The 56519-nt window shown below is 72.5% G+C and carries 47 protein-coding genes and 1 pseudogene; 25 read left to right on the plus strand and 23 right to left on the minus strand.

Features of this window, described 5'->3' with window-relative positions:
- A pseudogene (locus tag ACFWEE_RS26895) lies at window positions 1-191 on the plus strand (hypothetical protein); the annotation flags it as partial.
- Here the strand turns inward: ACFWEE_RS26895 and ACFWEE_RS26900 are convergent.
- Entirely contained in the window at window positions 160-2634 is a 2475-nt protein-coding gene (locus ACFWEE_RS26900) for a hypothetical protein (RefSeq protein WP_386892883.1), read from the minus strand. The pseudogene ACFWEE_RS26895 and the gene ACFWEE_RS26900 sit on opposite strands and share 32 nt — an antisense overlap.
- A 234-nt stretch (window positions 2635-2868) precedes the next feature.
- The gene (locus ACFWEE_RS26905) at window positions 2869-3324 is read right to left on the minus strand and encodes a MarR family winged helix-turn-helix transcriptional regulator (protein ID WP_386892885.1); all 456 of its coding nucleotides are present in this window, start codon (window positions 3322-3324) and stop codon (window positions 2869-2871) included.
- Between the two features lie 154 nt (window positions 3325-3478).
- Between ACFWEE_RS26905 and ACFWEE_RS26910 the strand changes: the two genes are divergently transcribed.
- Window positions 3479-4480 carry an MBL fold metallo-hydrolase gene (locus ACFWEE_RS26910; protein WP_386892887.1) on the plus strand — a complete coding sequence of 334 codons (1002 nt, stop codon included), beginning with the start codon at window positions 3479-3481 and terminating at the stop codon, window positions 4478-4480.
- A 30-nt stretch (window positions 4481-4510) separates the two neighbouring features.
- On the opposite strand, the gene ACFWEE_RS26915 is transcribed toward ACFWEE_RS26910, so the two are convergent.
- Window positions 4511-5647 carry a PP2C family protein-serine/threonine phosphatase gene (locus ACFWEE_RS26915; RefSeq protein ID WP_386892889.1) on the minus strand — a complete coding sequence of 379 codons (1137 nt, stop codon included), beginning with the start codon at window positions 5645-5647 and terminating at the stop codon, window positions 4511-4513.
- 228 nt (window positions 5648-5875) lie between these two features.
- Between ACFWEE_RS26915 and ACFWEE_RS26920 the strand changes: the two genes are divergently transcribed.
- Window positions 5876-6229: a hypothetical protein gene (locus tag ACFWEE_RS26920; protein ID WP_386892891.1), complete on the plus strand. Its 354-nt coding sequence runs from the start codon at window positions 5876-5878 to the stop codon at window positions 6227-6229.
- Window positions 6230-6397: 168 nt separating this feature from the next.
- On the opposite strand, the gene ACFWEE_RS26925 is transcribed toward ACFWEE_RS26920, so the two are convergent.
- Window positions 6398-7333: a LysR family transcriptional regulator gene (locus tag ACFWEE_RS26925; RefSeq protein WP_386892893.1), complete on the minus strand. Its 936-nt coding sequence runs from the start codon at window positions 7331-7333 to the stop codon at window positions 6398-6400.
- A gap of 147 nt (window positions 7334-7480) precedes the next feature.
- On the opposite strand from ACFWEE_RS26925, the gene ACFWEE_RS26930 reads away from it, so the two are divergent.
- On the plus strand, window positions 7481-8731 hold the full coding sequence (locus tag ACFWEE_RS26930) for an MFS transporter (protein WP_386892895.1): 1251 nt from the start codon (window positions 7481-7483) through the stop codon (window positions 8729-8731).
- A gap of 741 nt (window positions 8732-9472) precedes the next feature.
- Window positions 9473-9862, plus strand: coding sequence for a DUF6281 family protein (locus ACFWEE_RS26935; protein WP_386892896.1), 390 nt, complete (start codon window positions 9473-9475; stop codon window positions 9860-9862).
- A 167-nt stretch (window positions 9863-10029) separates the two neighbouring features.
- Here ACFWEE_RS26935 and ACFWEE_RS26940 read toward each other — a convergent pair whose 3' ends face one another.
- Both ACFWEE_RS26940 and ACFWEE_RS26945 read right to left on the minus strand, forming a co-directional pair.
- Window positions 10030-10464, minus strand: coding sequence for a hypothetical protein (locus ACFWEE_RS26940; protein ID WP_386892898.1), 435 nt, complete (start codon window positions 10462-10464; stop codon window positions 10030-10032).
- On the minus strand, window positions 10461-10709 hold the full coding sequence (locus tag ACFWEE_RS26945; protein WP_386892899.1) for a hypothetical protein: 249 nt from the start codon (window positions 10707-10709) through the stop codon (window positions 10461-10463). Before ACFWEE_RS26945 ends, ACFWEE_RS26940 begins: the two co-directional genes overlap by 4 nt.
- A gap of 147 nt (window positions 10710-10856) precedes the next feature.
- Here ACFWEE_RS26945 and ACFWEE_RS26950 point away from each other — a divergent pair, with 147 nt between their 5' ends.
- Window positions 10857-11681 (plus strand): Scr1 family TA system antitoxin-like transcriptional regulator, encoded by an 825-nt coding sequence (locus ACFWEE_RS26950; RefSeq protein WP_386892901.1) that lies wholly within the window; start codon window positions 10857-10859, stop codon window positions 11679-11681.
- The gene (locus ACFWEE_RS26955) at window positions 11668-11892 is read left to right on the plus strand and encodes a DUF397 domain-containing protein (RefSeq protein ID WP_386892903.1); all 225 of its coding nucleotides are present in this window, start codon (window positions 11668-11670) and stop codon (window positions 11890-11892) included. The genes ACFWEE_RS26950 and ACFWEE_RS26955 overlap by 14 nt, the downstream gene beginning before the upstream one ends.
- 48 nt (window positions 11893-11940) lie before the next feature.
- On the opposite strand, the gene ACFWEE_RS26960 is transcribed toward ACFWEE_RS26955, so the two are convergent.
- From ACFWEE_RS26960 to ACFWEE_RS26980, 5 genes are all read right to left on the minus strand, one after another.
- Window positions 11941-12690, minus strand: coding sequence for an HNH endonuclease (locus tag ACFWEE_RS26960; protein WP_386892958.1), 750 nt, complete (start codon window positions 12688-12690; stop codon window positions 11941-11943).
- A gap of 5 nt (window positions 12691-12695) precedes the next feature.
- Window positions 12696-14156 (minus strand): AAA family ATPase, encoded by a 1461-nt coding sequence (locus ACFWEE_RS26965; RefSeq protein WP_386892905.1) that lies wholly within the window; start codon window positions 14154-14156, stop codon window positions 12696-12698.
- Window positions 14157-14605: 449 nt separating this feature from the next.
- Window positions 14606-15445, minus strand: coding sequence for a sugar phosphate isomerase/epimerase family protein (locus ACFWEE_RS26970; RefSeq protein ID WP_386892906.1), 840 nt, complete (start codon window positions 15443-15445; stop codon window positions 14606-14608).
- Window positions 15442-16584, minus strand: a complete 1143-nt coding sequence (locus tag ACFWEE_RS26975; RefSeq protein WP_386892907.1) for a dihydrodipicolinate synthase family protein — start codon at window positions 16582-16584, stop codon at window positions 15442-15444. The genes ACFWEE_RS26970 and ACFWEE_RS26975 overlap by 4 nt, the downstream gene beginning before the upstream one ends.
- A complete protein-coding gene (locus ACFWEE_RS26980) occupies window positions 16581-17732 on the minus strand; it encodes a Gfo/Idh/MocA family protein (protein ID WP_386892908.1) in 1152 nt (383 codons plus the stop codon). The genes ACFWEE_RS26975 and ACFWEE_RS26980 overlap by 4 nt, the downstream gene beginning before the upstream one ends.
- A 116-nt stretch (window positions 17733-17848) precedes the next feature.
- Between ACFWEE_RS26980 and ACFWEE_RS26985 the strand changes: the two genes are divergently transcribed.
- A complete protein-coding gene (locus ACFWEE_RS26985) occupies window positions 17849-18937 on the plus strand; it encodes a LacI family DNA-binding transcriptional regulator (RefSeq protein ID WP_386892910.1) in 1089 nt (362 codons plus the stop codon).
- 147 nt (window positions 18938-19084) lie between these two features.
- Window positions 19085-19873 carry a sugar phosphate isomerase/epimerase family protein gene (locus ACFWEE_RS26990; protein ID WP_386892911.1) on the plus strand — a complete coding sequence of 263 codons (789 nt, stop codon included), beginning with the start codon at window positions 19085-19087 and terminating at the stop codon, window positions 19871-19873.
- Between the two features lie 24 nt (window positions 19874-19897).
- Here the strand turns inward: ACFWEE_RS26990 and ACFWEE_RS26995 are convergent, their stop codons facing one another.
- Window positions 19898-20809, minus strand: a complete 912-nt coding sequence (locus ACFWEE_RS26995) for an EamA family transporter (protein WP_386892913.1) — start codon at window positions 20807-20809, stop codon at window positions 19898-19900.
- Window positions 20810-20908: 99 nt separating this feature from the next.
- On the opposite strand from ACFWEE_RS26995, the gene ACFWEE_RS27000 reads away from it, so the two are divergent.
- Both ACFWEE_RS27000 and ACFWEE_RS27005 read left to right on the plus strand, forming a co-directional pair.
- Window positions 20909-21856 (plus strand): LysR substrate-binding domain-containing protein, encoded by a 948-nt coding sequence (locus ACFWEE_RS27000; RefSeq protein ID WP_386892914.1) that lies wholly within the window; start codon window positions 20909-20911, stop codon window positions 21854-21856.
- A 213-nt stretch (window positions 21857-22069) separates the two neighbouring features.
- Window positions 22070-23929, plus strand: a complete 1860-nt coding sequence (locus ACFWEE_RS27005; protein ID WP_386892916.1) for a glycoside hydrolase family 3 protein — start codon at window positions 22070-22072, stop codon at window positions 23927-23929.
- Window positions 23930-24019: 90 nt separating this feature from the next.
- On the opposite strand, the gene ACFWEE_RS27010 is transcribed toward ACFWEE_RS27005, so the two are convergent.
- Window positions 24020-25498, minus strand: a complete 1479-nt coding sequence (locus ACFWEE_RS27010; RefSeq protein WP_386892918.1) for a S28 family serine protease — start codon at window positions 25496-25498, stop codon at window positions 24020-24022.
- A gap of 152 nt (window positions 25499-25650) precedes the next feature.
- On the minus strand, window positions 25651-29415 hold the full coding sequence (locus ACFWEE_RS27015; RefSeq protein ID WP_386892960.1) for an ABC transporter ATP-binding protein: 3765 nt from the start codon (window positions 29413-29415) through the stop codon (window positions 25651-25653).
- A gap of 530 nt (window positions 29416-29945) precedes the next feature.
- Between ACFWEE_RS27015 and ACFWEE_RS27020 the strand changes: the two genes are divergently transcribed.
- Complete coding sequence (locus tag ACFWEE_RS27020; protein WP_386892920.1) at window positions 29946-30317, plus strand: hypothetical protein; 372 nt, start codon at window positions 29946-29948, stop codon at window positions 30315-30317.
- 148 nt (window positions 30318-30465) lie between these two features.
- Here ACFWEE_RS27020 and ACFWEE_RS27025 read toward each other — a convergent pair whose 3' ends face one another.
- The 3 genes from ACFWEE_RS27025 to ACFWEE_RS27035 form a co-directional block, all read right to left on the minus strand.
- Window positions 30466-32148, minus strand: coding sequence for a thiamine pyrophosphate-binding protein (locus ACFWEE_RS27025; RefSeq protein WP_386892922.1), 1683 nt, complete (start codon window positions 32146-32148; stop codon window positions 30466-30468).
- A complete protein-coding gene (speB, locus tag ACFWEE_RS27030; protein ID WP_328721570.1) occupies window positions 32145-33113 on the minus strand; it encodes an agmatinase in 969 nt (322 codons plus the stop codon). The genes ACFWEE_RS27025 and speB overlap by 4 nt, the downstream gene beginning before the upstream one ends.
- A 277-nt stretch (window positions 33114-33390) precedes the next feature.
- Window positions 33391-34944, minus strand: coding sequence for a sodium:solute symporter (locus ACFWEE_RS27035; RefSeq protein ID WP_386892924.1), 1554 nt, complete (start codon window positions 34942-34944; stop codon window positions 33391-33393).
- 401 nt (window positions 34945-35345) lie between these two features.
- On the opposite strand from ACFWEE_RS27035, the gene ACFWEE_RS27040 reads away from it, so the two are divergent.
- The 3 genes from ACFWEE_RS27040 to ACFWEE_RS27050 all read left to right on the plus strand — a co-directional run bounded on the left by ACFWEE_RS27040 (window position 35346) and on the right by ACFWEE_RS27050 (window position 39397).
- Complete coding sequence (locus tag ACFWEE_RS27040) at window positions 35346-36863, plus strand: PucR family transcriptional regulator (RefSeq protein WP_386892926.1); 1518 nt, start codon at window positions 35346-35348, stop codon at window positions 36861-36863.
- 447 nt (window positions 36864-37310) lie between these two features.
- Complete coding sequence (locus ACFWEE_RS27045) at window positions 37311-38468, plus strand: acyl-CoA dehydrogenase family protein (protein WP_266704582.1); 1158 nt, start codon at window positions 37311-37313, stop codon at window positions 38466-38468.
- 50 nt (window positions 38469-38518) lie between these two features.
- The gene (locus ACFWEE_RS27050; protein WP_386892928.1) at window positions 38519-39397 is read left to right on the plus strand and encodes an acyl-CoA thioesterase; all 879 of its coding nucleotides are present in this window, start codon (window positions 38519-38521) and stop codon (window positions 39395-39397) included.
- Between the two features lie 107 nt (window positions 39398-39504).
- Here ACFWEE_RS27050 and ACFWEE_RS27055 read toward each other — a convergent pair whose 3' ends face one another.
- Together ACFWEE_RS27055 and ACFWEE_RS27060 are read right to left on the minus strand one after the other, a co-directional pair.
- Window positions 39505-39975 carry a MerR family transcriptional regulator gene (locus ACFWEE_RS27055; RefSeq protein WP_386892930.1) on the minus strand — a complete coding sequence of 157 codons (471 nt, stop codon included), beginning with the start codon at window positions 39973-39975 and terminating at the stop codon, window positions 39505-39507.
- 50 nt (window positions 39976-40025) lie between these two features.
- Entirely contained in the window at window positions 40026-41057 is a 1032-nt protein-coding gene (locus tag ACFWEE_RS27060; protein ID WP_386892931.1) for a zinc-binding dehydrogenase, read from the minus strand.
- A 249-nt stretch (window positions 41058-41306) separates the two neighbouring features.
- On the opposite strand from ACFWEE_RS27060, the gene ACFWEE_RS27065 reads away from it, so the two are divergent.
- Window positions 41307-41633 (plus strand): hypothetical protein, encoded by a 327-nt coding sequence (locus tag ACFWEE_RS27065; RefSeq protein WP_386892933.1) that lies wholly within the window; start codon window positions 41307-41309, stop codon window positions 41631-41633.
- Between the two features lie 108 nt (window positions 41634-41741).
- Here ACFWEE_RS27065 and ACFWEE_RS27070 read toward each other — a convergent pair whose 3' ends face one another.
- A complete protein-coding gene (locus ACFWEE_RS27070) occupies window positions 41742-42524 on the minus strand; it encodes a phosphatase (protein WP_386892935.1) in 783 nt (260 codons plus the stop codon).
- An 81-nt stretch (window positions 42525-42605) separates the two neighbouring features.
- Window positions 42606-43226 carry a TetR/AcrR family transcriptional regulator gene (locus tag ACFWEE_RS27075; RefSeq protein ID WP_386892937.1) on the minus strand — a complete coding sequence of 207 codons (621 nt, stop codon included), beginning with the start codon at window positions 43224-43226 and terminating at the stop codon, window positions 42606-42608.
- Window positions 43227-43344: 118 nt separating this feature from the next.
- Here ACFWEE_RS27075 and ACFWEE_RS27080 point away from each other — a divergent pair, with 118 nt between their 5' ends.
- From ACFWEE_RS27080 to glmS, 7 genes are all read left to right on the plus strand, one after another.
- Window positions 43345-44982, plus strand: a complete 1638-nt coding sequence (locus tag ACFWEE_RS27080) for a carboxyl transferase domain-containing protein (RefSeq protein WP_386892938.1) — start codon at window positions 43345-43347, stop codon at window positions 44980-44982.
- Window positions 44983-45038: 56 nt separating this feature from the next.
- A complete protein-coding gene (locus ACFWEE_RS27085; RefSeq protein ID WP_386892939.1) occupies window positions 45039-47015 on the plus strand; it encodes a biotin carboxylase N-terminal domain-containing protein in 1977 nt (658 codons plus the stop codon).
- 41 nt (window positions 47016-47056) lie between these two features.
- Entirely contained in the window at window positions 47057-48064 is a 1008-nt protein-coding gene (locus tag ACFWEE_RS27090; RefSeq protein ID WP_386892962.1) for a hydroxymethylglutaryl-CoA lyase, read from the plus strand.
- Window positions 48065-48087: 23 nt separating this feature from the next.
- Complete coding sequence (locus ACFWEE_RS27095; RefSeq protein ID WP_386892941.1) at window positions 48088-49257, plus strand: acyl-CoA dehydrogenase family protein; 1170 nt, start codon at window positions 48088-48090, stop codon at window positions 49255-49257.
- A 150-nt stretch (window positions 49258-49407) separates the two neighbouring features.
- Window positions 49408-50055 (plus strand): GNAT family N-acetyltransferase, encoded by a 648-nt coding sequence (locus ACFWEE_RS27100; RefSeq protein ID WP_386892942.1) that lies wholly within the window; start codon window positions 49408-49410, stop codon window positions 50053-50055.
- A gap of 419 nt (window positions 50056-50474) precedes the next feature.
- Window positions 50475-50750 carry a hypothetical protein gene (locus ACFWEE_RS27105; RefSeq protein WP_266704610.1) on the plus strand — a complete coding sequence of 92 codons (276 nt, stop codon included), beginning with the start codon at window positions 50475-50477 and terminating at the stop codon, window positions 50748-50750.
- A gap of 108 nt (window positions 50751-50858) precedes the next feature.
- Window positions 50859-52688: a glutamine--fructose-6-phosphate transaminase (isomerizing) gene (glmS, locus tag ACFWEE_RS27110; protein WP_386892944.1), complete on the plus strand. Its 1830-nt coding sequence runs from the start codon at window positions 50859-50861 to the stop codon at window positions 52686-52688.
- Window positions 52689-52943: 255 nt separating this feature from the next.
- Here glmS and ACFWEE_RS27115 read toward each other — a convergent pair whose 3' ends face one another.
- Window positions 52944-53465, minus strand: a complete 522-nt coding sequence (locus tag ACFWEE_RS27115) for a universal stress protein (RefSeq protein ID WP_386892946.1) — start codon at window positions 53463-53465, stop codon at window positions 52944-52946.
- A 40-nt stretch (window positions 53466-53505) separates the two neighbouring features.
- The gene (locus ACFWEE_RS27120; RefSeq protein ID WP_386892947.1) at window positions 53506-53649 is read right to left on the minus strand and encodes a hypothetical protein; all 144 of its coding nucleotides are present in this window, start codon (window positions 53647-53649) and stop codon (window positions 53506-53508) included.
- Window positions 53650-54630: 981 nt separating this feature from the next.
- Here ACFWEE_RS27120 and ACFWEE_RS27125 point away from each other — a divergent pair.
- Complete coding sequence (locus ACFWEE_RS27125) at window positions 54631-55851, plus strand: helix-turn-helix domain-containing protein (protein WP_386892949.1); 1221 nt, start codon at window positions 54631-54633, stop codon at window positions 55849-55851.
- A gap of 10 nt (window positions 55852-55861) precedes the next feature.
- The gene (gene orn / locus ACFWEE_RS27130; protein WP_386892950.1) at window positions 55862-56467 is read left to right on the plus strand and encodes an oligoribonuclease; all 606 of its coding nucleotides are present in this window, start codon (window positions 55862-55864) and stop codon (window positions 56465-56467) included.
- The last annotated feature ends 52 nt before the right edge of the window (window positions 56468-56519 follow it).

The raw sequence follows: 56519 nt of genomic DNA on the forward strand, positions 1-56519 counted from the left end.
CCGCCGAGATGCTCCCGATGGTGCTCCTGCTGCCCCTCGCGGGCGTGGTCGCCGACCGCTGGCCCGCCCGCCGGGTGGTGCTCGCCGCCGACCTCGCCCGCGCCGCCGCGCAGCTGGGCACCGGCGCGATCCTGCTGACCGTCCGCGTTCAGGGAGGGGTCAGGCGGTGGACTCGTCGTCGTGGACGGTGATCCGGGCGTAGTTCTGCCCGATCACCGCGCCGGTGGGCACCGAGACGTAGATCTTGTAGACCGTGTCGGCGGCGGGCTGGGCCGCGCTGTCGTCCAGGACGGGCAGCGGGACCGTGACCGAGGTGGTGCGCGCCGGAATGGTGATCTTCCGGGCGGCGGTGGTGAGTTGGGTGCCGGTGCCGGCCACGGTCTGGAGGTTGACGGTCACCGGGGTGCGGGAGGGGCGGGAGAGGGTGACCGTGGCGGGGACGGTACCGGCGTTCTCGGCGGCCGTGGCGCCGGTGACGGAGACCTGCGGGAGGTCGCTCGGGCCGCCGCGGCCCGCCTCGACGGTCTGGAAGGCCACGTCGGAGAGGTAGACGCCGCCGGCGGTCGCGGGGGCGGTCAGGGTGATGCGGCGGACGTCCGAGAGGTCCACGCCCCGCACCTTCGCGAGCGGCCAGTTCACCGTCTGGAGCCAGGTCTTGGGCAGCAGGGTGCTGGTGCCGGAGGACGGGTAGGCCTTCAGCGCGTCGCTGAGCGAGGAGAGGGCCACGGCGGCGGTACGGCCGCGTCCGTCGGTGAGCCGGACGGTCAGGTCGGTGTCGGGTCCGTTCTCGTCGACGGCGGCACGGAAGGCGAGGCTGTCGTAGCGCCGCACGTCACGGGAGCCCTTGGGCACCTCGACGACCGCCTGGGCGGGGGTGCCCGCGCTGTCCGGCCAGGTGAGGTGGAGCAGCGGGGTGGCTTCCACGTTGCCCGCGTAGTTGGCGGGGGTCCAGGAGGGGAAGCGGGAGGTGCCGGTGGAGCCGGTGCAGGCGCCGAGGGCGCTGATGGTCGGGCGGCCGGTGAAGCCCGCGCAGTAGGTTCCGGTGCCGCCGGTGATGGTGACGTCGGAGGACGGGCCGGTCAGCGGGGCGATGTCGGAGCGGCTGCGGCCGGGGGCCTGGGCCTCGCTGTACACGGTGGCCGCGCCGACGGTGGTCGACGTGCCGAGGCTGCCGTCGAAGAGGGGCAGGAAGCGGTCCTGGCCGCCCAGGGTGAGCTGGAAGAACCCGGACATGATGGCCGTACCTGCCTCCGACTGCTCGGCGGCGGTCAGCCGGGTCGTGGTGGGCGAGGCGCTGCCGCAGACCGCGTCGGTGGAGGCCGACCAGTCGTCGCTCGCGGGGGCGACGGCGACGCCGGGGGTCCACTCGGTGTTGAAGAAGTTGTGGTCCGCGCCCATCACCATCAGGGAGGAGCGCAGGACGTCGTCGTCGGCGCCGGTGTAGCGGCTGTCGTCGTAGAAGTGCTGGCCCTGCTGGTTGGAGACGTCGCCGTCGCAGTACGGCAGGACGACGGCCATCGGCACGTCCGGCAGGGTCTCGCGGCCGAAGTCGATGGGGGCGAGCGGGAGTACGGCGTCGATGCCGTACGGGTGGGCGCGGCCCGCGTTGAGCAGGGCGGCCTTGACGACGCCTTCGCCGCCGCGCGAGTGGCCCATCAGGCCGACGCTGGAGAGGTCCAGGCGGCCCTTCAGCAGGCGGCTCATGCCGGGCGCGGTGCCCTGGTCGGCGCGGGCGAGCAGGTCGAGGTGGTCGAGGACGAGCTGTCCGCGGGCGAGGGTCCCGGCGTCGTCGGTGAAGGAGGCGTCCTGGGCGTTGATGCCGTCCGCGCTGACGGAGACGACCGCGTAACCCTGGGAGGCGAGGGTCTCGGCGGTGGCGTTGTAGCCGAGGTAGCTGGGGATGGGCGCGTAGCCCTCGGGGCAGGGCCACGCGGCGTTGTTGGTCTTGGCGGTGTCGGCGTTCCAGCAGGCGGAGTGGCGGCCGTGGAGGAAGAGCACGACGGGGCGTTCGCCCTTGGCGTCGGTCGGGACCCAGACGGCGGCGCGGAGTTCGGCGGCGCGGTCGCTCAGGCCGCCGAGGGTGACGGCGGTGTCGCCGAAGTCGTAGTCGGCGCGGGCCACGTGGTAGCGGCCCTTCGCGGTGGCGGCCTCGGTGAGCGAGGCGGCGGTGGCGGTGGGCTTGCCGTGGCGGCCGGTGCCCCGGGGGGCGTGCTGGGCCTTGGTGACCGTGTCGGCGGCGCCGTTCCAGGCGACCCGGACGTCGTCCGGGTGGGCGGCGCGCAGGTCGGTGGTGACCAGGGAGAGGGTGTGTCCGTCGGTGGTCTGCCGGGCGTATCCGAGGGAGGCGCCGTCGACGGCGATCTCGGGGAGCGCGTCGCGTACGGGCAGGGGTTCGTCGAGCTTCAGGGTGACGTGGTAGCCGTCGGCCGAGCGCGTGACCGACCAACTGCGGTCGGCGGCCGACCCGGTGGCGGTGGTGGCCGCCGGATCCGGGCCCGCCTTCGAGGACGCCTCGTCGGCGAAGGCGGTACCGGTCAGGGGGAGGGTCAGGGCGAGGGCGACGGCGGCGACGGTGGCCTGCACCGGGCCCGCCGTCCGGCGCGGTCCTGGGCGCCGGGAACGGGGTATGGACATGCGGCGGTTCCTCTCGTGCATGGTCGGCACCTCCCCCGGGGGGAGGGCATGCTCCGGCTCATCACCGGCACACACGAAGATCACCACCGCTGCTGATCAGCTGAATGTCATTTTTGTTTCTTAATGATCAACCGGTCGTGTTTACGTGCGATTTACACGAACCGTCGCACGTTGCCCCGCACTTCGCGGCACGCCCGTCCGGACACCGGCGGAGGACCGAGAGGCAACCGCACCTCAGGACCGGACGACGGTCTTCTCCAGCAATTCCTGGAGGGCGCGCTGCTGCTCCGGGGTGAGGCCGCCCAGGGGCGAGTCCTGGGCGAGGAGTTCGAGGAGCCGTTCGCGCAGGGCGTCGCCCTCGGCGGTGAGGACGAGGTGGCGGGCGCGGCGGTCGGTCGGGTGCGGGCGGCGCTCGACCAGGCCCTGCCCTTCGAGCTTGTCGATGACGTAGGTGGCGTTGGAGGGTTCGCAGCTCATGCGTTCGGCGAGCTCGCGCATGGTCATCGGTCCGGTCATCTCGCGCAGCGCGGTCGCCTGCGCCGCGGTCAGCCCCAGGGTGACGGCGCGTCGGCGTACGTGGTCGGCGATCTGGTGCGCCAGCCCGTTCACCAGGCCGCAGACCTCCCGCTCGGCGACGGCTCGGTCCGCGAGGTCCGTTCGGTCCGCGCGTGCTTCCGGTGGGGGCGTCATGGCCCCACCCTAGCAAGTCCATCAAGTCAGAATAATTACAGCTTGAATGATTCAAACTTGATGCTTATCGTGATGCCGGGGTTCCACCGCCAGGTGGTACCCCACCATGGCGCACGGCCTACGGCATGCCCCATGCCGGACGAGGGAGGAAACCATGACGAACCCTGCGCTTGACCACGGCGAACGGTTGCGGCGCGCGGCGCGGATCCGCTCCCTGCGACTGGGCGACACGACGGTGACCTTCGTGCCCGACGGGGCGATCCAGGGGCGGCCGGGCGCCTGGCTGCCGGACTCCACCGACGCGACCTGGGCGGCCCACCCGGAGTATCTGGACGCCTCCGGCCACCTGGTGGCGAGCGTCGGCGGCCTGCTGGTGGAGCACGGCGACCGGGCCCTGCTGATCGACGCGGGGTTCGGCCCGCACACGCTGCCGGCCGAACCGGGAACGCCCAACGGCAGCATGTACGGCGGCGCCCTGCTGGACAACCTGGCCGCACTCGGCCGCAGGCCCGAGCAGATCGAAGCGGTCGCCTTCAGCCACCTGCACCCCGACCACGTCGGCTGGGCCGTGCACACCGCCCCCGGCGAGGACCGGCCCGCCTTCACCCACGCCGACTACCTGGTGACCGAGGCGGAGTGGGCCGAGCACGCGGCGCCCGGATCGGAGCACACGTCCGCGGCGGACATCGCCGCTCTCGCGCCGCAGGTCCGTACGGTGGCCGACGGGCAGGAGATCTTCCCGGGCGTACGGGTCCGGCTCGCCCCCGGCCACACCGCCGGACACGCGGAGTTCGTCATCACCGGGGGCGGAACCCGCCTGATCGCCTTCGGTGACTCCCTGCACGCGCCGATCCAGGTGGACCACCCCGGGTGGTCGTGCGTGTACGACGCCGACCCCGCCCGGTCCGCCGGACACCGCCGCCGTCTCGTGGACGAGCTGGCCGAACCGGGCACGATCGGCTTCGGCATCCACTTCGCCGACGTGGTGTTCGGCCGGGTCGAGCACGACGGAAACGGACCTGCCTGGAAGCCCGTGGAGACGACGGAGGCGGCGGGAGCAGCGGAGACGGCCGGCACGGCGGAGTCGGCCGAGGCAGCGGAGTCGGCCGAGGCAGCGGAGTCGGCCGAGGCAGCGGGGTCGACGGAGACGGCCTGACGGCACGCCCTCGGACCGGCGGACGGGCGATCAGGCCGGCGGCGCGACGGGGCGTTCGATGACGATCATGGCGGCGTCGTCGCCGAGCTGCCCGTCGACCCAGTCCATCAGGTCGTGCTGGAGGCGGCCGAGAAAGGCGTCGGCGCTCCGCTCGGTCCAGCCCGTGATGCGCTCGGCGAGCGGGTAGAAGGTGCCGTCGGCGTCGCGGGCCTCGGTGACGCCGTCGGTGTACAGCAGCAGGAGGCTTCCCGGCTCGAACGGGAAGCTGTCGACGTGGTACCTCGGGTGCACCAGTTCTCCCAGGCCGAGCGGGGGCGCGGGGTGACGGACGTCCATCGTCGTCGGCCGGCCGTCGCGCAGGACGACCGGCGGCGGATGCCCGCAGGCGACCATCTCGACCCGGCCCTCCCGGTCGGGGATGTCCAGGACGGTCGCGGTGATGAACGTTTCTCCGTAGCGGCTCGTCTCGCCCGGCTCCATGAGGTCCCAGCACACGCTCCGGTCGAGGTAGCTCACCAGCTCGCCCAGGCTCGACTGGCGGTGGGCGGCGACGCGGAACGCGCCGAGGAGCAGGGCGGCGTCGTTCACCGCGGTCATCCCCTTGCCGCGCACGTCTCCGACGATCAGCCGGGTGCCGGTGGTCGTGCGCGCCACCGCGTACAGGTCCCCGCCGATCTGGGCCTCGGCCTCCGCGGCGAGGTAGCGGGAGGCGACGCGGAGCGGTCCGAGTCGCCTGGGCAGCGGCGGCAGGACCACGCGCTGGGCGGTCTCGGAGACGTACCGCACCTGTGCCAGCTCCTTCGCCCGGCGCTCCCTCAGCACGCAGAAGATCACGAGCAGGGTGCCGACCAGGATCAGGGCGAGGATCTGGGCCTCGTGGTTGGCGGAGAGCAGTTCGTCGGTTCCGCGCACCACCCCGATGACCGTCTGCGCGACCACCGCGAGGGCGGCGATCAGACCCACCGTCCGGGGCCCGGCGAACGACGCCGTGACCGCCGGGGCCGCGACGAGCAGCGGGCCCAGGTGGATGTCGGCCGGCGCCAGAAGGTCGACCACCGACACCGCGACGATCCAGAGGACCGGGGCGGCGATCAGAAACCGGCTCCGGCCCGCTCGCGCCGCCCCGCCTCGCCCCTCCCGACGAGGTCTTTCGCGGCGCTGTGACATGCCTCCTCTCTACACCGCCCGCACCTGGCTCGCACGCAGGGACGGGCGGGGCCGCCGTCGCTCCCGGGCGGGGCGGCCGTACCGGCCCCGAGGTGGCCCGCCCTCGGTACCGCCCCCGCCCGAGAACCGAACGTACGTCCAGTGCGTCACTATGCTGCGGAACGCATCCACGCCGCCGCCGTCTCCCCCACGCGGCCCGGCGCCACTCCTTGCCGCAGAGGACCCGCCATGCCCGCTCTCCGTCCGTCCGGCCGCCGCGTCGCCGCCCTGGCCGCCGTGCCCGTCGCCGTACTGCTCCTGGCCGCCTGCGGCGGTGATCCGGTGCACGGGACGATCACGGAGAAGGAGTACAAGCGCGGCACCACCACGTACACCACCGAGCCGGTCACGCGCAGCGAGTGCTCCACGACCAAGAAGAACGGCAAGACCAAGAAGTCGTGCCACGAGGTGAAGACCGGTGCCACCAAGCGCGTCGCGCACCACAAGAAGGAGTGCTACCAGATCGAGCTGGACAACGACGCGCACGAGCTGTGCATTTCGAAGAGCAAGTGGGACAAGGTGCGCGTCGGCGACAAGTGGTGAGCGCGTGGGGCGGGGCCGGGTCGTCGTAGCGGGTCGCACGACCGCGGCTCCCCGGACCGGCGCGCCCCCGGACCGGCGCCCCTCCGGGACAGACCCGGTCCACGTGTCCCGGTCTACGCGTCCCGGTCCACGTGTCCCGGTCTACGCGTCCCGGTCCACGTGTCCCGGTCAGCGCGGGGACACCCAGCCCGGCACCCAGGTCCCGGCGGTGCCGTGGCCTGCTGTCGTGGCGGCGAGGTGGGCGCGGAGCGTGGCCAGCGCCGGGTGGGGGTTGTCCCGGTGCCAGAGGAGCGAGTGCGGGTAGACCGGCGTCGGGTCGGTCACCGGGATGCGGCGCAGGTCGTGGCCGGCGGGCCAGATGAGGCGGGTGTGCTCGCCCATGAAGGTGGCCAGGGCCGGGGTGTCGGCGATGGTGTCGAGAAGGGCGTCGGAGCCGAAGTTGGGGCCGGTCGCCTCGATGGTGAGGCCGAACGCGGCGACGAGGTCGTCGTAGTAGGCGGCCCACTCGGTACCGGGGACGAGGCCGGGCATCCAGATCCGGTGCCCGGCGAGCTGGGCGACGGTCACCGACCGGGCACCCGCCAGGGCGTGGGCGGGGCCGGTGAGGAGCTGGAGCGGTTCGTCGAGCACCCGGACCGACTCGATGTCCTCGGGCAGGGGCGGGCCGGGCGCGGCGACGGCACGGAAGGACGCGTCGATCGCACCGGACCGGAGGGCGGCGATCGCCGTCCCGATCTCGAACAGCATCACCACGTCGAGGTCGAGGTCGGGGTACGCCTGGTGGAAGCCGCGCATCAGGCCGGACTGCGCGCCGCGCGAGTTGAGCACGTCGACGCGGAGCGGACGGCGGCCGGGGCGCACCGAGGCGACCGCACGCTCGGCGACGCGCAGCAGCTCACGCGCGTGGGGCAGGAACGCCCGCCCGTCGATGGTGAGCTCCGCGCCACGCGGAGCGCGGGTGAACAAGCGCACGCCGAGTCCGCGCTCCAGTGCGGCGACGCGCTTGGAGACGGCCTGCTGGGTGATCGACAGGTCGGCGGCGGCTCCCTGGAACCGGCCCCCTTCCGCGACGGCGATGAAGGTACGCACTGCTTCGAGGTCCACGCCGACCCACCTTAGTGAACAGCCGATCCGCCTTGGCGAACAACGGATGGTTGTGGGCAGCTGCTGGTCCGGTTGTTTGACCTGCGGTTGTGCTGCTCGCTTAGCTCTCCGGGTCAACGTCGGTTTGTTCGTGTGGGAGCGCTGCGCATGGTGAGCAGGAGGCCGCTGAGCCGTCCGTTCGGCTGGCTGTGGACGGCGTACGCGGTGAGCGCCTACGGGTCGGGGCTGGGGTTCGGCGCGTTGCCGCTGATCGCCGTGCTGGCGTTGCACGCCGGTCCCGCCGAGGTGTCCGCGCTCTCCGCCGTGGGGCCGGCGGTGGGCGCGCTGATCGCGCTGCCGCTCGCGCCGTGGGTGGAGTTCCGGCGCAAGCGGCCGGTCATGATCACGATGGACCTGGCCCGGTTCGCGGCCATGGCGACGATCCCGGCCGCCTACGCCCTCGGCCGGCTCGGTTTCGTCCAGCTGCTCGTGGTCTCGGCCGTGGTCGCCGCGGCCAAGATCGCCTTCAACGCGGCCGGCGGCGCCTACCTCAAGGTCCTCGTCCGGCCGGAGGACCTGCTCGTGGCCAACGCCCGCTTCGAGTCCACGAACTGGAGCTCCATCGCCGTCGGACCACCGCTGGGCGGGGCGGCGATCGGCCTGTTCGGGCCGGTCGTCACCGTCGTCGCCGACGCGTTCAGCTACCTGCTCTCCGCGCTGAGCATCACCGCGATCCGAGGCCGGGAGGAAGCCCCGGCGACCAGCGGCGAGAGCACGGCCCGGTCGGGCGGTGCGCTGCTCGACGGCTGGCGCCACATCATGGGGCATTCCGGCTTGCGCGCGCTCTATCTCAACCAAGTCCTCGTCGCCGGCCTGATCATGGCCACCGAGCCGCTGCTCGCCGTACTCCTTCTCCGCCAACTCGGTTTTCCGCCCTGGGAGTACGCCCTCGCCTTCGCCGCCCCCTGCTTCGGCGGACTCATCGGCTCGCGGCTGGCCCGCCGGGTCGTGGCCCGCTTCGGCCGGGAACGGGTCTTCCGGACCGTCGGCACCCTGCGCGCCGTCTGGCTGATCGGCCTGGTCTTCGTGCGTCCCGGCGTCGTCGGTCTTCTCACTGTGATCGCCGTCGAGCTGGCGATCATCGTCAACATGAGCCTGTACAGCCCGGTGCTCGCCACCTACCGGCTCGAACAGACCCCCCAGCACCTCGTCGCCCGCACCCTGTCGGCCTGGTCGATCGGCCAGCAGGCGGCCATCGCCGCCCTCACGGCACTTGCCGGGCTGCTCGCCGACGCCACCAGCCCGCGTACGGCTCTCACCGTGGCCGGCTTGCTCATCCTGGCCACCCCGCTCCTGCTGCCCCGGCGCGGGCGGACGGCGTCGCACCACGAGCCGGAGCTGTCCCGCGGTCGTTCATGACCCCCGCCCCTCGGCGCCCCACGCACAACTCTGCCGAGCAGTCAGAACGGCGTCATATATGAGCTTGCTCTTTTCGACATGCCCGGAGACCGTTGAACGGGGCACGTCGAACATCTCGGCAGCCCGCCGGGTCGCCTTCTCGCGCTCCCTGATGGGTGCTGGACGAGCGCGGGTCCGATGGCGCGGGTCCGATGGGCATCGGTGAGCGTGCGCCGGAGCCCGCCGAACCACCCGCAGGCCCACGCGGAGGCGAACCGTCAACGGCAGGTACCTGCCCCGGAACCGCGACGAGGGGGACAACTCATGGCTCGATGCAAGGCCTGCCCCGAGAGGAAGGGCGAGTGCCGCACGTGCAAGGGCAGCGGGAAGACCTATGGATGGGGCGGCCAGCGCAAGTGCGACAAGTGCGGGGGCGACGGCGTCTGTTCCGGGTGCAACGGCAAGGGATACACATCCGGCTGGTAGCAGTCGGACGTGAAACCCGGGCGGCCGGCAGTCACAGGATGTGACTTCCGGCCGCCGCGCCGAGAAGCGCGTGACGTCCCACCTCTGCGGCCCCACCCGTCACAACCTTGGTCGTTCGTAAGGGGAACCCGATCCGGGTCGCCCACGTCGAACGGCGGAACACGAGGGCCTCACCACAGGCACGGTCTCATTCCCGTGCCGAGCGACGGCGAGGCCACTCGGCGGAGAGAAGGCACTTGGCCCTCTCTCTGCCACGCGAACCGAGGGGGAAAACTGATGAGTTGGACCAGGCGAACCGCCGACTTGCTGGTGGCGGCGGTCATGGTGATGCCGGTGGCCGCGTGCACGACCGGGGGCGGCGGCGGGGAGACTTCCTGCGCCGCCCAGTACACCTACCAGGGCAGTACGTACCGGGACGTGGCGAACGTGAAGTTCACGGTCGGCAAGAAGCTCGGCGTCGTCACGTCGCCGTCCTGCGACGACACCGGCGGCTCGGACGAGGACAAGGAGCCGGTCGGCGCGGGAACCAACGCCTACGAGATGGACGGCATCTCTCCCGAGGTCGCCATCGCCGTCGGGGACACACCGGAGACAACCACGTTCTTCGCCGTCTACGACGGGTCGGAGCTCCCGCCCGCGGTGCAGAAACTGGTGGACGGCTCCTGATCCGCTTCTGATCTGCCTCTGACCTGCTTCTGATCTGCTTCTGATCCGAAGCGCGGGGCTCGGTGTGGTGCGAGGGTCCGGCGCCACACCGAGCCCCGCACGGACCGGGCACCCGGGCAACGACCTTTCTGAGCCTCACTCGGTCCGCGGCAGCCGGTGAACGGCGGTCACGTGCCGGGCAGGCCCGAGGACGACCGGGAACCGGCCTGGACGGCGTCGACGACTTCCACCGTGTCAGCGATGTCGTAGGCGTCGTCGGGGTCGTCGTCTCCGTCGTCCTCCTCGAAGTCGAAGTCCTCGTCCTCGGCAGAAGCCGCCAGCTGTGCGCCCCGGCTATCCGCGATGCGCTTCACGTCCCGCAGCGCTTCGCTCAACCGGTTGGCGAGGAACCGGTACTCCGCCCCCGTGACCCGCCGGTCGTCCAGCAACGCGGCGGCATGATCGAGCAGGTCACCCGCCATGCCGAGCTGGACGCTCTCGATGTTGTCCGCCATCCGCGAGACATAACCCGTACCGTCCCCCAGCACCCAGCACTGCTTGCCCCCGGCCCCCGTCCACGGCAGCAACCGGAACGTACCGCGCGCACGATGCTCCTCGATCATGCCGCGACCTCCGTCACGGGGGTCGGCGGGGCGGTGGCCGCGACCCGGTCGGCACGCCACTCGTGCGCCAGGAGGTAGGGGCGGATCAGCTGCGTGTCCTCGCCGCGCAGGGGGCGTTCGCCGGTCCGGCGGGTGGTGGGGCCGGACGGGTGCGGGCGGGGGCCCGGGGCAGCGGGTAGGGCCGACCGGGCGGGGCTCACCAGCCGCCACAGCGGGCGGGTGAACCGGCGGACGAGGTCCTTCATCTCTGCGCGTTCTCCTTCTGTCGACGGCACCCACGAACGAGTGCGTTCCGTGGTGAATCCATCACAGAGTGAGGCGGCTGCTGGCTACCCTGCCAGGGGTTTGGGCTTGACAGCCCACCTGTCAGGATCAGGGGAGTTGGTGCCGTCATGACACTGAGCCGGAAGCCTCAGGCTCTGCGGGAGAGGTACGGGGAGGAGCTACGGCTCCGGCGGTTGGCCGCCGACCTGACGCAGGAGGAACTGGCCGTACAGGTGGTCTGCTCGCCCACACTGATCAGCCACTGGGAAGCGGGACGACGCCTCCCGAAGCCTGATGACGCACGGCGGATCGATCTGGCGTTGAAGACGGACGGGTTCTTTCTGCGTTGGCTCCAGGATCTGGACTCGAAGTACACGGATCACTTCGCGGTGATGGCCGAACTGGAGAAGCAGGCAACGCGTATCCAGCAGTTCGGGCTCTCCCTGGTGCCTGGCCTCCTTCAGACCGACAGGTACGCGCGCGCCCTCTTCCAGGCGTACCGGCCGAATCATCGGCAGGAGGAACTTGACAGAGAGGTTGTCATCCGAACAGCACGTGCCCAGATCCTCGATGGGCCGTTGAACCCGGAGATGTGGACCATGCTCGACGAGGCGGTGATCAGACGTCGCGTCGGTGGTCGGCAGGTCATGGCGGAGCAGCTGCGCAAGCTCGCCGACATGGCGGAGAGCGGTCGACTACGCCTGCATGTGCTGCCGTTCGACGTCGGGGCACATCCTCTTCAGCAGAGCTTGCTGTCCATGCTGAGCTTCGACGAAGCCGAACCGGTTGCCTATGTTGAAGGGTTCCTGACGGGGAACTTGATGGATGAACCGTCCTTGGTCAAGGCAAGCCAGACGGCCTACCATCTCACTCTGAGCGATGCGATGTCGCAGCAGGAATCACTGACGCTCGTGCGGGCAGCAGCGGAGGAACACGAACATGGTCAGCCCTAGGCTCGGGATCTCCGATGTGTCTACGCTCACCGATTGGTTCAAGTCCAGCTACAGCGGCGGCGACCAAGGCGAGTGCCTTGAAGTAGCAACCGGCCACCCCGCCGTCCCCGTCCGCGACAGCAAGTCCGCCGACGGCCCCGCGCTCGTCTTCTCCCCCGCCGGATGGTCCTCGTTCGTCGCCGCCGTCAAGAGCGGCGACCTCGGCGCCTGACCGGGACCCACCCGGGCGGCCCGGTAGCCCGTCCCTCCGCTCACACCCTCACGCCCGCGCCAGAAAGCTGGCCCGTAACTCCGGGTCCCGCAGCAGCGCCAGGGTCTCCTCCTCGCCGTCGAAGAGCAGGTCGGCGGCCGGGTGTGCGGACTGGTGGAACATCGCGGCGAGTACGTCGGCGAGGGGGCGGTCCCAGGCGACGCGGGCGACCTCGTCGGCCTTGGTGTGCTGGCCCCGGTCGGTGGCTATGCGCCAGAGTTCGACGGACTGCTTGGCGGTGGCGTAGGCGGTGCGGCGCCCGGCGACGAGGACGCCGCGCCGGTTGAGACCGAACACGTCTATGCAGGCCTGGCCTTGGGCGCTGAGACCCTGGTAGGTGCAGAGCGGCAGCACCAGCCGTAAGTGGTGCAGCGGGTCGTCGAGGGTGGGGTCGAGGAGGAGGGGGCGGCCGGTGCGGGCGTCGCGCGGGAAGAGGTCGCGTTTCTGGTTGCTGTTGCAGTAGGAGCAGGCCAGCAGGTAGTTGGTCCAGTCGAAGGTGCGCAGCGGCGCCTGGCTCTTCGGCTCGAAGTGGTCGATGTCGGTGCCCTGGCTGTCGCCGCAGTACATGCAGCGTTGGTGGCCGGGGGCCATGTCGGTGAGGGCGGCGAGGACGCCGGGGCGTACCCGTCTGCGGACGGCGAAGCGGCCCCAGAGGCCGATCGCGGTCGCCTTGCGGTCGGAGGCCGCCGCGTCCGCGATCTGCCGGGTGTAGGTCGCCAGGTGTTCCTGGGTGTCGGGAGCGAGTTCGGGGCGGACCATCCGGATCACTTGGCCTCGCCCGCCTCTCCGCCCCCGGCGGACTCCGCGGACCCGGAGGACTCGCCCCCGTACCCGTACCCGTCGGTGATGTCCTGGACCTGGTCGGCGATCCGGTACAGCCGGGCGGAGACCTCGTGGGCGCGGGCGGTCGGGGAGCTGGACAGCAGGCTCTTGAGCTCCTTGTACCGGGCGACGGTCTCGGGCGAGGTGTCGCCCTCGTACACCTTGGATTCGAGGGCGACGAACTCGGCGCGGGCGTATTCGGCGCGTTCCGAGTACGGGGTGTCGAGGCCGAAGAGGTCGGAGAGGACGGCGTCGTCGCCGCTGCCGTAGACGACGCGTTCGTACAGGTCGGCGGGGACGACCTCGGGGGCGGCGTCCTCGTCCACGCCGGGCAGGCGGATCAGGCCGCCGGGGTCGGCGGCCTGGCAGATGTAGGGGCTGTGGGTGGTGACGATGAACTGGATGTTGGGGAAGTGCGTGGTCAGCCAGGGGCCGATGCGGCGCTGCCAGGAGACGTGGAGGTGGGCGTCGATCTCGTCGATGATGACGACCCCGGGGACCTGGAGCGGGCTCGGGCCCTCGCCCTCGCCGCCCCGGCCCAGCGCGTGGTCCCCGAAGGCGTCGTGGATCTGCTTCAGCAGGTCGACGACGAGGGCGGCGACGGTACGGAACCCGTCGCTCATCTCCCGCAGCGGGAAGCGGTGTCCGCCCCTGGTGACCCAGAGGCCTTCGGAGTCGACGTCCTTGATGCGGTAGCCGTCCGGCAGGAGTCCGTCGCCGAGGACGGAGAGGGCCGCCTCCTTGAGGGCGAGGGCGCCGTCCCGGCCTTCGAGGGCGCGCAGATGCTGCTCGATGAGCCAGGCCACGCCCTCCGCCAGCGAGGCGTCCTCGTGGAAGAGGCTCGCCTGCCGGGCCACCGGCCCCGAGGCCAGCATCAGGCGCTGCACGTCGCCCGATCCTCCGGCCATCCGCCGGAACGGCCCGTACGCGGCGCAGAACCAGCCCACCGGGTTGTCGGCCCACGGCCCGCGCTGGGCGGCGCTGGCGCTCTGGGTACGGGAGTTGTTGCGGATCTCGCCCAGCGCGGGCTGCGCGCTCTTGCGCCCGGCCGCCGATTCGCCGGGAGGCGTCCAGCGCAGGCCCGTACCGAACTTGTTCTGGGTGCGGCCCGAGGCGGTGAACTTGTCGAAGTCCTTGTCGCGGACGATCTCCGCCGAGGCGCTGCCCGACTCCGCGCCACGGGTGACCCAGTTCTCGAAGCCCTGGACCAACCCCCGGGCCGCCACCGGGCCGCTCAGCGCGAGCGCCAGGGCGCGCAGCAGGGTGGTCTTCCCGGCGCCGTTGCGACCGGCGAGGACCGTCCAGCCCGCGTGCGAGCCGTCCGGGCGGGTCAGGGTCAGGTCGACTTTTCGCGGTCCGTTGAACGACTTGATGTTCTCGATGGTGACGCGGGAGACGTACATCTGCTGACGGTTCCTTCCGGGGCGCGGGAGTCCGTGTCGGGCAAGGAGAGGCCGGCGCGGGCGGAGTCGGAGGGGTGGACCGGGGTCGGCCCCGTCGCGGACGCGGTGCGGGCACGCGCTCGGACGCGGTGGCGGATGTCCGAGTCTACGAGGGCTGGGGGGCGGGGGCGTAGCCATCTGCGGCCGGAAACCGAGACGCGGTCAGCGACACCCGAGGGTCACACGCGTGAGGCGGCCGGAGGACCGGGCGGGCAGGCGCCCGTCCGCGCCCCGGAAACGCGAAACGGGCCCGGCCTCGCGGCCGGACCCCTCTCGCTTTCCCCCCTGTCGGGCCTTCCCGTTCCCCCCGGACCCCTCCCCCGGAAGTCCCGACGCAGAGTGTGACCGGGCAGGGATGCCAAGGGTTGTACGCCTTGACCATTCCTTTACCCGGACTCCTGGAAGCGCTCTCAGCAGGCGTGTTCCTGGAAGCGGGAGACCACCTCGGCGAGGACTTCGCCGCCGTCGCGGGCCCAGAGGCCCTCGTTGAAGATCTCCACCTCGATCGGGCCGTCGAAGCCGGTCGCCTCGACCAGCGTGCGCAGCACGTGGAAGTCCACGCTGCCGTCGCCGAGCTGTCCCCGGCCCAGCAGGACGCCCGCGGGGAGCGGGGTGATCCAGTCGGCCAGCTGGAAGGAGTGGATACGGCCCAAGGCCCCGGCGCGGGCGATCTGCGCGGGCGCCTGGTCGTCCCACCAGACGTGGTAGGCGTCGACCACCACGCCGACCTGCTCGGCCGGGAAGCGTTCGGCGATGTCCAGCGCCTGGGAGAGGGTCGACACCACGCACCGGTCCGACGCGAACATCGGGTGCAGCGGCTCGATGGCGAGGCGGATGCCACGCTCGGCCGCGTACGGGGCCAGCTCGGCGAGGGCGTCGGCGATGCGTTCGCGCGCACCGGCGAGGTCCTTGCTGCCCTCGGGCAGGCCGCCCGAGACGAGGACCAGGGTGTCGGTGGAGACGCCCGCCGCCTCGTCGATCGCGGCGCGGTTGTCGTCCAGGGCGCGGGCCCGGGCCGCCGGGTCGATCGCGGTGAGGAAGCCGCCCCGGCAGAGGCTGGTGACGGTGAGGCCCGCGTCGGCGAAGAGCCGTCCGGCGCGCTCGACGCCGTACTTCCGCACCGGTTCGCGCCACAGGCCGACCTGGCCGACGCCCGCCTTCGTGCAGCCCTCGGCGAGTTCCTCCAGGGACCACTGCTTGATGGTCTCCTGGTTGACGGAGAGACGGCCGACGTTGCTCGGGGTGGTCATCGGGTTCCTCCCTGGACGGTCAGCAGGGCCCGCATCCGGCTCTCGGCCAGCTCGGGGTCGGGGAACAGGCCGAGGCGGTCGGCGAGTTCGTAGGCCTTGGCCAGGTGCGGCAGCGAACGGGCCGACTGGAGGCCGCCGACCATCGTGAAGTGGTCCTGGTGCCCGGCCAGCCAGGCGAGGAAGACCACGCCCGTCTTGTAGAAGCGGGTGGGCGCCTGGAAGAGGTGGCGGGAGAGCTCGACCGTCGGGTCGAGCAGGTCCCGGAAGCCCTGGGTGTCGCCGGTGTCCAGGACCCGTACGGCGTGCGCGGCGAGCGGGCCGAGCGGGTCGAAGATGCCGAGCAGGGCGTGGCTGAAGCCGCGTTCGTCGCCCGCGATCAGCTCCGGGTAGTTGAAGTCGTCGCCGGTGTAGCAGCGGACACCGCTGGGCAGCCTGCGGCGCACGTCGATCTCGCGGGCCGCGTCGAGCAGCGAGATCTTGATGCCGTCGACCTTGTCCGGGTGCTCGGCGATGATCTTGAGGAAGGTGTCGGTGGCCGCGTCCAGGTCGGACGAACCCCAGTACCCCTCCAGGGCCGGGTCGAACATCGGGCCCAGCCAGTGCAGGACGACCGGTTCGGTGGCCTGGCGCAGCAGGTGCGCGTAGGTCTCCGCGTACTCCTCGGGGCCCTCGGCCACCGCGGCGAGCGCGCGGGAGGCCATCAGGATGGCCTGCGCGCCGCTCTCCTCGACCAGGGCGAGCTGTTCCTCGTACGCGGCGCGCACCTCGGCGAGGGTCGCCGGGCCGGTCAGCTGGTCGGTGCCGACCCCGCAGGCGATCCGGCCGCCGACGGCCTTCGCCTCGGCACAGGAGCGGCGGATCAGTTCGGCGCCGCCGGCCCAGTCGAGGCCCATGCCGCGCTGGGCGGTGTCCATCGCCTCGGCGACCCCGAGCCCGTGCGACCAGAGGTGGCGGCGGAAGGCGAGGGTGGCGTCCCAGTCGATCGCGGCGGGCCCGTCCGGGCTGACGTCGACGAAGGGGTCGGCGACGACGTGGGCGGCGGAGAAGACCGTGCGCGAGGCGAGCGGGGAGCCGCCGGGGGCCAGGTCCAGGGGTGTGGTGCGGGGCTCGTACGCCCCGTGCGGGAGGTGGATCGTCACAGCGACAGCTCCGGCACGTCGAAGCGGCGGCCCTCGGCGGCCGACTTCAGGCCCAGCTCGGCGAGCTGCACGCCCCGGGCACCGGCCATCAGGTCCCAGGAGTACGGCTCGTCGAGGACGACGTGGCGGAGGAAGAGCTCCCACTGCGCCTTGAAGCCGTTGTCGAAGGTGCCGTTGTCGGGGACCTCCTGCCACTGGTCCCGGAAGGACTCGGTGACGGGGAGGTCGGGGTTCCAGACCGGCTTCGGGGTGGCCGAGCGGTGCTGGACGCGGCAGTTGCGCAGGCCCGCGACGGCGGAGCCGTGGGTGCCGTCGACCTGGAACTCGACCAGCTCGTCGCGGTTGACGCGCACGGTCCAGGAGGAGTTGATCTGGGCGACGGCGCCGCCCTCCAGCTGGAAGATGCCGTACGCGGCGTCGTCGGCGGTCGCGGCGTAAGGCTTGCCCTGCTCGTCCCAGCGCTGCGGGATGTGCGTCTGGACGTGCGCCTGCACGGTGTTGACCCTGCCGAAGAGCTCGTGGAGGACGTACTCCCAGTGCGGGAACATGTCCACGACGATGCCGCCGCCGTCCTCGGAGCGGTAGTTCCACGAGGGGCGCTGGGCCTCCTGCCAGTCGCCCTCGAAGACCCAGTAACCGAACTCGCCGCGCACGGAGAGGATCTCGCCGAAGAAGCCGCCGTCGATGAGGCGCTTCAGCTTGAGCAGGCCCGGCAGGAAGATCTTGTCCTGGACCACGCCGTGCTTGATGCCCGCGTCCCGGGCGAGGCGGGCGAGGTCGAGGGCGCCCTCCACGTCGGTGGCGGTGGGCTTCTCGGTGTAGATGTGCTTGCCGGCGGCGACGGCCTTCTTGATCGCCTCGACGCGCGCCTGGGTGACCTGGGCGTCGAAGTAGATGTCGATGGTGTCGTCGGCGAGGACGGCGTCCAGGTCGGTCGACCACTCGGTGAGGCCGTGCCGGGCGGCCAGCTCCTCCAGCGCGTGGGCGCGGCGGCCGACGAGGACCGGTTCGGGCCACAGCACGTCGCCGTTGCCGAGGTCGAGGCCGCCCTGCTCGCGGATCGCGAGGATCGAGCGCACCAGGTGCTGCCGGTATCCCATACGACCCGTCACGCCGTTCATGGCGATGCGCACAGTCCTGCGAGTCACGAAAGTTCCCTCCATCGGCCGTAGCAAGCGCTTTCTATCGTGTATGAAGCTAGCCTGCCGACAGCGGCCCGGACAAGAGGGACGCCGCGAACAACCTCCGAGGAGAACGAGAAACGATGACAGTCACCCTGGCGGACGTCGCGGCACGCGCCCGGGTGTCCCCGGCCACCGTCTCCCGCGTGCTCAACGGCAATTACCCCGTCGCCGCCACCACCCGCGAACGCGTGCTGCGCGCCGTGGACGACCTGGACTACGTGCTCAACGGCCCGGCCAGCTCGCTCGCCGCCGCCACCTCCGACCTGGTCGGCATCCTCGTCAACGACATCGCCGACCCGTTCTTCGGGATCATGGCGGGCGCGGCACAGTCGGAGATCGGCGTCCCCGGTGACGGCACCTCCCGGGCGGGCGGCGAGAAGCTGGCCGTGGTCTGCAACACCGGCGGCTCCCCCGAACGCGAACTCACCTACCTCACCCTCCTCCAGCGCCAGCGCGCGGCGGCCGTCGTGCTGACCGGCGGCGCGCTGGAGGACCCCGGACACCAGGCGGCGATGGCCGCGAAGCTGGGGCGGCTCGCCGACGCCGGCACCCGGATCGTGTTCTGCGGGCGGCCCCCGCTGCCCGAGAACGACGCCGTCACCGCCGCCCTCACCTTCGACAACCGGGGCGGCGGCAGACGGCTGACCGAACACCTGATCTCGCTGGGACACCGCCGGATCGGCTACGTCGCGGGCCCCCTGGAACGCACCACCACCCGCCACCGCCTGGAGGGCCACCGCGCGGCGATGCGGGCGGCGGGCCTGGCGGGAGAAGGCTTTGACGCGGACGACCGGCTCACCGTGCACGGCCCCTACGACCGCCGCTCCGGCTACGAGGCCACCCTCGAACTCCTGCGCCGTGAACCGGGGGTGACCGCCATCGTCGGCGCCAACGACTCGGTCGCCCTGGGCGCGAGCGCCGCCGTACGCGAGCAGGGGCTGCGCATCCCCGAGGACATCTCGGTGGCCGGCTTCGACGACCTGCCGTTCTCCGTGGACACCGTCCCGGCCCTGACCACGGTCCGGCTGCCGCTGTACGAGGCGGGGGCGCGGGCGGGACGGCTGGCGATGGGCGCGGAGACCCCGCCGCCCGGTGGCATCGCGACGATCGGCGCGGAGCTGATGGTGCGCGGATCGACGGCCCCGCCGCGCGGGGACCGGCCGCGCTGAGGGCACCGTCCCCACCTTGTAGAAAGCGCTGTCTGTACGGTGGTTCACGCACCTGGTTCCGGGCGGCGGGCAGGGGTACGCGTACCGTCCGGGAGCACGCGCGGAACCGATGGCGCGGGGTGACGGACCGACGGAAGGAACACGCACGTGAAGCTCGCTTTCTCGACCCTCGGAGTGCCGGGGACGCCCATCGACGAGGTCGTCCGGCTGGCCGTCGAGCACGGCTACCAGGGGGTGGAGCTGCGCGCCCACCCCGAGGAGCCGGTGAACCCGGGGATCCCGGCATCCGAACGCGCCCGGGTGGTCGCGGAGTTCGAGAAGGCCGGGGTGGAGATCCTCACCGTGGCCGGGTACGTCCGGGTCGCGGCCGAAGGGGACGACGACGCGATCGTGACGCAGGTCGCCGAGCTGGTGGAGCTCGCCCACGACCTCGGGGCGCCGTACGTCCGGGTGTTCCCCGGCGGCGGCGACCAGGACCCGGAGACCGCCGACGCGACGGCCGCCCGCCGGCTCGGGGCCGCCGCCCCGCACGCCGCCGACCGGGGGGTCACCATCCTGCTGGAGACCCACGACTCGCACCGGGCCGGAGCCGAGGCGGCCCGGGTCACCGGGACGGTGGGACACCCGAACGTCGGCGTGATCTGGGACGTGATGCACACCTGGCTGTCGGGTGAGGACCCGGTCGACAGCCAGCTCGTGCTGGCCCCGTACCTCGGCTACGTACAGGTCAAGGACATCGCCTCGGCCGAGGACACCACCCCGCTCGCGCTCGGCGCGGGCGTGCTGCCGCTGACGGAGTGCCTGGACACCCTGGCGCCGGACACCTGGGTCTGCTGGGAGTACGAGAAGCGCTGGTACCCGGGCATCCCGGAGCTGCCCGGACTGCTGGCCGCGGGACGGGAGTTCCTGCTGCGGGTGGGCGCGCCGAAGCAGTGACCCTCCGGGAGGTGCGGGCCGCCCTCAGGCCCGCGCCCCCCGCGCGGCGGCAGGCAGCGGGGTCGCGGTGGCCCCCTTCCGCCACCGCCCGCCGAGGGAGGTCAGTGCGACCCCGCCGACCAGCAGCGCCGCCGCGCACCACCGCAGCGGGCTCACCGACTCGTCCAGCAGCAGCGCCGCCGAGGACATCCCGAAGACCGGGACGAGGAGGGTGAACGGCGCGACCGAGGACGCCGGGTGGTGGCGGAGCAGGTAACCCCAGGCGCCGAAGCCGAAGACGGTGGAGATCCAGGCGACGTAGACGAGGACCCCCGCGCCGGTCCAGTCCATCGCGGCGAGCGCGTCGGTGTCCCGGTCCCAGCCCTCGAAGAGCAGCGAGAGGCCGAGCAGGGGCAGGACGGGCACGGTCGAGACCCAGACCATGAAGTTGAGGGAGTCGGGCGGGGCGGCCTTGCGGGTGAGGACGTTGGAGACACCCCAGCAGGCCGCCGCCGCGACCACCAGCACGAACGCGAGCACCGGGCCGCTCGCCCCCTCGTCCACGGCGGCCACCCCGATCCCCGCGAGCGCCACCACCATCCCCGCCACCCGCACCCCGCCCGGCCGCTCGCCGAGGGCGAGTGCGGCGAAGAGCGCGGTGAAGACGGCCTGGACCTGGAGGACGAGCGAGGAGAGCCCGGCTCCCATCCCCTGGTCCATGCCGACGAAGAGCAGCCCGAACTTGGCTACGCCGAGCGCGAGTCCGACGCCCACGATCCACTTCCAGGCGACCTTGGGCGGTCCGACGAAGAAGACGGCGGGCAGCGCGGCGACCAGGAAGCGCAGCGCGGAGAAGAGGAGGGGCGGGAAGTGGTCGAGCCCGAGCTCGACGACGACGAAGTTGACGCCCCAGAGGGCGGCCACGAGGACCGCGAGGGCGATGTGGGAGGGACGCATGCGCCGAGCATCACCCGCCCGCATCCTTTAGCACCAGCGCGGTTTTCTTCATGGTGGAATTGAGCGTTGCTGAAGAGTCACCCCTCATCGGAGGCCAGGATGCTCGATCTCGCCCGGCTGCGCGCCCTGCACGCCGTCTCGGTGCACGGTTCGGTCGCGGGCGCCGCCACCGCGCTCGGCTACACCCCGTCCGCGATCTCGCAGCAGATCACCAAGCTGGAGCGGGAGACCCGGACGACCCTGCTGGAGCGGCGCGGGCGCGGTGTCGCACTGACCGAGGACGCCCTCCATCTGGCGTCCGCCGCCCAGGAGTTGCTGACCATCGTGGAGCGGGCGCAGACGACGCTGGAGGAGCGCCGGGGGCTGCCGACGGGACAGTTGTCGATCGGCGCCTTCGCCTCGGCCGCGCGCGGGCTGCTGCCGGGCGTGCTGGCCGCCCTGGAGCGCGACCACCCCGCGCTGGAGCCCCGGTTGACGGAGGTGGACCCGCATCTGTCGGTGGACCTGGTGGTCAAGGGCGTGATCGATCTGGCCGTCGCGCACGACTGGGACATCGCGCCGCTGCCCGCGCCGGAGGGGGTGGAGCAGGCGGTGATCGGCGACGACCGGTGCGATCTGCTGGTGCCCCGGGGGCACGTGCTGGCGGGGCGGGACGCGGTGCTCCGCGAGGAGCTGGCGCGGGAGCGGTGGATCTGCCAGCCCCCCGGCACGGTCTGCCACGACTGGCTGATGCGGACGCTGCGGGCGGCGGGGTACGAGCCCGACATCCGGCACCTGGCGGAGGAGAACCACACCCAGCTCGCCCTGGTCGCCGCCGGGCTGGGGGTCGCGATGATCCCGCGCCTGGGCCGGGGGCCGCTGCCGGAGGGCGTGGTCGCGGTGCGGCTCGACCCCGTACCGGTACGCAGGCTGTACGCGCTCTGGCGAGCGGGGGCGGCCCGGCGTCCGGCGATCACGGCGGCGGTGGCGGGACTGCTGGCGCACGGGCGGGCGATCGGGCTGACCCGAGCGACGCGGGCGGACCCGGGCACGGGCGGGCCGGCCTGACGGGCACGGGCGGGCCGATCCGAGCGACGCGGGGGCGGACCCGGGCGCGGGCGATCGGGCCGACCTGAGCGGCACACGGCGGGCCGCTGTGTTCGTTTGCCCCCAATCGTCCGGCGGGGTGGCAGCGCGGCCGGGCGAGGCCCTTGACCGGAAGTTACTTTCCATATATCCGTACCTTCTTGGAAGTTTCTTTCAGTACCGGAAGGGGCTCACGTGCACCACCGCACCTCCAGACGCACCCTCCTCGCCGCGGCGGCGGCCACCGCCGCGGCGGCGGCCACCGGCACCGTCGCGATCCCGGCCGCGGCGGCGGACCGGACGGGCCCGGCGGACTCCGGCCGGGCGGACTCCCGCCGCGTCCCCGCGCAACGGCTCCGGCGGATCGTCGCCGGCATGAGCCTTGAGGAGAAGGTCGGCCAGCTCTTCGTGATGCGGGTGTACGGCCACTCCGCCACCGAGCCGGACCAGGCGGACATCGACGCCAACCTCGCCGAGATCGGGGTCCGTACGGCCGCCGAGATGATCGCCAAGTACCACGTCGGCGGGATCATCTACTTCACCTGGGCGCACAACACCCGTGACCCGCACCAGATCGCCGCGCTCTCCAACGGCATCCAGCGGGCCGGGCTCGCCGGTCCGTCGAAGGTGCCGCTGCTGGTCTCCACCGACCAGGAGCACGGCATCGTATGCCGGGTCGGCGAACCGGCCACCCTGCTGCCGGGCGCGATGGCGCTGGGCGCGGGCGGTTCGCGCGCCGACGCCCGCAAGGCCGCGCAGATCGCGGGCACCGAGCTGGCGGCCCTCGGCATCAACCAGAACTACGCGCCCGACGCCGACGTCAACGTCAATCCGGCCAACCCGGTCATCGGCGTCCGCTCCTTCGGCTCCGACCCGGACTCGGTGGCCGGGATGGTCGCCGCGCAGGTGAAGGGGTACCAGAGCGCCGGGATCGCCTCGACGGCCAAGCACTTCCCGGGCCACGGCGACACCAGCACCGACAGCCACACCGGGCTGCCGGTCATCACCCACACCCGCGAGCAGTGGGCGGAGCTGGACGCCCCACCGTTCCGGGCGGCCGTCGCGGCGGGCATCGACTCGATCATGACCGCGCACATCGTGGTCCCCGCGCTCGACCCGTCCGAGGACCCGGCGACGCTGTCCCGGCCCATCCTGACGGGCATCCTGCGCGAGGAACTCGGCTACGACGGGGTGGTGGTGACGGACGCCCTCGGCATGGAGGGCGTGCGCACCAAGTACGGCGACGAGCGCGTTCCCGTACTCGCGCTGAAGGCGGGCGTCGACCAGCTGCTCAACCCGCCGACCCTGGACGTCGCGTGGAACGCGGTGCTGGCCGCCGTACGGAGCGGTGAACTCACCGAGGACCGCATTGACGAATCGGTTCTGCGGATTCTGCGGCTGAAGGCGAAACTCGGTCTCTTCCATGACCCGTTCGTCAAGGACTCCCAGGTGGACAAGGTCGTCGGCACCCGGGCGCACCTGGCCGCCGCCGACCGGATCGCGGAGCACACCACCACGCTCCTCGCCAACCCCACCGGCCTGCTGCCGCTCTCCCGGCGCAGCCACCGCAGCGTCCTGGTGGTGGGCGCGGACCCGGCCTCCCCGTCGGGTACGACCGGTCCGCCGACCACCACGCTGGCCGCGGAGTTCACCGCACTCGGCCACACGGCGACGGCCCTGTCCACCGGTACGGCACCGACCGCGGCGAAGATCGCCGAGGCGGTGGCGGCCTCGGCCGGCAAGGACGCGGTGGTGGTCGGCACGTACAACGTGACGGCGACGAGCTCCCAGCGCACCCTGGTGAGCGCCCTCGCCGCGACCGGCGTCCCGGTCGTCGCGCTGGCGATCCGCAACCCGTACGACATCGCGCAGTTGGCGGGTACGGGGTACGCGGCGAGCCTCGCGTCGTACTCCTGGACCGACGTCGAACTGCGCGCCGCCGCCCGGGTGATCGCGGGCCACGCCGAACCGGGCGGGCGGCTGCCCGTCCCGGTGCCGCGCGCGGACGACCCGTCGCAGGTGCTGTACCCGGTGGGCTACGGCCTGGAGTACTGAACACCGGCCGGGGCGCCCCGGCCCCGGAAAACGCGCCCGGCGCGCGCCCGCTGCAGAAGCGGGCGCGCGCCGGGCGTCGTACGGGGTGGGTCAGGGGTGCAGCGTGCGGTGCCGGTTCAGCTGAGCGTCCTGCTTGTCGAGGCGGGTGTCGTACGCGGCCAGCGGCGCCGCCTTCGCGGGGTCGGCGGCGACGGCCGCCGGGGTGACACCGGCCCAGCGCAGGATGGTCGCGGTGGCCGCCGCGCTCTCGTCGGCCACCAGGCCCGCCACGTTGGAGCCGTGGTTGCCGCCGGGCTGGGTGTAGACGTAGCTGTCGCGGGAGCCCTTGCCGGGGGCGAACCGCTCGGCGCCCCACGGGTCGTTCTGCCCGTAGACGTACATCATCCGGGTGGCGTGGTGGGTGACCCAGGAGTCCACGTCCCGCATGACGCCCTTCTGGAAGGTCATCGGGATGGAGCGCGGCACGAAGTTGCGCGGCGGCTGGTAGCCGTACCGGCTCAGCTTGCCGAGCCACGGCTGCGTGATGTCGGGCGAACCGAGCTGGGTGCCGGCCTGGTAGTAGTACGGCGTGTACGTCTCAAGGCCCTGGTCGGCGTAGGCGGAGAAGCCCGAGATGGCGTCGACCGAGTCCCAGATCTCCTGGTCGGTGGCGGTCTTGGCGTCGGCCGGGAGGGAGGCGCAGTCGGCGACCTTGCTGTACTGCCAGAACGCCCAGACGTAGTCCATGACGACGGCCTCGTACGCCTTGTCGAGGGTGCCCACGGTGGTGAAGGTGTAGCCGTTCTCCGCCGCGTACGCCGCGTACTTCTCCTCCAGGGGCGCGCGCCGGATCAGCGCCTCGCGCTGGACACCGCTCAGCTTGTCGCGGCACTCCTTCGTGCCGACCGATCCGAAGAAGCGGTCGTAGGCGGAGTCCTCGTCGTTCACCACGTCGTTCGGCGCGACGTAGGCGACGACGCCGTCCATGTCCTTCGGGTAGTAGCGCTCGTAGTAGGTCGCGGTCATGCCGCCCTTGGAGCCGCCGGTGGCCAGCCAGTTCTGGCTGTAGATCTTCTTCAGCGCGGTGAAGACCCGGTGCTGGTCGCTGGCCGCCTGCCAGATGTCGAGCTTGGACCAGTCGGCGGGCTGAGGACGCGACGGCGTGAAGAACCGGTACTCCAGCGAGACCTGGTTGCCGTCGACGATCCGGGTGGGCTCGCTGCGGCTCGCGCTGGTGGAGACGTTGTAGCCGCTGGTGTAGAAGACCGTGGGCCGCGAAGTGTCCTTGTGCAGCAGGGTGATCCGCTGCTGGAACGTTCCCTTGGACGGGTGGCGGTGGTCGATCGGCTGCGTGTAGCCGAGGACGAAGTAGCGGTACCCGGTGACCGGCTTCTCCTCGATCAGGCTCATGCCCGGAATGGCGAGGATGCGGTCCTTGATGTCGGCGGTGTCCGCCGCGGCCGTCGCGGAGGTTCCCGCCTGCTCCACGGCCGGCTGCGCGGCGGTGGCCGCTCCGGCCGAGGCGCCTGTCGCACCGACCGTGCCGATCAGCAACGCGAGCGACAGAACACCTCTGAGCGTCTTACGCATACGCACTCCCCTGGGTTCACGACATTGGCCGTGAACCTAGCGGGAGCAACACGCACCACGCCAGACCCAGTTGCCCCGGCGCGGCGCCCCACGCACCCCACCGGACCCGGTCGCCCCGGCGCGGCACCCCTCGCGCCGCGCCGGGGCACCGCTCACACGGCGGCGGGCTCGTCCTCGCCGATGAAGGTGCGCCACAGCCGGGCGTACCGGCCCTGGAGGGCGAGGAGTTCGTCGTGCGAACCGTCCTCCACCACCCGGCCGTGCTCCATCACCACGACCCGGTCCGCGCGCGCCGCGGTGGTCAGCCGGTGTGCGACCACCAGCGTGGTGCGGCGGCCGGTGAGCCGGTCGGTGGCCTGGTTGACCAGGGCCTCACTGGCCAGGTCCAGGGAGGCGGTGGCCTCGTCGAGCAGCAGCACGACCGGGTCGACCAGCTCGGCGCGGGCCAGCGCGATGAGCTGGCGCTGCCCGGCGGAGAGGTTGCGGCCCCGCTCGGCGACCTCGTGCAGATAACCGCCGTCCAGCGTCGCGATCATGTCGTGCGCACCGACCGCCCGTGCCGCCGCCTCCACCCGGGCGTCGGAGGCGTCCGGGATGCCGTACGCGATGGCGTCGCGGACCGTACCGGGGAAGAGGTACGACTCCTGCGGGACGACCCCGAGGTGGTGGCGGTACGCCGTCATGTCGAGACGCCGCAGGTCGGTGCCGTCCGCGGTGACCCGGCCGGACGTCGGATCGTAGAACCGGGCGACCAGCTTGACCAGCGTGGACTTGCCCGCGCCCGTCTCGCCGACGAACGCCACGGTCTGCCCGGCCGGAATCCGCAGGTCGATGCCGGTGAGGGCCTCCTCCTCGTCCCCGTACGCGAAGGAGACGTCCTCGAACGCGATGTCGCCGCGCAGCCCGGACAGCTCCACCGGTGCGTCCGGGTCGGCGGTGGAGGTCGGCTCCCGCAGCAGCTCCTGGATGCGGCCGAGGGAGACGGTGGCCTGCTGGTAGCCGTCGAAGACCTGGGAGAGCTGCTGCACGGGGGCGAAGAACAGGTCGATGTAGAGGAGGTACGCGACGAGCGCGCCGACCATCAGCGTCCCGTCGTCGACCCGGCCCGCTCCGACGATCAGCACGGCGGCCGAGGCGACGGAGGAGAGCAGCTGGACGAACGGGAAGTACACCGAGATCAGCCACTGGCCGCGCACCCGCGCCTGCCGGTAGTGGGTGGAGCGCTCCGCGAACCGCGCCGCGCCGTCCCGCTCCCGGTTGAACGCCTGCACGATCCGCAGCCCGGAGACCGACTCCTGGAGATCGGCGTTGACGGCGCCGATCCGCTCGCGGGCGAGCTGGTACGCCGCGACGCTCTTGCGGCGGAACACGACGGTCCCGGCGATCAGGAACGGCAGCGTGGCGAAGACGACGAGCGCCAGCTGCACGTCCAGGACGAGCAGCACCGCCATGATCCCGAAGAAGGTGACGGCGGAGACGAACGCGGTGACCAGACCGGTCTGCAGGAACGACGACAACGCGTCGACGTCGGTCGTCATCCGCGTCATGATCCGGCCGGTCAGCTCGCGCTCGTAGTAGTCGAGGCCGAGCCGCTGGAGCTGCGAGAAGATCTTGAGCCGCAGCGAGTACAGCACCCGCTCACCGGTCCGGCCGGTCTTGCGGGTCTCCCCGATCTGCGCCGCCCACTGCACGAGGACGGCGGCCAGCGCGAGGAGCGAGGCCGTCCAGATCGCGCCGGTCGCCATCTGCGTGACGCCCGAGTCGATGCCGTGCCGGATCAGTACCGGCAGCAGCAGGCCCATCCCCGCGTCCACGGCCACCAGCGCCAGGCTGACCAGCAGCACCGGCCCGAACCCGTGCAGCAGCCTGCGCAGCCCGTACGAGTCCTCCGGGCGGACGGCCCGGTCCTCGTCGATGTCCGGGACGTCCGTCGCGGGCGGCAGCGCCTCCACCTGGGCGAGCAGTTCCGGTGTGGCGGGCATGCCGGCGGTGGCCCGGTCGCGCTCCTGCTCCTTGCGGATCCAGAGCGCCGGGGTGATGCCGCGCTCGGCGTCGAACTCCGCCTCCATCTCCTCCTGGAGCGTCCGGTCGTCCTCCAGGGGCGGAACCGGTGCCGGACGGTGACCGGGCGAGGTGCCGCCCAGCTCGTCCGGGTCGGTCAGCAGCCGGCGGTAGAGCGCGGAGCGCCGCTCCAGCTCCTCGTGGGTGCCCACGTCGGAGAGGCGCCCGTCGTCCAGGACGGCGATGCGGTCGGCGAGGCCGAGGGTCGAGCGGCGGTGGGCGACGAGGAGCGTGGTGCGGCCCGCCATCACCTGCCGCAGGGTCTCGTGGATCTCGTGCTCCACCCGGGCGTCCACGGCCGAGGTGGCGTCGTCCAGGACGAGCAGCCGGGGGTCGGCGAGGATCGCGCGGGCCAGCGCGACGCGCTGGCGCTGCCCGCCGGAGAGGGTGAGGCCGTGCTCGCCGACCTTGGTGTCGTACCCCTTCGGCAGCTCGGCGATGAACCGGTCGGCCTGCGCGGCGCGGGCGGCGGCCTCGATCTGCTCCTGGGTGGCGTCGGGGTGCCCGTAGGCGATGTTGGCGCCGACGCTCTCGGAGAAGAGGAAGCTGTCCTCGGGGACGAGACCGATGGCGGCGCGCAGGGAGCCGAGGGTCAGCTCGCGGACGTCGTGGCCGCCGACGAGGACGGCACCGTGGGTCACGTCGTAGAAGCGCGGCAGCAGCATGGAGACGGTGGACTTGCCGCTGCCGGACGCGCCGACCAGGGCGACGGTCTCGCCGGGGGCGATGGAGAGGGAGAAGCCCTTGAGGACGGGGCGGTAGTGGGTCTCCCCGGCGTCCTCGGTCCCCTCGTCGCCCGACGTGTCCGCGCCGAGGCCGGGGTCCGCCGCGCGGGCTCCCGGAGGCGTGCCGTAACCGAAGCTCACGTCGTCGAACTCGACCCCGGCCGGGGCGTCGGCCGGCAGCTCCTCGGTGCCGTCGGCGAACGTCGGCTCGGTGTCGATCAGCTCCAGCACCCGGTCCACACCGGCGCGGGCCTGCTGGCCCACGGTGAGGACCACGGCGAGCATCCGGACCGGCCCGACGAGCTGCGCGAGGTACGAGGAGAACGCGACGAACGTGCCGAGGGTGATCTGGCCCCGGGTGGCCAGCCAGCCGCCGAGCGCCAGCATCGCGACCTGCCCGAGCGCGGGCACGGCCTGGAGGGCGGGGGTGTAGCGGGCGTTCAGCCGGATGGTGCGCATCCGGCCCGCGAAGAGCCGGCGGCCGACCTCGCGGAGCTTCCCGGTCTCCTGCTCCTCCTGGCCGAACCCCTTGACGACCCGGACCCCGGAGACGGCCCCGTCGACCACCCCGGCGACGGCGGCGGCCTGGCTCTGGGCGTACCAGGTGGCGGGGAAGAGGCGGGCCCGGGAGCGGCGGGCGATGAACCAGATCGCGGGTGCGACGGCGACGGCGACCAGGGTCAGCAGCGGCGAGAGCCACGCCATGATCACCAGGGAGACGAGGAAGAGCAGGATGTTCCCGATGGTCATCGGGAGCATGAAGAGCAGGCTCTGGATGAGCTGGAGGTCGCTGGTGGCCCGGCCGACGACCTGGCCGGTGGAGAGCTCGTCCTGGCGTCTGCCGTCGAGTCTTGTGATCGTCGCGTACATCTCGGTACGGAGGTCGTGCTGTACGTCGAGGGCGAGCCGGCCGCCGTAGTAGCGGCGGACGAACGCGGTGGCGTAGATGACGACCGCCGCCCCTATCAGCAGGCCGGTCCAGACGGCGAGCGAACGGGTGTGCGTGGTGACGACGTCGTCGATGATCACCTTGGTGATCAGCGGGACCAGGGCCATCACGCCCATCCCGGCGAGGGAGGCGCCGAGCGCCAGGATCACGTCCCGGCGGTAGCGCCAGGCGTAACCGGTCAGGCGGCGGGCCCAGCCCTGGGGAGCCCGGGGGTGGGAGGCGGCCTGGGGCTGGAGGGCTTGGGGCTGGGCGGTGGGGGGCTGTCGGCCGGGGGCCCCTGCTCGGCCGGGGGTCTGCGCGGGTGCGTTCGCCGCCGGTTGCCCGGGGGTCTGTCCGGTGACCGCCGGTTGCCCGGGGGGCCGTTTCCCGGAGTCCCGTTCTCCCGGTCCCCGTTGTTCTGCGCCCGCCACGGATGCCTCCCGATCGCCCTGCTGCCGCCTGCGAACGTGCTGTCGCGTGACGCCACTCCCTCTGGTCTTCCGCAACGCACCAACGCGCTGGGCTGCGGATTTCATCCCGCTGCAACACATGCCGGTCAATGGCCCCGAGGCGAATCACCCGATCGGCTGAAGTCGGGGCTGGATCCCCTACGCACGTTCGATCCGCGACTACGGTGGGTAACCAAGACGACGAACGACTCTGCCGGACGGGCGGAGTCAGGAGTGTCGGGTCTCCGGGAGTCGGAGGCCGCGACCGAGGGGAGGGGGACTCCGTGAGCGAGGAGAAGCCGAGGAGCGAGGCGTACCGCTGCGGCCAGGTGTACGCGGTGATCGAGGTGCTGCAGGCCCTGCGTCCGGGCGGCGGCTGGAAGCTGTCCGGGGAGAGCCACCGCGTCGAGACCTCCGTGAAGCCCATGGGCAATCTCCGCAACGCCATGTCCGAGGTGGGCAAGCACTACATCGAGGCGCGGCTCAAGCATCCGGTCGGCGAGGTGGACAAGGTCTTCGGCATGCTGCGGGACGCCATGCCGTTGAAGGACGACTTCCCCGGCCGCCTGGAGGGTGGGGAGCCGGCCGAATTCCTCCTGGGCCGCGAGGACCAGATAGCGCTCATCAAGAAGGAGACCAGCCTGCGTCTGCGCTGAGCTCGCGCACGCCGGTCTCCCTCTCCCCCTCGTCCCCTTCGTCCGGCCCGTCCAGGGCTGCTGACGGGGCGGCCTCCGGTCGGCGGCCTCCGCCCGGGGCACCGCCGCCCGGGGCGGGGCACCACCGCCCGGGGCGGGGCACCACCGCCTACAGGTGCGTCGGGGCGAACATCCTGAGCAGCGCCGGGAGCACGACCACGGACGGGCCGGGCTCGGCGAGGGCCTTCGCCAGGTCGGCGGCGAGGGCGTCCGGTGAGGTGCGGACGGCCGGGACGCCGAAGGACTCGGCGAGGGCGACGAAGTCCGGGCGGGCCAGCTCGGTCGCGGTGGCCTCGCCGAAGGCTCCCGTCATGTACTCGCGCAGGATGCCGTAGCCCCCGTCGTCGACGATCAGCCAGGTGACCGGGAGGTCGTACTGGCGGGCGGTGGCGAGCTCGGCGATGGAGTACATCGAGCCGCCGTCGCCCGAGACCGCGAGCACCGGCCGGGTCGGGTCGGCGGCTGCTGCTCCGAGGGCCGCCGGGAAGGCGTAGCCGAGACCGCCGGCGCCCTGGGCGGAGTGCATGGTGTTGGGGTGGCGGGCGTCGAAGGCGGACCAGGCCCAGTAGGCCAGGATCGTCATGTCCCAGAAGCTGGGCGCGGTGTCCGGCAGCGCCTCGCGGACGGAGGCGAGGACGCGCTGCTCCAGGGTGAGGTCCTGGGCCTCGATGCGGGCCCGGACCTGGTCCAGCAGGGTCCGGACACGCGTCGCGGCGGTGGGGTCCTCGCGGGTCTCGACCGCTTCCAGGAGGTCGGCCAGGGCCTCGCGGGCGTCCGAGTGGATGCCGAGGGCGGGGTGGTTGGACTCCAGCTTCCCGGCGTCGGCCTCGATCTGGATGACCCGGCCCCGGGGGCTGAAGGTGTGGTAGTTCGAGGAGAGTTCGCCGAGTCCGGAGCCGATGACGAGGAGGACGTCGGCGGACTCCAGGAAGTCGGTGGTGTGCCGGTCCTCCAGCCAGGACTGGAGCGAGAGGGGGTGCTCCCAGGGGAAGGCGCCCTTGCCCCCGAAGGTGGTGACGACCGGGGCGTCCAGCTTCTCCGCGAGGGCGAGCAGCTTGCCGCTCGCGTCGGAGCGGACGACGCCGCCGCCCGCGATGATCGCGGGGCGTTCGGCGCGGGAGAGCAACCGGGCCGCCGCGAGGGTCAGCTCGGGGCGGGGGTAGAGCTCGCGTGGGGTGGCGTCCATCGCGGAGACCGGCGGCAGCGTGGTCTCGGCGAGCAGCACGTCCTGCGGGATTTCGACCCAGACCGGCCCGTGCGGGGCGGTGAGGGCCGACTCCCAGGCGGCGGCGATGGCGGAGGGGATCTGTGAGGCGGTCCGCACGGTGTGGACGGACTTCACCACGTCACGGAAGGAGGCCTTCTGGTCCCGCAGCTCGTGGAGGTAGCCGTGCCGGCCGCCGCCGAGACCGGCGGTCGGGATCTGGCTGGAGATCGCGAGGACCGGCGCGGAGGCGGCTGCCGCCTCCTGGAGGGCGGCGAGCGAGGTCAGCGCGCCGGGGCCGGTGGAGAGGAGGAGCGGGGCGACCTCTCCGGTGATGCGGCCGTAGGCGTCGGCCGCGAAGCCCGCGTTGTTCTCGACGCGGAGTCCGACGTACGAGAGGGAGGAGCGGCGCAGCGCGTCGAACATGCCGAGCGCGTGCTGGCCGGGCAGGCCGAAGACGGTGGTCGCGCCGAGACCCTGCAGGGACTCGACGACGAGGTCACCGCCGTTGCGGCCGGGCGGCGGGTTGAGTGCGGCTTCGGCCTGGGCCTCGGTGAGGCGGGGCCGGTCGTCGTGGTCGTGGCTCACTTCGTGCGCGCCTCTGCGATCTGGCGGGACATGATCGTCGTCAGCTCGTACGCGGTGTGCGAGGCGGCGACGGCGGTGATCTCCGCGTGGTCGTACGCGGGGGCCACCTCGACCAGGTCGGCGGAGACGAGGTGGCAGGAGGAGAGGCCACGCACGATTTCGAGGAGTTCGCGGGAGGTGAGGCCACCGGCCTCGGGGGTGCCGGTGCCGGGCGCGTGGGCCGGGTCGAGCACGTCGATGTCGATGGAGATGTAGAGCGGCCGGTCGCCGATGCGCTGGCGGAGCTGGTCGGTGATCTCGTCCACGCCGCGCCGCATCACGTCGGCGGAGGTGACGATGCCGAAGCCCAGCTTGGCGTCGTCGGTGAGGTCCTGCTTGCCGTAGAGGGGGCCGCGGGTGCCGACGTGCGAGAGGGCGGAGGTGTCGAGGATGCCCTCCTCGACGGCCCGGCGGAACGGCGTGCCGTGGGTGTACTCGGCGCCGAAGTACGTGTCCCAGGTGTCCAGGTGGGCGTCGAAGTGGAGGAGGGCGACCGGGCCGTGCTTCTTGGCGACGGAACGCAGCAGCGGCAGGGCGATGGTGTGGTCGCCGCCGAGGGTCATCAGCCGGGCGCCGGTGGAGAGCAGGTCGTCGGCGGCGGCCTCGATCGTCTCGACCGCCTCGTTGATGTTGAACGGGTTGGCCGCGATGTCACCGGCGTCGGCGACCTGCGCCAGCGCGAACGGCGAGGCGTCCTGCGCCGGGTTGTAGGGGCGCAGGAGGCGCGAGGCCTCGCGGATCGCGTTGCCGCCGAAGCGGGCGCCGGGGCGGTAGGAGACACCGGTGTCGAAGGGGACGCCGACGACGGCGACGTCGGTGGTGCCGACCTCGTCGAGCCGGGGCAGCCGGGCGAACGTCGCGGGACCGGCGTACCGGGGCACACGGGAGGAGTCGATGGGGCCGCGAGGCGTTTCGCTGCTGCTCATGGAGGGCCTTCTTTCGGGTCGTTCGGGGTGTTCCGGTGTGGGGGGCGTGGGTGCGGAGGTTCCGGAGCCTCCACACCCGGGGTGGTGGTGGCCCGCCCGGGTGCGGAGGTTCGCGGGAGCCTCCGCACCAGGGTGGGCGGTGGCCGCCGCCGGTGGGACTGAACCGGTGGCGGCCATGGGTCGGCCGGTCGTATCCGGACTCCCGTGGGCGACCGTGGGGGCGGTCGGCCGCGGGAGCACGGTCGAGGGGGTCCGGCACGGGTGGTCGGCGCGTGGTCTACGCGGTGGCCGGTTCCTGGGCGGAGCCGCCGGCTGCGGTGACGTCTGCGTCACGGTCCCCTTCGCGCCCGTCGCGTCCGGCCAGGCGTTCCCGCCAGGCGCTGAGCACGGCGGGGTCGGTGGGCTTGGTGGCCAGCGAGACGACGACGTACACGGCGAGCGAGAGGAGCAGTCCGTAGTAGACGGGTTCATTGGCAAGGATGCCGTACACCGCCATCAGGACGACGACCGCTGTCCCGCCGACGCCGACCGCCGCCAGCGCCCCGGCCGCGGTGCCCCGGCGCCAGAGCAGTCCACCGAGGATCGGCACGAGGAGTCCGGCGACGAGGAGGTTGTACGCGACGGTGAGGGCTTCGACGACGTCGTTGAGGGCGATGGCGATGAGGATGACGGCGACCCCCATGATGAGGATGAACGCGCGGTTGCCCCGCACCTCGTCGTGCCCGCCTTCCGCTCCCTGCGTGCCCGTCGCGTCGGCGCCTGTCGCCTCCGCTCCGTGCGGGGCTCCCGTTCCGCGGCCGATCGCACCGCGCAGCCGGGACCAGATGTCGTTGTTGGCGACGGTGGCGCAGGCGATCAGCGCGCCGGAGGAGGTGGACATCACGGCGGCGAGGGCGGCGGCCAGCACGAGCCCGCGCACACCGACCGGCAGTTCGTCCTTGACGATGGTGGCGAACGCGGAGTCGGCGGTCGGCAGCTTCGGGTACATCACCTTCGCGGCGGTGCCGATGACGGCTCCGGCGACGGCGTAGACGAGGCAGTAGGTGCCCGCGACGGTGCCGCCCCAGCGGGCCGTACGGTCGCTGCGCGCGGTGAACACGCGCTGCCAGATGTCCTGGCCGATCAGCATGCCGAAGGTGTAGATCAGCACATAGGTGAAGATCGTTTCGCCGCCGATGCCGAGCGGATCGAAGTACTCCGTGGGCAGCTTGGCCTTCATCTCGCTGAACCCGCCCGCCTTCACGACCGCGATGGGCAGCAGCAGGAGGAGCACGCCGATCGTCTTGACGACGAACTGCACCATGTCCGTGATCGTGATCGACCACATGCCGCCGAGCGTCGAGTAGGCGACGACGATCGCGCCGCCGAGCACGATGGCCACGGTCCGGTCGAGGTCGAAGATGACGTCGAAGATCGTGGCGTAGGCGATGGTCGACGTGACGGCGAGCATGAGCGTGTACGCCCACATGACCACGCCGGAGATGATTCCGGCCCGGCCGCCGTAGCGGAGGTCGAGCATCTCGGAGACGGTGTAGACCTTCAGCCGGGCGATCCGCGCGGAGAAGAAGACCGACAGGGCGAGCAGGCCGAGGCCGATGGTGACGACCATCCACGCCCCGGAGAGGCCGTACTGGTAGCCCAGGCCGACGCCGCCGATGGTGGAGGCGCCACCGAGGACGATGGCGGCCATGGTGCCGGAGTACATCCAGGGGCCGAGCCTGCGCCCCGCCACCAGGAACTCGCTCTTGGACTTGGCGCGGCGCATGCCCCACCAGCCCATGGCGAGCATGCCGGCCAGATAGACCACGATCACCGCGTAGTCGACAGCCATGGGCGTCCCTCCATCTCAGTCGGTCGGGTGCGCACGCCGGGTCGGTCCACTCGTTCCACGACGCGCCCGCGCCCGCAGCTCGCCCGCAGCGGGCGGCCTCCGGGTTTCCAGGGCCCCGGGTTTCCAGGGCCCCGGGTTTCCAGGGCCCCGGGTTTCCGGGTTCCAGGGCTACCGGGCCTCCGGCTTCCCGGAACCCGGCAGTCCGGAGCCCGCGGCGGTCCTTGCCGTTCCGGCGGGTGGTCCACGGGTGGGTCACCGGCGTCCCGGACGACAGGTGTCCGCCCCACCGGGACTCATGCGTCTCGTACGTCTCGTGCGCCCTGATGACGGTAGGTGGCCGGTAGGCGGCGCTGAAGTGTACGTTTCCTCCATCCTTGACGTACACGATGGAGCAACCATCCATGCCGGACTCCCCCGCCACCCCCGGTGGACCCGCTGCCCCCGGCGGACCCGCCCGGCCCGACGGACCCGCCGGACTCACCGGGCCGCCCACGCCGCCCGTCTCCCTGGGCGCGCTGCTGGCCCGCGAGGAGCTGGGACTGCGCCGGATCGCCGGCCCCGAGCAGGCGGAACTGCTCTGGGTGCACACCTCGGAGATGGCCGACCCGTACCCCTATCTCCTCGGCGGCGAGCTACTGCTCAGCGCGGGCGTGCTGCTGACCGACCCGCAGTGGTACGTCTCGCGGGTGGTGGAGGCGGGGGCAGCGGCACTGGGCTTCGGGGTGCGGCCGGTGCACGAGTCCGTGCCGCCGGGGCTGGCGGAGGCGTGCGAGCGGCACGGGCTGCCGCTTCTCGAAGTGCCGCCGGAGACCACGTTCACCTCGGTCGCCCGGGCGGTGTGGCAGCTGATGGCGGACGCCCGCCACCAGGAGCTGCGCCGGACGGCCCGCGCCCAGCAGGCCCTCGCGTCGGCGGCGGCCCGTCCCGACCCGGTGCCCGCGGTGCTCCACCAGCTGGCGGCCCAACTGGGCGGGCGCGCGGTGCTGCTGAGCCCCGAGGGCGGCGAGATCCATACGGCGGGCGCCCGTACCGCCCCGGTGGTGCGCACCGCGCTCGCCCGGCTGGCCCGGGTGGTCGCCCCGCAGGAGCGGCGAGCCGCACCGGCGTCCGCCACCGAGACGGTGGACGGCACCCAGCTGTCGGCGTACGCGCTGGGCGGCGGGCACGGCCTGGTGCTGGCCCTCGCCACCGGCCCCCGCGAGCCGGGCGACCACACGGTGGCGGGCATGGCCGTCGTCCTGCTCTCGCTGCTGGCCGCCCCGCACCAGGGCGCCGGCTCGGCGGACCGTTCGGCGGCGCTGGTCCGGATACTGCTCGGCGCGGCCCCCGAGGAGGTGGCGCCGCTGCTCGGTTCGGACGGCCCGTGGACGGTGGTGCACGCCCGCCGCACGAGGAGCGGCAACACCGCCCCGCTCACCGCGGGCACTCTCGGGGCCTCCCTCGGTTCGGCCCTGGTCGACACGGGCCGCCGCCCGGAGGAGGCGGTCCGCGTCCTGCTCACGGACACCACCCGGCTCACCCCGCAGCCCGGCTGGGTGCTCGGCGCCTCCGACCCCGTACCGCTCGACGGGCTCGCGGCGGCGGACACCCGGGCGTCCCGGGCGCTGGCCCGCGCGGAGGCGACCCGTACCCCGCTGCTGCTCCACCGCGCGGACCGGGGCCTGACCGACCTGCTGACCGGCGAGGCGGCCGAGGCCCACGCCCGTACCCTGCTCGCCCCGCTGTCGGCGACCCTGCGGGAGACCCTGCGCTGCTGGCTGTCGCTGCACGGCAGCTGGGACCGCACGGCGGTGGCCCTCAGGATCCACCGCAACACGGTCCGCCAGCGCGTCGGCCGCTGTGCGGAGCTGCTGGGCACGGACCTGGACGACATGGACGTACGGACGGAGCTGTGGTTCGCCCTGCGGGTCGCCGGGTGACGCGAGGGCGGGGCGGGCGGCTCTACTCCCCGGCGAGCGTGGGCCTGTGGTTGCCGGCCATGTTCGCCGCGCCCGTGGCGGTCCGCACCGTCGCATGGTCGTGGATCAGGCCGGGCAGGAAATGAGTGCCACGCGACCATGCGCCCCCACCGAGCCGTGCGCCCCCACGGGACCGCGAGCCGTGAGCCTCACCGGACCCAGGAGGCCGCGCGGTCTCCCGCCCCCGCAGCCCCGCTCTCCGGAAATTCAGGGGTACCCACCACCCCGCCACCGGGCGGAAGATCGCTCCACGAGGCGTACGGGGGAGTGCGCCCCGAAGTGCGCCGCATCACCCTGGACAGCTCCGTGACCGCCGGGTAACTTCGGAGAAGGCTGAGCAAGCGCTTAGACATGCTCTCCGAAACGATCAGCCCACCGAAGCCACGCACCCGACCAAGGAGGCACCCCGTGCGCCGTACGGTATTCAACGAGGACCACGAGGCGTTCCGGGACACCATCCGCGCTTTCATCGAGGCCGAGGTCGTCCCCGTCTACGACGAGTGGTTCACGTCCGGTCTGGTGCCGCGTGACTTCTACTACAAGCTGGCCGAGCTGGGCATCTTCGGCATCGAGGTGGACGAGGAGTACGGCGGCGCCGGCATCGAGTCGTTCAAGTTCGAGGCGATCATCTCGGAGGAGACCGCCCGTGCGGCCGTCTCCTTCGGCGGTTCCGGCGTGCACGTCCTGCTCTGCCTGCCGTACCTCAAGGCGTACGCCACGAAGGAGCAGAAGGAGCGCTGGCTGCCGGACTTCGTGACCGGCAAGACGATGTACGCCATCGCCATGACCGAGCCGGGCACGGGCTCCGACCTGGCCGGGATGAAGACGACCGCCAAGCTCTCCGAGGACGGCACGCACTACGTCCTCAACGGCGCCAAGACCTTCATCACCGGCGGTGTGCACGCGGACAGGGTCATCGTCTGCGCCCGCACCGACGCCCCGAAGGCCGACGACCGCCGCCACGGCATCTCGCTGCTGGTGGTCGACACCAAGGCCGAGGGCTACTCGGTCGGCCGCAAGCTCGACAAGCTGGGCCTGCGCACCTCGGACACCGCCGAGCTGTCGTTCGTGGACGTGAAGGTCCCGGTCGAGGACCTGCTCGGCGAGGAGAACAAGGGCTTCTCCTACCTCGGCCAGAACCTCCCGCAGGAGCGCCTGGGCATCGCCGTCAACGCGTACTCGCAGGCCAAGGCCGCCGTACGGTTCGCCCAGCAATACGTGTCCGAGCGCACCGTCTTCGGCAAGCCGGTCGCCGCGTTCCAGAACACCAAGTTCGAACTGGCCGCCTGCCAGGCCGAGGTGGACGCCGCCGAGGCCGTCGTGGACCGGGCGATCGAGGCCCTGGACGCCAAGGAGCTCACCGCCGCCGAGGCCGCCTCCGCCAAACTGTTCTGCACCGAGGTCGCCCACCGGGTGATCGACAAGTGCCTCCAGCTGCACGGCGGTTACGGCTACATGAACGAGTACCCGATCGCGCGTCTCTACGCCGACAACCGCGTCAACCGCATCTACGGTGGTACCAGCGAGGTCATGAAGTCCATCATCGCCAAGTCCATGGGCCTGTAGGGCACTCGGACGGCGGGCCCGACACGATCCAGGACGGCTGCGTTCCCCCCATGAGCGAAGCACTCGATTCCCTGCTCGATCTGCTCGACCTGGAGCGGATCGAGCGGGACATCTTCCGGGGCGCCAGCCGCTCGGCGGTGGTGCCCCGGGTGTTCGGCGGCCAGGTCGCGGCGCAGGCACTGGTCGCGGCCGGCCGGACCGTGCCCGAGGGCTGCCAGGCGCACTCCCTCCACTCGTACTTCCTGCGGATGGGCGACCCCGGCGCGCCGATCGTCTACAGCGTCGACCGCATCCGCGACGGCCGGTCCTTCACCACCCGCCGGGTCGTCGCGGTGCAGCACGGACAGCCGATCTTCCACCTCTCGGCGTCCTTCCAGACGTACGAGGAGGGGCTGGAGCACCAGGTCACCATGCCGGACGCCCCGGATCCGGAGACCCTGCCGACGGCGGCCGGGATGATGCCCCGGTACGCCGACCGCTTCACCGACCCCGGCATGATCGACCGGCTCCTGGAGGCGCGGGCGGCGGTGGACCTGCGGTACGTGGAGGAGCCGCCGTTCGCCACCGCCGGGCAGCCCCGCGAACCCCGCTCCCAGGTGTGGTTCCGCACCCGGGGCAAGCTCGCCGACGACCCGCTGCTGCACGTCTGCCTGGCGACGTACGTCTCCGACATGACCCTGCTCGACTCCGTGCTGCTGGCCCACGGGCGCGGCGGCTGGGCGATCGGCGACGTGGTCGGCGCGAGCCTGGACCACGCGATGTGGTTCCACCGGCCGTTCCGGGCGGACGAGTGGCTGCTGTACGACCAGGAGTCCCCGACCTCGTCCGGCGGACGCGGGCTCGGCCAGGCGCGTATCTGGACGCAGGACGGGCGCCTCGCGATCACCGTGATCCAGGAGGGCCTGATCCGCGTCCCGCGCGGGCAGTGAAACCGGCGGTCGGTGAATCCGTCCGGGCCCGGCACGCGCGGTGGTCGACCGCGCGGGGAGCGGGGACCGGCGGGCGAAACGCGCGAGACACCGGCAGGACCCGCCCCCTACCGTGCCGGGCCACGACGGCACGCGCTCCTTCCCGCCTCACCTTCGTCCGTCACCTCGACGGACTCCTCTACGACTTCGCGCCCGCCGCCGCACGCACCGACCGCGCCCTCCCCCGCCACCTTCCGCGCCAGCGCCTCGCGCAGTCCGGTGAGGCGGGCGATCTCCGCGTCCAGGGCGGCGAGCCGTTGGCCGACGACTCCGGGCGCCCCGGGCTCGGTGGAGGTACAGCGCACCGGACCGCCCGAGGTCAGCAGGTGGAGCCGGTCGGCGCAGGCGCGCACATCGGCGACGGTCAACCCGGCGGCGAGCAGGTCCCGGACGACGCGGACCCGGGCGATGTCCTCGGAGCCGTACTCCCGCTGGCCGGAGGAGGTCCGGGCGGGCGGGGCGAGCAGGCCGCGCTGTTCGTAGAAGCGCAGGGCCCGCGGGGTCGTCCCCGCCGCCGCTGCCGCGTCCCCGATCCGCATCTGGCACCACCCCGTAACGCTCTCCTCGAACGATGTGCTTCCGCACCCCGTCAGGAGAAGACTTCCACCACGGCCCCGCCGAAATACCGTCCTTCGACGAGTTGTTGGAAGGCGAGCGGGGCGTTCTCCAGCCCCGCGACGGCGGTGTACGGGAAGCGGATGGCGCCCGAGCGCAGCCAGGCACCGAATTGCCGTGTCCACTCCGCGTCGACGTCCGGGTGGTCGCCGCCGGTGTAGCCGCGCAGTGAGACGCCCTTCACGATCAGCCGGTACGTGTCGATCACGGCGGGTGCGCTGCCGCCGCCGCGCCGGGCGTCCAACTGCCCGGAGAGCGCGCCCACCAGGGCGAACCGGGCGCCCGGCCGGGCCGCGTCCAGCGCCGCCGTGAGCTGTTCGCCGCCGACGAGGTCGAGCGTCACGTCGATGCCCCCGGGCGCCGCCTCGGCCAGCTGCCCGGCGAAGTCCCCGGCGCCGCGCACCACGACGGCGTCGTATCCGAGTTCGGCCTTCAGCCGCCCGGCCTTGGCGGGTGAGCCGGTGGTGCCGACGACCCGGCCCGCGCCCAGCAGCCGGGCGATCTGACCGGCGAGGGTGCCGACCGCACCGGCCGCCCCCGTCACGAGGACGGTGTCGCCGGGGCGGACCTCGGCGAGCCGGGTCAGCGCGCCGTACGCCGACGAGCCCTGGGCGAGGTGCGCGACCGGGTCGGGCAGCTCGTCGCCGAGCGGCAGCACCTGGCCGACGGGGAGTACGGCGTACTCCCGCCAGCCCAGCAGGTGCGTCACCAGGTCGCCCGGGTGCAGCGGGCTCCCGCCCGGCGCGGCGACGACCTCGCCGACGGCCGGCCCGATGACGGTGTCGCCGCCGCGCAGCGGGGGCAGCGGAACCCCGTCGTTCTCGGTCCCCATCAGGGTGCGCAGCCCGGCGAAGAGGGCGAAGTGACGGTTGCGGACGAGCACTTCGCCGGGACCGGGCCGCGGGACCGGGGCTTCGACGACGGTGAAGTGCTTGGCCTCGGGCAGCCCGTCGGGCGTCACGGTGAGGCGGATCTCCCGGGAAGTACGGGGCAGTTCGGCGGACATGGCGGGCTCCTGGCGTTCGCGGATCGGCGGGGGCGGGGCGTACCCGTCGCCCGACGGGCACGCGGAAGCTAGCCCTTGACCCGCGCGTCAGGGTCAAGCCGGGCGGTGGGGCCGGTGGGGGTTCCCCGGATCGGTGCAGGTCAGGCACGCTGAGCCGGTCCGGCCGTGCCCGGTCGCGACATCAGCCGCAGGGCTCCCCTCCGTACCGTGGGGCGCCCGCTTCCGGCAGCACGAAAGCGAACACCCGCCATGACCACGGACCTGATCGACGTCCCGTACGCGCTGACCCTCACCACGCGGGCCGACGGGACGGTACGGGTCCGTGTGCGCGGCACCCGGATGCGGGCAGCGGTCGCTCTGCTGATCGTGTGCGCGGCACCGGCCCTCCCTCTCCGGCGGGGAGAGGGGTGGTGGAGCGGAGGGACGGGCGCGCACGCGAACGCCCTGCTTCCCGAGCACCCCTCGCAGGCGGTGGCGGACGTCCGGGAGCTCAAGCGGAGACGGTACTTCGCCGTCTCCGGCCTGGCGCTCGTCGCCTCCCTCGGGATCGCCGCCTGCGTCCTGCTCGCGTGGTGACCCGGACGGCGAGGCACCTTCGGACGCCCCCTCGCCCGGCCCGCCCGGCCCCTCGCCCGGCCCAGCGGGCCCTTCGGCCGGCCCGCCCGGCCCGCCGGAGCCCTCACCTCAGCCCCGCAGCCCCGCAGCCCCCAGCAGGTACTCCGTCAGCGGGTCGTAGTGGCGCGGGTCGGGCACGTTGTCGTCCAGCGGGACGGTGACCAGGAGGGAGCCCTCGGCCTCGCCGAGGAAGAGGGCGGGGTCGTTGCAGTCGGCGTAGCCGATGGCGTCGAGTCCGCGTCCGCCCGCGCAGCCCGCCCAGCCGTGGTCGGCGAGGACCAGGTCCGGCTGGGGGCGCCCCTCGCGTTCCAGGCCGTCCAGGATGGCGGCCATCGGGGCCGGGGAGTGGGTGTGCCAGAGGGACGCGCCGTGTTCCAGCACCGCGACTCCGGCGAACTGGACGACGTTGCCCTCGTCGGCGCGCAGCCCGGCCGGGACGGTGATGATCTCGCAGCCCGCCGCACGGAGCGCGTCCGCCGTCCTGCGGTGCACGTCGAGGAGGCCACCCGGGTGACCGGTGGCGACGAGGACGCTCTCGGTGTCGGCCACCGCCTTGCGCAGGCGTTCCGCCATCCGGTCGAGCGCGTCGACGGTCAGCTCGGGGTCGATGGTGTCCTGGCCGAAGCGGTGGGCCGGGTCGTCGATGACCCCGCAGCGCTCCGCCATGACGGCGAGGACGTCCTGTTCGTCGGTCCAGCGGTCGCCGAGTTCCAGCCCGAGCCAGTAGTGGCGGTCTCCGTTGGCGAGCGCCCGGTAGTGCGCGAGGTTGTTGTCGCGGGGCGTGGCCACGTCGCCGGCGATGCGGGTACGGGCGAGGTGGTCGGTGAGTTCGGCGCGGCTGGGTATCGGCATGGCGCCCATTCTGCCGTCACCGGTGCGCGCCACGCCCGGCATCTCGCACCCCGGAACCGGCGCGGGGGCGCGGTGCGACGCTCAGCGCCCGTCGGCCGCCGCCGCGAAGGCGCCCCGGGCCAGCCGGTGCAGCAGCTTCGCCGTCGCCGCGCGGTCCGGGAGGGCTTCGGGGCGGGCGAGGCGCGGGGTGGAGTTCAGCAGGCCGAAGACGGCGTGCACGGTGACGCGTGCCTCGGCCTCGGTGAGCGCGGGGTAGCGGGTGCGGGCGACGGAGACCCAGATCTCGACGTACTCGCGCTGGAGGCGGCGGACCCGCTTGCGGTCTGCGTCGCGCAGGCGGTCCAGCTCGCGGTCGTGCAGGGTGATCAGGGGGCGGTCGTCGAGGGCGAAGTCGATGTGGCCCTCGATGAGCGCGTCCAGCAGCGCGTCCGGGGAGCTTTCCGGGGCGGCGGCGTCCTCCGCGACGCGCAGCCGGCCGCCGGTGAGGAGGCGCTCGCTGATGCCGACCAGCAGTTCGGAGAGCATCGCGTCCTTGCCGGGGAAGTGGCGGTAGAGGCCGGGGCCGCTGATGCCCACGGCGGCGCCTATCTCGTCGACACCGACGCCGTGGAAGCCGCGTTCGGCGAAGAGGAGCGCGGCCTCCCGGAGGATCTGCTCGCGGCGGGTGGGTCCCGCGACGCGGGCGGTGGCATGGGTGCTCATGGGGATTCATTCTAGACAGGGCCGTTAGCGCTCGTTAACCTGAGGCCGTTCGCGTTAACGCTCATTAACCGCACGGCGGGGGCCACGAGCCCCACCGCTCACGGGGAGGCTCGACACGATGCAGCCGGCACCGGCACCACAGGCACCGGTCCTTCTCGGCGCCGCCGATCCCGCCTCCGAGGCCTGGCGGGCCAACGAGGCGGCGCACCGCGCGCTCACCGACGAGCTGCGCACCCGGCTCGCCTCGGCCCGGCTCGGCGGCGGCGAGAAGGCGCGCGCCCGCCATGTGGCGCGCGGCAAGCTGCTGCCCCGGGACCGGGTGGACACGCTGCTCGACCCCGGGTCGCCCTTCCTGGAGCTGGCACCGCTGGCCGCCGAGGGGCTGTACGGCGGCGCCGCGCCGGCCGCCGGGGTGGTGGCGGGGATCGGCCGGGTGAGCGGCCGGGAGTGCGTGATCGTCGCCAACGACGCGACCGTCAAGGGCGGCACGTACTACCCGATGACCGTGAAGAAGCATCTGCGGGCGCAGGAGGTGGCGCTGGAGAACCGTCTCCCCTGCCTCTACCTCGTGGACTCCGGAGGCGCCTTCCTGCCGATGCAGGACGAGGTGTTCCCCGACCGCGACCACTTCGGCCGGATCTTCTTCAACCAGGCGCGGATGTCGGGTGCGGGCATCCCGCAGATCGCGGCGGTGATGGGGTCCTGCACGGCGGGCGGCGCGTACGTCCCCGCGATGAGCGACGAGGCGGTCATCGTGCGCGGCCAGGGCACGATCTTCCTCGGCGGCCCGCCGCTGGTGAAGGCGGCGACCGGCGAGGTCGTCACGGCGGAGGAGCTTGGTGGCGGCGAGGTCCACGCACGGACGTCCGGGGTCACCGACCACCTCGCCGAGGACGACGCGCACGCGCTGCGGATCGTACGGAACATCGTGGCGACGCTCCCGGCGCGCGGGGCGCTGCCCTGGACCGTGCGCCCGGCCGAGGAGCCGAAGGCGGACCCGGCGGGGCTGTACGGCGCGGTGCCGGTCGACCCGCGCACCCCGTACGACGTGCGCGAGGTGATCGCCCGGGTGGTGGACGGGTCGCGGTTCGCGGAGTTCAAGGCGGAGTACGGCCAGACGCTGGTCACCGGGTTCGCGCACGTCCACGGGCATCCGGTGGGGATCGTCGCCAACAACGGCATCCTGTTCTCCGAATCGGCCCAGAAGGGCGCGCACTTCATCGAACTGTGCGACCAGCGCGGCATCCCGCTGGTCTTCCTCCAGAACATCTCGGGCTTCATGGTCGGCAAGGCTTACGAGGCCGGGGGCATCGCCAAGCACGGCGCGAAGATGGTCACCGCCGTGGCCACCACCCGGGTGCCGAAGCTGACGGTCGTCGTCGGCGGTTCGTACGGCGCGGGCAACTACTCCATGTGCGGCCGGGCCTACTCCCCCCGCTTCCTCTGGATGTGGCCCAACGCCAAGATCTCGGTGATGGGCGGCGAGCAGGCCGCCTCCGTCCTCGCCACGGTCAAGCGGGACCAGCTCGGCGACGCCTGGAGCGCGGAGGACGAGGAGGCGTTCAAGGCGCCGGTCCGCGCCCAGTACGAGGAGCAGGGCAACGCCTACTACGCGACCGCCCGGCTCTGGGACGACGGGGTGATCGACCCGGCGGACACCCGGCAGGTCCTCGGCCTGGCGCTGACCGCGTGCGCCAACGCCCCGCTCCCCGAGCGGAATCCGGCCGACCCCGGCTTCGGCATCTTCCGGATGTGAGACACGCCGGTGAGCGAGCGCATGCGTCCCGCGGTGAGAAGGAGATGAGGTCGTCCATGTTCAGCACGGTGTTGGTCGCCAACCGGGGTGAGATCGCCGTCCGGGTCATCCGGACGCTGCGCGCCCTCGGCGTCCGCTCGGTCGCCGTCTTCAGCGACGCGGACGCGGGAGCCCGGCACGTACGGGAGGCGGACACGGCGGTACGGATCGGCCCGGCGCCCGCCGCGCGGAGCTATCTCAGCGTGCCCGCGCTGCTGGAGGCGGCCCGCCGCACGGGAGCCGAGGCGGTCCATCCGGGATACGGCTTCCTGGCGGAGAACGCCGCCTTCGCCCGCGCGTGCGCGGATGCCGGGCTCGTCTTCATCGGGCCGCCCGCCGACGCGATCTCCCTGATGGGCGACAAGATCCGGGCGAAGGAGACGGTCGCGGCGGCCGGGGTGCCGGTGGTCCCCGGTTCCTCCGGAAGCGGCCTCACCGACATCCAACTCGGCGACGCGGCACGGGAGATCGGCCTGCCGGTGCTGCTGAAGCCCTCGGCGGGCGGCGGCGGCAAGGGCATGCGGCTGGTGCACGACGAGGCGCTGCTCGCCGAGGAGATCGCGGGGGCCCGCCGCGAGGCGACGGCCTCCTTCGGCGACGACACCCTGCTGGTGGAGCGGTGGATCGAGCGCCCCCGGCACATCGAGATCCAGGTGCTCGCGGACACCCACGGCCACGTCGTCCACCTCGGCGAGCGGGAGTGCTCGCTCCAGCGCCGCCACCAGAAGGTGATCGAGGAGGCGCCGTCGGTGCTGCTCGACCCGGCGACCAGGGCGGCGATGGGCGAGGCGGCGGTCCGGGCGGCCCGCTCCTGCGGCTACGTCGGCGCGGGCACGGTCGAGTTCATCGTGCCGGGCGGCGACCCGTCCGCGTACTGCTTCATGGAGATGAACACCCGGCTCCAGGTCGAGCACCCCGTCACCGAACTGATCACCGGGCTGGACCTGGTGGAGTGGCAGCTGCGGGTCGCCTCCGGCGAACAACTCCCCTACACGCAGGACGACATCACCTTCACCGGGCACGCCGTGGAGGCCCGGGTCTGCGCCGAGGACCCGGCGCGCGGCTTCCTGCCCTCCGGCGGCACCGTGCTCGCCCTGGACGAACCGCGGGGCGGCGGGGTCCGGACGGACTCGGGGCTGAGCGAGGGCACCGAGGTCGGTTCGCTGTACGACCCGATGCTGTCGAAGGTCATCGCGTACGGCCCCGACCGGGCGACCGCCCTGCGCCGGCTGCGGGCGGCCCTGGCGGACACGGTGATCCTGGGCGTACCGACCAACGCCGGTTTCCTGCGGCGCCTGTTGGCCCATCCGGCGGTGGTGGCGGGCGAGCTCGACACGGGGCTGGTGGAGCGCGAGGCGGCGGGGCTGGTCCCGGACGGCGTGCCGGACGAGGTGTACGCCGCGGCTGCCGCCGTACGGGCCGGCGCGCTCGCCCCGGTCCCGGACGCGCACGGCTGGACGGACCCGTTCTCCGTACCGAGCGGCTGGCGCACCGGAGGCGCCCCCGCCCCGCTCGCCTTCCCGCTGCGGGCCGCCGGCCAGGAGCCGGTGGTACGGGAGGCGCCCCCGGGCGCGACGGTCGGCCCGGACCGGGTGACCGTCGAACTCGACGGCGTGGTGCACCGCTTCAGGCGCGCCGGGCAGTGGCTCGGCCGCGACGGCGACACCTGGCAGGTGCGGGACCACGACCCGGTGGAGGCGTCGCTGAGCGGGGCGGCCCGCGCGGGCGCGGACACCCTCGCGGCGCCCATGCCGGGCACGGTCACCGTGGTCAAGGTGGCGGTCGGGGACGCGGTGTCGGCGGGGCAGGCGCTGCTGGTGGTCGAGGCGATGAAGATGGAGCACGTCATCTCCGCCCCGCACGCCGGGACCGTCACCGAACTGGACGTCTCACCGGGGGCCGCCGTCGCCATGGACCAGGTGCTGGCCGTGGTCGCGCCGGACACCGGGCCGGAGCCGTCGGCGGCCCCCGCCGACGCGGAGAGGCAGTCATGACCACCCCCGGACAAAACACCCCCGAACGCCCCGCCCTGCCGATGACCGTCGCCGCGCAGGACCTGCCCGCCCGGGTCCGTATCCACGAAGTGGGCGCGCGCGACGGGCTGCAGAACGAGAAGGCGGCTCTGCCGACCTCCGTGAAGGCCGAGTTCATCCACCGGCTGGCCGCCGCCGGTCTCACCACCATCGAGGCGACCAGCTTCGTCCACCCCAAGTGGGTCCCCCAACTCGCGGACGCGGAGCAGCTGTTCCCGATGCTCGGCGACCTGCCGGGGCCGGGCGGGGTGGGCGCGGTCGCGCTCCCCGTCCTCGTACCGAACGAGCGCGGGCTCGACCGGGCGCTGGCGCTCGGGGCCCGGCGGATCGCGGTCTTCGGCTCCGCGACGGAGAGCTTCGCCGCCCGCAACCTCAACCGGTCCGTCGCCGAGTCACTGGCGATGTTCGAGCCGGTCGTGGCCCGCGCCAAGGAGGAGCGGGTGCACGTGCGCGGCTACCTCTCGATGTGCTTCGGCGACCCGTGGGAGGGGCCGGTCCCGGTGCACCAGGTCGTCCGGGTGGCGAAGGCGCTGATGGACCTCGGCTGCGACGAGCTCTCCCTCGGCGACACGATCGGCGTCGCCACCCCCGGCCATGTGCAGACCCTGCTCGCCGAGCTGAACGAGGAGGGGGTGCGCACCGACACCATCGGGGTGCACTTCCACGACACCTACGGCCAGGCCCTCGCCAACACCCTCGCCGCCCTCCAGCACGGGGTGACCACCGTCGACGCCTCGGCGGGCGGCCTCGGCGGCTGCCCGTACGCGAAGAGCGCCACCGGCAACCTCGCCACCGAGGACCTGGTGTGGATGCTCCAAGGCCTCGGCATCGACACCGGGGTCGATCTCGACGCCCTCACCGCCACCAGCGTGTGGCTGGCCGGGCAGCTGGGCCGCCCGAGCCCGTCCCGCACCGTCCGCGCGCTCTCGCCGAGTCCTGAGCCGAGCCCGGCGCCGTCCCCCGAGCCCCCCGCGTCCCCCGCGTCCCCCGCGTCCCCCGCGTCCCGCTGAGTTTCCCGAGGAGTGACCCCACCATGTCCCTGGACCACCGGCTCGCCGCCGAACACGAGGAACTGCGCCGCACCGTGGAGGAGTTCGCCCACGAGGTGGTCGCCCCGAAGATCGGCGCCTTCTACGAACGCCACGAGTTCCCCTACGAGATCGTGCGGGAGATGGGGCGGATGGGCCTGTTCGGGCTGCCGTTCCCGGAGGAGTACGGCGGGATGGGCGGTGACTACCTAGCCCTCGGGATCGCCCTGGAGGAGCTGGCCCGGGTCGACTCCTCGGTGGCGATCACCCTGGAGGCGGGTGTCTCGCTGGGCGCCATGCCGGTGTACCGCTTCGGTACCGAGGAGCAGAAGCGGCGGTGGCTGCCGAAGCTCTGCTCGGGCGAGGCGCTGGGCGCGTTCGGACTGACCGAGCCGGACGGCGGCTCGGACGCGGGCGGCACCCGCACCACGGCGGTGCTGGACGAGGCGGCCGGCGAGTGGGTGATCAACGGCTCCAAGTGCTTCATCACCAACTCCGGTACGGACATCACCGCGTTGGTGACCGTGACGGCCGTGACCGGGCGCAAGGACGACGGGTCCCCGCGCATCTCCGCGATCGTCGTCCCGTCCGGCACCCCCGGCTTCACGGTCGCCGCCCCGTACTCCAAGGTCGGCTGGAACGCCTCCGACACCCGTGAGCTCTCCTTCGCCGACGTCCGCGTCCCGGCCGCCAACCTGCTCGGCGAGGAGGGCCGGGGGTACGCCCAGTTCCTCCGCATCCTCGACGAGGGCCGGATCGCGATCTCCGCCCTGGCGACCGGGCTGGCCCAGGGGTGCGTGGACGAGTCGGTGAAGTACGCCGCCGAGCGCCACGCCTTCGGCCGCCCGATCGGCGCCAACCAGGCCATCCAGTTCAAGATCGCCGACATGGAGACCCGCGCCCACATGGCCCGCGTGGGCTGGCGCGACGCCGCCTCCCGGCTGGTGGCCGGCGAGCCCTTCAAGAAGGAGGCGGCCATCGCGAAGCTCTACTCCTCGACCGTCGCCGTCGACAACGCCCGCGACGCCACCCAGATCCACGGCGGCTACGGCTTCATGAACGAGTACCCGGTCGCCCGCATGTGGCGCGACTCCAAGATCCTGGAGATCGGCGAGGGCACGAGCGAGGTCCAGCGGATGCTGATCGCCCGGGAGTTGGGGCTTCCGGCGGCGTGAGCGGAACCGCCCGGCGCGAACGGCCGTGCACGGCCGTGCACGGCCCGGCGATCCGGCACGCGGGAAACGGCCCCGGCGAGCGCGCCGGAGCCGCCGCACCTCCTCCATAACCGGTCGACACCCCTCCGGGCACTGCGGCAGGGTTCGCCCATGACGACCCCGTACGAGCACTGGCCCCTCTACGGACTCCGCGTCCGTACGCCCCGGCTCGAACTCCGGCTCCCGGACACCGCCCTGACCGACCGGCTCGCGGCGGTGGCCGCGGCGGGTGTGCACGCACCGGACCGGATGCCGTTCTCGGTGCCGTGGACCGACGATGAGCCCGGGGCGGTGGCGCGGGCGGTGTTCCAGCACGTGCTGTCCACGATCGCGAACTGGTCCACGGACGACTGGGCGCTGAGCCTCGCCGTTCTGCACGACGGGGAGGTCGTCGGGCGGCAGGATCTGACGGCCAAGGACTTCGGGGTGACCCGCCAGGTGTCCACCGGCTCCTGGCTCGGCCTCGCCCACCAGCGACAGGGGTTCGGGACGGAGATGCGGGCCGCCGCGTTGCACCTGGCGTTCGCGGGGCTGGGCGCCGAGTGCGCCGTGTCGGCGGCGATGACCGACAACCCGGCGTCCCTCGGCGTCTCGCGCCGCCTCGGCTACCTCCCGGACGGCACGGCGCTCGCTGCCGTGCGCGGAGTCCCGGTGACCCTCCAGCGGCTCCGGCTGGACCGGGCGCGGTGGGAGAAGCACCGCAGGGTGGAGGTCTCGGTCGAGGGGCTCGACGCCTGCCGGAGCGCCTTCGGGGTGTGACCTCGTAAGAAACTCGGCGGGAGCCCTCCGCGCGCGGCTGTCCCGGCCCGGACCCGTCCCCGGTGCGCCCCATCCGGCCACGGTGGCCGGATGATCGCCACCCCGGCCCCAGGAACCGACCGGGCGGACGGACTCCGACGGCCCGCGCCCGGGGCCCCGGTCGCGGAGCGTGTCCGTCCCCGGTGGCCCGCATCGGCCGGTGCGGCCCGGCCCGCCCAGGGGTTACCGGGCGTAGCCGTCGGCTCGGGCGGACCGCTTCCGGCCATCTTCCCGCGACCTCCCCTCACGCCTCTCTCACGCCTCCCCGCGAAGACCCCACGGACGACGTAAGCGCAGACGCGCCACATGTTTCCCACAGCTCCTGCCCGATTTCGGGCAGATTTCTTGCATAAGGCTGCTCGCCCACGCAGTATCAACGAGTGCTCGAACGCCGCTCGTCCCACGACGACCTCATCGACCACCTCGTACGCTCCACCTCGCTCCAGCGCGGCGAAGCGGCCAGGGTGGTACTCGACGTGCTGGCGTTCTTCGACGAGACGACCGAGGCCTTCGTCCGGCGCCGCCACCGCGAACTGCAGTCCGGCGGCCTGGTCAACACGGAGATCTTCGAGCGGATCGCGGCCGAGCTGCCGCACCGCGCGGTCGCACCGCCGGAGCTCTCGCTCCGCCAGCTGCGCCGCATCGTCTACGGCTGAGGCGAAGGCTGAGGCAAGGGCCGAGGCGCAGGCTGAGGCAAAGGCTGAGACCGCCGCCGGGGGCCGGGCACCGCAGGGCATCTGTACGTCGTAGGAGGGGTAGAAAACATGTGCGGGATCGTCGGATACATCGGCAGGCGTGACGTCGCTCCGCTGCTGCTGGAAGGTCTGCAGCGGCTGGAGTACCGGGGCTACGACTCGGCGGGCATCGTCGTGACGAGCAAGGCCGCGGCGGGCAAGCCGGGCACGCTGAAGATGGTCAAGGCGAAGGGCCGCGTCCGCGAGCTGGAGGCCCGTATCCCCAAGCGTTTCGCGGGCACGACCGGCATCGCGCACACCCGCTGGGCCACCCACGGCGCCCCGAGCGACGAGAACGCCCACCCGCACATGGACGCCGAGAACAAGGTCGCCGTCGTCCACAACGGGATCATCGACAACGCCTCCGAACTCCGCGCGAAGCTCGTCGCCGACGGCGTCGTCTTCCTCTCCGAGACCGACACCGAGGTGCTGGTCCACCTGGTCGCCCGCGCCCAGGCGGAGACGCTGGAGGAGAAGGTCCGCGAGGCGCTGCGCTCCGTCGAGGGCACCTACGGCATCGCGGTGATGCACGCGGACTTCAACGACCGCATCGTCGTCGCCCGCAACGGCTCCCCGGTCGTCCTCGGCATCGGCGAGAAGGAGATGTTCGTCGCCTCCGACGTCGCGGCCCTCGTCGCCCACACCCGCCAGGTCGTGACCCTCGACGACGGCGAGATGGCCACCCTCAAGGCCGACGACTTCCGTACGTACACCACGGAGGGCTCGACCACGACGGCCACGCCGACCACCGTGGAGTGGGAGGCCGAGTCGTACGACATGGGCGGCCACGACACGTACATGCACAAGGAGATCTCGGAGCAGGCCGAGGCGGTCGACCGCGTGCTGCGGGGCCGTATCGACGACCGCTTCTCCACCGTGCACCTGGGCGGCCTCAACCTGGACGCCCGCGAGGCGCGCGGGGTGCGCCGGATCAAGATCCTCGGCTGCGGCACCTCGTACCACGCCGGCCAGATCGGCGCCCAGCTGATCGAGGAGCTGGCCCGCATCCCCGCGGACGCCGAGCCCGCCTCCGAGTTCCGCTACCGCAACCCGGTCGTGGACCCCGACACCCTCTACGTCGCCGTCTCCCAGTCCGGCGAGACCTACGACGTGCTGGCGGCCGTCCAGGAGCTGAAGCGCAAGGGCGCCCGGGTGCTCGGCGTCGTCAACGTCGTGGGCTCCGCGATCGCCCGGGAGGCCGACGGCGGTACGTACGTCCACGCGGGCCCCGAGGTCTGCGTGGTCTCCACCAAGTGCTTCACCAACACCGTGGTCGCCTTCGCGCTGCTCGCCCTGCACCTGGGCCGCATCCGTGACCTGTCGGTCGCGGACGGCAAGCGGATCATCGCGGGTCTGCGCCGGCTGCCGGAGCAGATCAGCGAGATCCTGGCGAACGAGGACGAGATCAAGCGCCTGGCCGCCGAGTACGCGGACGCCAAGTCGATGATGTTCATCGGCCGCGTGCGGGGCTACCCGGTGGCCCGTGAGGCCTCGCTGAAGCTCAAGGAGGTCTCGTACATCCACGCCGAGGCGTACCCGGCCTCCGAGCTGAAGCACGGGCCGCTGGCCCTGATCGAGCCCGCGATGCCGACCGTGGCGATCGTGCCGGACGACGACCTGCTGGAGAAGAACCGGGCCGCGATGGAGGAGATCAAGGCGCGCAGCGGCCGGATCCTCGCCGTCGCGCACCAGGTCCAGGAGAAGGCGGACCACACCATCGTCGTGCCGAAGAACGAGAACGAGCTCGACCCGATCCTCATGGGCATCCCGCTCCAGCTCTTCGCGTACCACACGGCGCTGGCCATGGGCCGTGACATCGACAAGCCGCGCAACCTGGCGAAGTCCGTCACCGTCGAGTAGAGCCCCGCACTCCCCCCACCGACAGCTCAGCCCCGGGGCGGGCCGAGGGCGACGAGAAGCGGGCGCACACCACCTGATCGTGGTGTGCGCCCGCTTACGTCATGCGCGGAAGGTTCGGATGACCCGGTGTACTGATGTGCAGTGGCTGCGGGTTGACGGATCGTCAACCCGGCAGCGGTCCACCGTCCGGGGCCCATGGGGGCGTTCGTCGAGTCACCCGTCGGGGCGTCCGTCGGGACCGGTCGGCATGCGGAATCAGGGGATGACGACGACGGGGCGTTGCGCGCGGCGGGCGAGACGGCCGGCCACGGAGCCGAAGATCCGGCCCACCAGTCCGTGCGTCGACCCGACGACGATCGCGTCGGCCGCGTACTCGCGGCCGACTTCTTCCAGTTCGTGGCAGATGTCGCCGCCGCGCTCGACCAGCACCCACGGCACCTCGGAGAGGTACTCCGCGCAGGCCAGTTCGAGCCCGAGCACCTCGGTGCGGTGATCGGGTACGTCGACGAAGACGGGGGGTTCACAGCCTGCCCAGACGGTGGTCGGGAGCCGGTTGGCGACGTGCACGATGATCAGTCCGGAGCCGGATCTGCAGGCCATGCCGATCGCATAGGCGAGGGCTCGCTCACTGGACGTGGAGCCGTCGAAACCGACCACGACGCCGTGCCGGAAGGCCGGGTCGCAGGAATGACGTGTTTCTTCGACCGTCAGGGGGTCCGACCCGTGGTCGGTTACCTGCTTGCGGTCTGCGGGTTCAGGGGATTCGTGACCGGCCATCGGTGTCTCGGCGAAGAGAGTCCTCGTGAGGAAGGAACGGCTAGGGGGACGGGTGCGGCTGCGGGGAGCGGCTGCCGTGCGGGGCTGTGGACTTGTGTCCGACGACCGTCCAGGACGAGGGTCCGACGACGGTGGTCGCGGGCTGCTGTCCCGGGCTGCTGTCGGGCTGTTGTCCGGGAATCATCTTTCCAACCCTTTACCCCCAAGGGTACGGCGCCACTCCTCCACCGCCCAGACCGCCGCAAAGCGCGTGACGCGCTTTGGGGGAGCATGCACGAGGCGAGGGCGGTTGGCAATGCCGGTTGGTCCGTACACCGAGCGTCGCGGCGTCGGAGAGGACCCTTCACCCCGTTTTTCCGACGGGCCGGTATGGCTCGGAGAGGGTCTTCGAACCACGGCGCACACCCCGAACCACCCCCCGGAACGGCCCCTGTTGGCCACCCCGACACGCCGGCGACGGCCTCGGCGCGCCGGAGTGCGCACCCGGAGCGCGCGCATGGCGACCGCCCGTACCCGTCGCCGCCCCGGCCCTCCGAGCCAGGCCGGGAACGAGCGCATGAGGGCGCACGAACAGGCGCACCGGGCGCAAGCCGATTCCCTTGCGTGCGCCGGTGAATCCGTTGATCCGCCGGGCTCGCGCGCCTCGTCCGGCCCGCTCCGTTCGCGCCCCCTCCGTCGGTCGGCAGGAGCGGGGAAGATCCCCCGGCGAGCTTTTCCGCAGGTGCGCGGGGGGCGTGCCCGACAGGACCCCGGGTGCGCGGGGAGCGCGCCGGAGCATGACCGAATCCCGCGCGCGCGGACGTCGATTTTCGGCCAACTTCACATCTGCGCCGAAACCTTGGCGTTGTGCCTCTCATTTGCACTTGTCACCTGGCAGGAACGGACCGCGCGGTACGCTTTCACCCGACGCGGACGGGCCATGATCGCGACGCGCACTTCACAGTGCCGCTCGCGAGTGGAACGCTTCGTGATCGAACGCTTCACGCCACGTTGCCTTGTCGACATTGAGCCGACGGGGGAACGTGTCATTTCGGCATCGCGGGACGCAGTAGGTTCGATCTTGAAATCGAGCACTGGGGACACGTGCGGCACCGAGGGGACACGTGCAGGAGCGACAGGCCTGTAGGGACCAGGGAGACGCGAACACCGAGGGGGGCTTAGCGTCATGAGCCAGGACTCCGCATCCGCAACGGAGGCCGCACGGAAGTTGGCCGGGCGGCGACGCCGGGAAGTCGTAGCCGTACTGCTGTTCAGCGGTGGCCCGATCTTCGAGAGCTCCATCCCGCTCTCCGTCTTCGGCATCGACCGGCAGGACGCGGGTGTTCCCCGCTACCGCCTGCTGGTCTGTGGCGGGGAGGAAGGGCCGCTGCGCACCACCGGCGGCCTCGAACTCACCGCGCCGTACGGCCTGGAGGCGATCAGCAGGGCAGGCACCGTGGTGGTGCCCGCCTGGCGTTCGATCACCTCCCCGCCTCCGGTCGAGGCGCTCGACGCGCTGCGCCGCGCCCACGAGGAGGGCGCCCGCATCGTCGGGCTCTGCACCGGGGCGTTCGTCCTCGCGGCAGCCGGCCTGCTGGACGGCCGCCCGGCGACGACGCACTGGATGTACGCGCCGACGCTGGCCAAGCGCTATCCGTCGGTGCACGTCGATCCGCGCGAACTGTTCGTCGACGACGGTGACGTGCTCACCTCGGCGGGGACGGCCGCCGGGATCGACCTCTGCCTGCACATCGTGCGGACGGACCACGGCACGGAGGCCGCCGGAGCGCTGGCCCGCCGTCTCGTGGTGCCACCGCGCCGCAGCGGCGGTCAGGAGCGCTACCTCGACAGGTCTTTACCCGAAGAGATCGGCTCCGACCCGCTCGCCGAGGTCGTGGCCTGGGCCCTGGAACACCTGCACGAGCAGTTCGACGTGGAGACGCTGGCGGCCCGCGCGTACATGAGCCGCCGCACCTTCGACCGGCGCTTCCGTTCGCTCACCGGCAGCGCGCCGCTCCAGTGGCTGATCACCCAGCGGGTGCTCCAGGCGCAGCGGCTGCTGGAGACGTCGGACTACTCGGTGGACGAGGTCGCGGGCCGCTGCGGCTTCCGTTCACCGGTGGCGCTGCGCGGCCACTTCCGCCGCCAGCTGGGCTCCTCCCCCGCCGCGTACCGGGCCGCCTACCGGGCCCGCCGCCCGGGGTCGGGACCGGAGCCCGGCGCGGTGGAGGCGGTGGTGCCCGCCCAGGTCGCGTCGGCGGTACGGCGGATGCCGGGCAGTTCCACGGGGCTGGCGGCGTTCGCCGCCTCCCCGGGCACCCCGGTCCTCCCGGACCGGCCGGACCGGAGCCCGGACGGCTACCCCGGCGGGCGCCCGGCCCTGCCGGGACAGCGGAGCGCCCCGTAGGGTGGGGCGCATGAACGACCGCATGGTATGGATCGACTGCGAGATGACCGGGCTCTCGTTGACGGACGACGCACTCATCGAGGTGGCGGCTCTGGTCACCGACTCGGAGTTGAACGTGCTCGGCGAAGGGGTGGACATCGTGATCCGCCCGCCGGACGCGGCCCTGGAGACCATGCCCGAGGTGGTGCGGCGTATGCACACCACCTCGGGCCTCCTCGACGAGCTGGCCGGGGGCACCACCCTGGCCGACGCCGAGGCCCAGGTGCTGGCGTACGTGCGCGAGCACGTGAAGGAGCCGGGCAAGGCCCCGCTCTGCGGAAACTCCGTCGGCACCGACCGGGGCTTCCTCGCGCGCGACATGCGGGCGCTGGAGGAGTACCTCCACTACCGCATCGTCGACGTGTCCTCCATCAAGGAGCTGGCCCGGCGCTGGTACCCGAAGGCGTACTTCAACAGCCCGGACAAGAGCGGCAACCACCGGGCACTGGCCGACATCCGCGAATCCATCGCGGAGCTGCGCTACTACCGCGAGGCCGTCTTCGTGCCCCAGCCCGGCCCGGACTCGGACCGCGCCAAGGAGATCGCCGCCCGCCACGTGGTGCCGGCCGAGCACTAGGGCGTGTGTCGAAAGTGGCGCCGTCCGCCCGGAGGGCGGGTTCGGCGGCGTC

Origin of the sequence: Streptomyces sp. NPDC060184 (genome assembly GCF_042728795.1) — a bacterium.
Classification (GTDB): domain Bacteria; phylum Actinomycetota; class Actinomycetes; order Streptomycetales; family Streptomycetaceae; genus Streptomyces.

Excerpts from the sequence above, each read along its gene's own strand:
- orn (WP_386892950.1), top strand. The coding sequence starts at position 55,862 with ATGAACGACCGCATGGTATGGATCGACTGCGAGATGACCGGGCTCTCG.
- speB (WP_328721570.1), bottom strand. The coding sequence starts at position 33,113 with ATGAGCAGCAGCGAAACGCCTCGCGGCCCCATCGACTCCTCCCGTGTG.
- ACFWEE_RS27050 (WP_386892928.1), top strand. The coding sequence starts at position 38,519 with ATGAGCGAAGCACTCGATTCCCTGCTCGATCTGCTCGACCTGGAGCGG.
- ACFWEE_RS27040 (WP_386892926.1), top strand. The coding sequence starts at position 35,346 with ATGCCGGACTCCCCCGCCACCCCCGGTGGACCCGCTGCCCCCGGCGGA.
- ACFWEE_RS27060 (WP_386892931.1), bottom strand. The coding sequence starts at position 41,057 with ATGTCCGCCGAACTGCCCCGTACTTCCCGGGAGATCCGCCTCACCGTG.
- ACFWEE_RS27075 (WP_386892937.1), bottom strand. The coding sequence starts at position 43,226 with ATGAGCACCCATGCCACCGCCCGCGTCGCGGGACCCACCCGCCGCGAG.
- ACFWEE_RS26955 (WP_386892903.1), top strand. The coding sequence starts at position 11,668 with ATGGTCAGCCCTAGGCTCGGGATCTCCGATGTGTCTACGCTCACCGAT.
- ACFWEE_RS27000 (WP_386892914.1), top strand. The coding sequence starts at position 20,909 with ATGCTCGATCTCGCCCGGCTGCGCGCCCTGCACGCCGTCTCGGTGCAC.
- ACFWEE_RS26915 (WP_386892889.1), bottom strand. The coding sequence starts at position 5,647 with ATGTCACAGCGCCGCGAAAGACCTCGTCGGGAGGGGCGAGGCGGGGCG.
- ACFWEE_RS27125 (WP_386892949.1), top strand. The coding sequence starts at position 54,631 with ATGAGCCAGGACTCCGCATCCGCAACGGAGGCCGCACGGAAGTTGGCC.
- ACFWEE_RS26950 (WP_386892901.1), top strand. The coding sequence starts at position 10,857 with ATGACACTGAGCCGGAAGCCTCAGGCTCTGCGGGAGAGGTACGGGGAG.
- ACFWEE_RS26900 (WP_386892883.1), bottom strand. The coding sequence starts at position 2,634 with ATGTCCATACCCCGTTCCCGGCGCCCAGGACCGCGCCGGACGGCGGGC.
- ACFWEE_RS27100 (WP_386892942.1), top strand. The coding sequence starts at position 49,408 with ATGACGACCCCGTACGAGCACTGGCCCCTCTACGGACTCCGCGTCCGT.
- ACFWEE_RS27010 (WP_386892918.1), bottom strand. The coding sequence starts at position 25,498 with ATGCGTAAGACGCTCAGAGGTGTTCTGTCGCTCGCGTTGCTGATCGGC.
- ACFWEE_RS26935 (WP_386892896.1), top strand. The coding sequence starts at position 9,473 with ATGAGTTGGACCAGGCGAACCGCCGACTTGCTGGTGGCGGCGGTCATG.
- ACFWEE_RS27065 (WP_386892933.1), top strand. The coding sequence starts at position 41,307 with ATGACCACGGACCTGATCGACGTCCCGTACGCGCTGACCCTCACCACG.
- ACFWEE_RS27055 (WP_386892930.1), bottom strand. The coding sequence starts at position 39,975 with ATGCGGATCGGGGACGCGGCAGCGGCGGCGGGGACGACCCCGCGGGCC.
- ACFWEE_RS27085 (WP_386892939.1), top strand. The coding sequence starts at position 45,039 with ATGTTCAGCACGGTGTTGGTCGCCAACCGGGGTGAGATCGCCGTCCGG.
- ACFWEE_RS26920 (WP_386892891.1), top strand. The coding sequence starts at position 5,876 with ATGCCCGCTCTCCGTCCGTCCGGCCGCCGCGTCGCCGCCCTGGCCGCC.
- ACFWEE_RS27070 (WP_386892935.1), bottom strand. The coding sequence starts at position 42,524 with ATGCCGATACCCAGCCGCGCCGAACTCACCGACCACCTCGCCCGTACC.
- ACFWEE_RS26945 (WP_386892899.1), bottom strand. The coding sequence starts at position 10,709 with ATGAAGGACCTCGTCCGCCGGTTCACCCGCCCGCTGTGGCGGCTGGTG.
- ACFWEE_RS27080 (WP_386892938.1), top strand. The coding sequence starts at position 43,345 with ATGCAGCCGGCACCGGCACCACAGGCACCGGTCCTTCTCGGCGCCGCC.
- ACFWEE_RS27115 (WP_386892946.1), bottom strand. The coding sequence starts at position 53,465 with ATGGCCGGTCACGAATCCCCTGAACCCGCAGACCGCAAGCAGGTAACC.
- ACFWEE_RS26910 (WP_386892887.1), top strand. The coding sequence starts at position 3,479 with ATGACGAACCCTGCGCTTGACCACGGCGAACGGTTGCGGCGCGCGGCG.
- ACFWEE_RS26930 (WP_386892895.1), top strand. The coding sequence starts at position 7,481 with ATGGTGAGCAGGAGGCCGCTGAGCCGTCCGTTCGGCTGGCTGTGGACG.
- ACFWEE_RS26970 (WP_386892906.1), bottom strand. The coding sequence starts at position 15,445 with ATGACCACCCCGAGCAACGTCGGCCGTCTCTCCGTCAACCAGGAGACC.
- ACFWEE_RS27095 (WP_386892941.1), top strand. The coding sequence starts at position 48,088 with ATGTCCCTGGACCACCGGCTCGCCGCCGAACACGAGGAACTGCGCCGC.
- ACFWEE_RS26905 (WP_386892885.1), bottom strand. The coding sequence starts at position 3,324 with ATGACGCCCCCACCGGAAGCACGCGCGGACCGAACGGACCTCGCGGAC.
- ACFWEE_RS27120 (WP_386892947.1), bottom strand. The coding sequence starts at position 53,649 with ATGATTCCCGGACAACAGCCCGACAGCAGCCCGGGACAGCAGCCCGCG.
- ACFWEE_RS26965 (WP_386892905.1), bottom strand. The coding sequence starts at position 14,156 with ATGTACGTCTCCCGCGTCACCATCGAGAACATCAAGTCGTTCAACGGA.
- ACFWEE_RS27090 (WP_386892962.1), top strand. The coding sequence starts at position 47,057 with ATGACCGTCGCCGCGCAGGACCTGCCCGCCCGGGTCCGTATCCACGAA.
- ACFWEE_RS26985 (WP_386892910.1), top strand. The coding sequence starts at position 17,849 with ATGACAGTCACCCTGGCGGACGTCGCGGCACGCGCCCGGGTGTCCCCG.
- ACFWEE_RS27035 (WP_386892924.1), bottom strand. The coding sequence starts at position 34,944 with ATGGCTGTCGACTACGCGGTGATCGTGGTCTATCTGGCCGGCATGCTC.
- ACFWEE_RS26995 (WP_386892913.1), bottom strand. The coding sequence starts at position 20,809 with ATGCGTCCCTCCCACATCGCCCTCGCGGTCCTCGTGGCCGCCCTCTGG.
- glmS (WP_386892944.1), top strand. The coding sequence starts at position 50,859 with ATGTGCGGGATCGTCGGATACATCGGCAGGCGTGACGTCGCTCCGCTG.
- ACFWEE_RS26940 (WP_386892898.1), bottom strand. The coding sequence starts at position 10,464 with ATGATCGAGGAGCATCGTGCGCGCGGTACGTTCCGGTTGCTGCCGTGG.
- ACFWEE_RS26960 (WP_386892958.1), bottom strand. The coding sequence starts at position 12,690 with ATGGTCCGCCCCGAACTCGCTCCCGACACCCAGGAACACCTGGCGACC.